Source organism: Kitasatospora sp. MAP5-34 (genome assembly GCF_029894335.1).
Taxonomy (GTDB): Bacteria; Actinomycetota; Actinomycetes; order Streptomycetales; family Streptomycetaceae; genus Kitasatospora.
Window position 1 is genome coordinate 1 of sequence record NZ_JARXZC010000042.1, and the last position, 52,653, is coordinate 52,653.

A 52,653-nucleotide genomic window follows, 5' to 3' on the forward strand; every position below is an offset into this window, starting at 1 on the left:
TACTACTCCCCCGTCAGCTGGCAGCAGGCAGCCTGACTCGGGCTGATGTCCGGCCTGTTCGCGAAGCTTCAGGCCACTGCCAACGCGGCGTTGCGTCCCTCGTGCATCACCTGGAGGTTGGCCGCGAGCCGTCCCGGGTCCTGGCTGAGCCAGAGGCGGACGGCTGCGGGGTGTTCTCCGCCGCTGTGGTGGCCCCCCGCGGCCTGGGGCGGGGCGGGTGCGCCCTGGAGCCGGAACCCGCGCACCGGGTGGGACCGCGCTCCCACTCGTCCGGCGGGCGGCCCTCGGACGGGTCACGGGGAGCTGGGTCGTGTCTGCCAGGCCGAGCACCCGGACCGGGTCACGGGGAGTGGGTCGTGTCTGCCAGGCCTAGCAGGGGCAGACAGGCGCCGAGTCCCTCGACGCGGACGCCTGCCTGCTGGTGCTGTTCCCATCTGGCTCGGGAGAGCCGCAGCCGGTGCAGGACGGTGGCCCGGCCGCGCACGGTGAGGCGCTCGGTGCCGTCGGGCTCGTAGCCGAGCTTGCCGGACACCTTGAGCGATGACGGGTTGTCCGCGAAGGCGCCGGAGGTCGCCTCGGCTGCCCCCAGCCCCGCGAACGCCAGGTGGAGGACGGCCGTGCGCATCTCGGTGCCGAGGCCTCGTCCGTGGTGGCGAAGACCGAGCCAGGGGCCGGTGCCGACCTCGCGCAGGGTCGCGAAGTCGCGGGCGGCGATGGTCTGCTGACCGACGATCCGGCCGTGCTCGAAAACCGCGAGGTTCAGCGCCCAGTTGCCGGGGGTCCAGTCGCCGAGCCGGAGCCAGTGATGCTGAACGACCGAGCGTGCCCGTTCCCGGGGAGGCAGATCCGTCCAGGGGACAGAGAACGGCATGCGGTCCGGATCGTGGACGCCTTGCGCCGCGAGTTCGGCCAGTTCGGCCAGTTCCTTGTCCGAGGGCAGGCGCAGTTCCAGGCGCGGTGTAGTCAGCCGCAGTTCCAGCAGCGGCCAGTGGTCGGTCAGCATGAGTCAGTGTGCGGGGCCGACGGGACCGCGGTCACCCTGTTTTCGCCGCCGGGGGGCGCTGACCGGGTCGGGAGGTTTCCGTCTCCGGCCGCGCGGACGGGCACGCCGGACCCCGGTCGGCTCCCCGGCGGCTGCCCGTGAGGTGCGGCACTGGTGACCGGGTCCAGGGGTCCGGGCAGCGGTGTGCCGACCACGAGTACGACTGCGGGGACTGCGGTGTCCGGTCCTGAGTGGTTGTTGAGTGCGGGGTGGCACTCTGCGGTCCGGGCGTGCTGGCGTGCTGGCGTGCGGGTGGTCGGGTGGTCCGTTGGTGGTGTGTGTGGGTGTGGGGAGGGGAGTGCGGTGGTGTGGGGCAGGGGTTGGTTGTGGGGGGTTGGTGTGCGGCGGGTGGTGGGGGTTGTTGTCCGGTCGTTGGCGGTTCTGGGTGGTATGTACGGGATGGTTGCGCCGGTGCCTGCCGTTGAGGAGTTGCCGTGGTGTGCCGCGCCGGTGCCGCCGGGTGGCGGGGGCGGGGGCGGGGGCGGGGGTGGGGTGCGGGGGTTGCGGCCGCCCGGTCTGGCTCATCCGGAGCGGGTTCGTCCCGATGTTCCGTTGAGCGGGACGGAGTTGGCGTTCCAGGAGGAGCTCGCCGATCTGGAGTGGCTGTCCGGGTTGGAAGGCTGGTGAACGGTGTTGTGCCGCGTGGCGGGGGTTTCGAGCGGCGCTTGAGTGGTCGCACGCATGCTCGAGGTCGTGCACGGCCCCCAGCTGCGCCGCGATCCGCGGTGCGCAGTGCGGCAGCGGTGCTCCTGATCGTCAGTCGGACCAGACGTCATGGGGGTTGTGGTGGCCAGAGCTGCTGATTTCACCGGTCTGCTGCTTCAGCGCGGCGAGGAGCTGGTGGACCGTGAGGCTTTCCGTTTCGTCGGCGAGAGCGAATGCGAAAGCGGAAGCGAGGGCGGAAGCGGGAGTGGTGGTGGTGGGTTGGGGGGTGTGCCGGTCAGTTACGGGGAGCTGGACCGTTCGGCGAAGCGGATTGCCTCGTGGCTGCAGCAGGGCCGTCCGGTGGGCCAGCGGGTGGTGGTCTGCCACGGGGACAGTGCCGGTTTCCTGCCCGCTTTCATCGGCTGCCTCTACGCCGGGGCGGTTCCCGTGCCGGCGCCCGCGCCCGGTGGCTCGGGCCAGGCGGCGGTCCGTCTGGCGGGGATCCTGCGGGACAGTGCCGCCCGGTTCGTGCTGACCGATTCCGCCAACGGCCCGGCGGTGTCCCAGATCCTGGCTGCCGGGGGCCGTTCCCAGGTGCAGTGCCTGGCCACTGACCGGGCCGGGCTGGGCGACCCGGGTGCCTGGCGCCGCCCGGCCCCGCGCGGCGACGAACCGGTCTTCCTGCAGTACACCTCCGGCTCGGTCGGCGACCCCAAGGGCGTCGTCGTCACCCACGCCGGCCTGCTGGCCAACCAGTACGCCATCCAGCAGCTGCTGGGCACCGGCGCGCACTCGCGGATCGGCGGCTGGCTGCCGTTCCACCACGACATGGGACTGGTCGGGCAGCTGCTGCACCCGCTGTTCCTGGGCACCGGCGCCGTCGTCCTGGCGCCGGTGGCGTTCGCCAGACGCCCGGTCCGCTGGCTGCAGATGATCGGCCGGTACGGCGTCACCGTCTCCGGCGCCCCCAACTTCGCCTACGACCTGTGCGTGCGGCGGGTCACCGACGCGCAGCTGGAGGAACTGGACCTGACGGGCTGGGAGACGGCCGTCAGCGGCGCCGAACCGGTCCGGGCCGCCACCGTCCAGGCGTTCACGGACCGTTTCGCCCGGGCCGGGCTGCGCCCGGGGGCGCTGCGCTGCGGCTACGGGATGGCCGAGGCGACCCTGGTGGTGGCGGCGGGCCCGGCCGGGCGGTGCACCGTGGACGCGGCGGCGCTGGCCCGCAACCGGGTGGCGCCGGCCCGTCCGGGCCGGCCGTCGCGCACGTTCGTGCCTGCGGGCCCGGTGGCCGGCGGGCTCCAGGTGCTGATCGTGGACCCCGAGAGCCTGCGCCCGGCCGCTCCCGGGCGCGTCGGCGAGATCTGGGTGCGTGGCACCGGTGTGGCCCGGGGCTACTGGAACCGGGCACTGGACAGCGCCGGGACCTTCCACGCCCACCCCGCCCCGCCGGCCCACCCCGCCCCGCCCGCCCGCGCGGCGCGGCCCGGCGGTGCCGGTGAACCCGGCGAACCCGGCGGGGCCGGGACGGACGGCCAGGCCGGGAAGGACGGGGGGGCGGTGCCGCCCGGCGGGCCCGGGATGGGGTCCGGGACGGGGTCCGGGACGGGGGCCGGCGGTGCCGGTGAACCCGGCGAACCCGGCGAACCCGGCGAACCCGGCGGGGCCGGGACGGACGGCCAGGCCGGGACGGACGGGGAAGCGGTGCCGCCCGGCGAACCCGGCGGGGCCGGGACGGACGGCCAGGCCGGGACGGACGGGGAAGCGGTGCCGCCCGGCGGGCCCGGGCCCGGGACGGGGTCCGGGTCCGGGATGGGGTCGGGGTCGGGGTCGGGGTCCGGGTCGGGTGGTTATCTGCGGACCGGGGATCTCGGGTTCCTCACCGAGGACGGGCTCGTGGTGGTCGGCCGGCTGAAGGAGCTGCTGATCGTGGCCGGCCGCAACCTCCATCCGCAGGATGTCGAGCAGCAGTTGCAGAAGATCAGTGTGCTGTTCGGTTCGGCGGCGGCGTTCTCGGTCGAGGCGGACCGCGACCAGGTCGTCGTGGTCCAGGAGGTCCGTACCACCGGGCGCGACACCGACGCCGAGTTCCCGGTCCTGGTCAGTGCCATCCAGGCGTGCGTGGCCAGGGAGTTCGACGTCGCGGCGGAGAACGTGCTGCTGGTGCGGCCCGGCACCGTGCGGCGTACCACCAGCGGCAAACTGCGGCGCACCGCGCTGCGGCAGCTGTTCCTGGCCGGCCGGATCCAGCCGCTGCACGCGGTGGTCAGCACGGAGATCCGCCGGCTCGTCAAGACCCCGGCGGGCGAACCCGCCCCGGCGCACTGAGGCCCCCCCTTTTCTGAGCACCGCGGGGCCCGAAGCAGGTGGAGGTGGACGGTGCAGGACTTCAGCAGCCCGGCAGGCCCGGCCCCGGCGGCCCCGGCAGGCCCGGCGGCCCCGGCAGGCCCGGCGGCCCCGGCAGGCCCGGCGGCCCCGGCAGGCCCGGCAGGCCCGGCGGGCCCGGCGCTGGCAGGCCCGGCAGGCCCGGCGCCGGCGGGTCTGGCGGGCCCGGTGTGGCCGTGGGGGCCGGGCGGCGCGGAGGCCGAGGTCCGCCGGCGTGTCGCCGAACTGGAGCATCTGTTCGGCGATCCCGCCGACCCCGCCAACCCGCTGGGCAGCGCACGCTTCCTGGCCGCCGACACCCGCCGCGAGCCGCTGGCCGCCGCCGAACAGCTCCTGGACCGGTTCGGCCTGAACGCGGAGTTCGTCCCCCGCGCACTCGGCGGCCGCCTCGACCAACTCGACACCCTGGCCCGGGTGGTACGCGCGGTCTTCCGCCACGACGCGGCGCTGGGCCTGGGACACGGCATCACCAACTTCCTCGCCGCCGTCGTCCTGTGGGCCGCCGGCACCCCCGCGCAGCAGACCGCCGCCGCCCGGCTGCTCCTGGGCGGCGGCGCGCTGGCCGCCGCGTACCCGGAACTGGCCTCCGGCAGCGACTTCCTGTCCAACGGCTTCACCGCCACCGCCACCGCCACCGCCACCGCCACCACCGCCACCGCCACCGCCGCCGCCGCCGGGCACGGCACGGACGCGGACGCGGACGGGGACGGGGACGGGGACGGGCACGGTACGGACGGGGACGGTACGGACGGTACGGGTGTCTTCCTGCTCAGCGGCCGCAAGGAGGCGTTCAACAACGCCTCCCGGGCCGGCGCGCTGGTCCTCTTCGCCCGCACCGGGCACGGACGGCACAGCCACTCCGTGCTGCTGGTCCGGCCGGCCGCCCTGCCCGCCGAGCGGATCCATGCCCTGCCCAGGCACCGCACCCTGGGCGTACGCGGCTGCCTGGTCACCGGGATCGCCTTCGACGACTGCCCCGTCCCGGCCGGCGCCCTGGTCGGGGAGCGCGGACAGGGCCTGGAACTGGCCCTGAAGGTCTTCCCGGTGATCCGCGCCGTCGGCCCGTCCACGGCCCTGGGATGCGCGGACACCGCGCTGCGCACCGCCGTCGCCTGCGTCCTGGACCGCACCGGGCCGCCCGCCGCCGACCTGTCCGCTGCCGTGCCGTCCGCCGCCGACCTGTCCGCTGCCGTGCCGTCCGCCGCCGACCTGTCCGCCGCCGACCTGCCCGCCGCGCCGCCTGCCGCCGACCTGTCCGCCGCCGACCTGCCCGCCGCGCCGCCTGCCGCCGACCTGCCCGCCGCCGGGCCGTCCGCTGCCGTGCCGTCCGCCGCCGACCTGCCCGCCGCCGGGCCGTCCGCTGCCGTGCCGCCCGCCGCTGCCGTGCCGTCCGCTGCCGGGCCGTCCGCTGCCGTGCCGTCCGCTGCCGTGCCGCCCGCTGCTGCCGGGCCGTCCGCTGCCGACCTGCCCGCCGCGCCGCCTGCCGCCGTGCCCGCTGCCGGGCCGCCCGCCGCGCCGCCTGCCGCCGACCTGTCCGCTGCCGTGCCGTCCGCCGGGCCGCCCGCCGACCTGTCCGCCGCCGTGCCGTCCGCTGCCGGGCCGGCGGTCGTGCGGGCGGACGGGGACCCAGGCGGCGTGCCGCGTGCCTCGCACGCCCGCGCCACCCTGGCCGGCGCCTTCGTCGACCTGCTGCTGTGCGACTGCCTGGCGCTGGTGGCGACCCGGGCCGTGCACCTGGTGCCCGCCGACTCCGGGCTCTACGCGGCCGCGTCGAAGTACCTGCTGCCGCAGCTGCTGACCGAGACGTCCTACGAACTGTCCACCCTGCTGGGCGCCCAGTTCCACACCGGCTCCGGCGCGTACGGGGCGTTCCGCAAGAACGTCCGCGACCTGCCGATGATCGGCCTGGGCGCGGCCGGCACGGCCGCGTGCCGCGCCACCGTGGTACCGCAGCTGCCCCGCCTGGCCCGGGACTGCTGGCTCACCCCCGCCGCCGCCCCGCCGCCCGCCGCCCTCTTCGCCCTCGACGCCGGGGGCCTGCCCCCGCTGGACCTGGCCCGCCTCACCCCGGCCGCCACCGCCGACCCCCTGATGGCCTCCCTCACCCACCCCGCCCCCCCGCCGGGCCGGCCCGAACCACGCGAGGTCACCGAACTCGGCGGCCGGCTGCTCGCGGAACTGGCCCGGCTGCGGGACGGCTGCGCGGCCCTGGACGCGGGAGGCCGGCCCGCGCTCGCCGACCCGCGCGCCCACGCCCTGGCCGACCGCTACGCCCTGGTCCTGGCGGGCGCCGCGTGCCTGGGCGTCTGGCGGGCCCAGCAGCCGCGCCCCGGCGCCTTCCTGGCCTCCGCCGGCTGGCTGGTCGCGGCCCTCACCCGCCTCCTGCGCAGACTCGGCGGCCCCGCGCCCGGCCCCGACACCCACCAGGACGGGCAGGACGGGCCGCTGCTCGCCGAGGTACTGGCCAGATACCGGACCCGCCGCAGTTTCGACCTGTACGACACACCACTGCACGGCACACCGCCGGCCGGCGCACCGCTGCACGACGCACCGCCGGCCGGCGCACCGCTGCACGGCGCACCGCTGCACGGCGCACCGCTGTACGACGCACCGCTGTACGGCGCACCGCTGTACGGCGCACCGCTGTACGACGCACCGCTGCACGACGCACCGCTGCACGGCACACCGCCGGCCGGCGCACCGGCCACGCCCGCCGAGGAAGGGAACCGTCGATGAGGAGAGAGGCCGTGGACCGGTCGGAGCTGGTGATCACGTCGCTGGACGGGACCGAGTACGAACTGCTGGGCTGGCTGACGGCCTGCCTGGGGCGGCAGCTGCCGCACCGCACCCGGCGCGTCGACATCGACGTGCCGCTCGCCGAGTACGGCGTCGACTCGGTGGTGGCGCTCGGCCTGTACGGCGAGATCGAGGACGCGTTCGGCCTCCGCCTGGACCCCGGCGTGGTGTTCGAACACCCCACCGTGCACCGCCTCGCCCGGTGCCTGGCCCTGCGCGCGGCCGGCCGCCCCGCCGGCCGCGGCACGGGGGCGGGCTCATGACCACCGCCGCCGCGGACACCGGTACGGACACCGGTACGGACACCGCCGAGGACATCGGTACGGACACCGCCGCGGACATTGCCGTGGACACCGGTAGGGACACCGGGGTGACCGCCGGGCGGCTGTGCGCGGTGATCCTGGCGATGGACGACGTCACCCCGGACCTGCTGTCCGGCGGCCCGGGGGAGACGGGCGGGGGCGGACTCGACCGGGACCTGCAGTTCGGGGACGACCTCGGATTCGACTCGGTGATGCTCATGCAGCTCAAGTACGGCCTGGAGAAAGGGTTCCCCGAACTCGGCGCGCTCTGCCTGCCGGAGCTGCTCCCGAGCCTTGCCACCGTCGGGACGCTCATCGACTACCTGAGCCGGCGGCTCGCCCCTGCGGGGCGGGCGTGATGCCCTTCTCCGGGCGGGACCCGGCGCCCGGACCGGGCCGGGGCGCCGGGCGCGGGGCGGGGCCCGCGCCGGTCCAGGTCGCCGGGCCCGGCGGCCCGTGGGGCCCGGTCCGCGACCAGGTGGCCCGGCACGGCAGCGCACTGGTGCACGCCCGGCTGGCGGACTGGCTGCCCGGCGACCTGGCCGACCCGGCGCTGCCGGCCCTGCTGGGACCCGACCGGCTCAGGTTCGACCGGATGCGCCACCCGCAGGTCCGGGCCCGGTTCGCCGCGTCCCGGCTGATGCTCAAACACACCGCCTGCGCGGTGATCGGCGAGGAACCCCAGGCCCTCGAACTGGCCTACAAGCTGGGCGGCCGCCCCTACCTGCGCGGCTACGAACAGCTGGACATCAGCCTCAGCCACACCGCCGACGTGCTGGTGGTCGGCCTGACCCGGCGCGGCTGGATCGGCGTCGACGCCGAACTGATGGACCGTCAGATGCTGGGCCGGGGCACCGAACCGCAGATGTGCACCCCCTACGAACGCACCGCCCTGGAACGGGTCCCCGAAGACCGGCGCAACAGCGCCCTGGTACGGCTGTGGACGCTCAAGGAGGCCTACAGCAAGGCCATCGGCCAGGGCATGCGATTCCGCTTCACCGAGTTCGGCTTCGGCCCCCAGGACCGCCAGGCCCACCACGTGCAGCTGCCCGACGGCTCCCCGGCCACCGGCCGCGAGTGGACCTTCCACACCTGGCGGCTCCAGCACCGCTACACCGTCAGCATGGCCCTCTACGACGCCGGGTTCGGCCAGACCGGCGACGGCGCGGGCGCCCTGAACGTGGACGGGCAGCTGCTCGCCGCCCTCACCGGCGGAGCCGGCGCCCACCCCCCGCACTGACACCGCACCGACGCACCGCACCGACGCACCGTCGGATACCGCCGGGGCCACGGGCGCCGGGCGCACACCTCCCCAGGTGACGCCCGGCGCCCGGCACACGACCCCGCGAGACACCACCTTCCCGGACGGCATCCCGCCAGCCGGCACGGGCGCCGGGGCGCACCCCCTCAGACGCACCCCCGGAGCGCACGCCCGCCGCCCCCGGCGCGGACCGGCGCGGACCGGACGGTGCCCGCCCCACCACGCCGTCCCCGCCATGATGCGCCCGCCGCCCGCCGTCCGCCCAGTGCGCGGCTCACCCCCCAGGCAATGAATTCCTCACACCCGCCCCGGGTGCGTAACTCCTGTCCGTTTCCTGAAGATCTCACTGTCCCGGGCCGGACCCGACATGACACGATCCGGAGCTACCGCTTGCAAACCGCAAGGCCGGCAGCTCGCCCAGAAACGGGGGAATCCACATGGACGTTCAGGTTCTGGGCCCACTGGCCGCCGCCGCCTCGGGCACCTCCATCGTCCCCACCGCCACCAAACCACGGCAGATCCTCGCGCTGCTGGCCCTCAACGCGGGCCGCATCGTCTCCGTGCCGCAGCTGATGGAGGAACTCTGGGGGACGGAACTGCCCCGCAGCGCCGCCACCACCCTGCAGACCTACATCCTCCAACTGCGCCGCAACCTGCGCACCGCCCTGCGCGCCAGCCCGCCCGGCACCGCCGAACAGGTCCTCGCCACCCGCCACGGCGGCTACGTCCTCGCACTGGAACCGGCGATGGTGGACGCCGACGAGTTCGACCGCCTGGCCGTCCTGGGCTACGCGGCCTACGGCGCCGGCGACATGACCGCCGCCTCCGCGCTGCTGGGCTCGGCCCTGGCCAAATGGCGCGGCCCGGTCCTGGTGGACGTCCGCCACGGCCACCACCTCAGCATCGAGGTCACCCGCCTGGAGGAGTCCAGGATCGGCGTCCTGGAACGCCGGGTACGGGCCGACCTGCGCCTTGGCCGCCACCACGAACTGATCGGGGAACTGTCCGCGCTGACCGGCCACCACCCGCTGGACGAAAGCCTGCACGCCCACCTCATCGTCGCCCTCTACCGCTGCGGCCGTGCCCCGAGGGCCCTCGCGGTCTACCAGAAACTGCGCGACACCCTGGTCGACGAACTCGGCCTCGAACCGTCCGGCCAGCTCCAGCGCCTCCAACGCGCCATCCTGTGCGGGGACCAGGTCCGCGACTACGGCCTGGAGGGCGCCGGCCTCCCGCTGCTGCGCCAGCCCCGCCTGGTCGGCTGACCACCCCGCTGCTGCGCCAGCCCCGCCTGGTCGGCTGACCACCCCGCCGCCCCGCCCGCCGCCCCGCCTAGTCGGCTGACCACCCCGCTGCTGCGCCAGCCCCGCCTGGTCGGCTGACCACCCCGCCCCGCCCGCCGCGCCCCGCGCCCCGCCCGCCGCTCCGCCCCCTGCCCCGCCCCGCCCGGCTGCCACCCGCCGGGCGGGGCGCTCCAGTTCACATCCACCGGTCTTCCAGGGTCTGCGCCCACCATCGTCTGGCACTGCCGCACGGGCAGCCGCCGACGGGCGAAGGAGGCCGAGTGAACCAGTACCTCGCAGCCCAGCCGAGAGCCGGGGCGCCGCTGAGGCTCCTCTGCTTCCACCACGCCGGGGCCGGCGCCATGACGTTCGCCGGCTGGGGCGCAAGGACCGGACCGCAGGTGTCCGTGGTGCCGGTCAGGCTGCCGGGACGCGAGACCCGCCTCGGCGAGACCCGGATCACCGACACCGCCCGGCTCTTCACCGAACTGGACGAACACCTGGGCCCGATGCTCGACCAGGGCCCCTACGCCTTCTACGGCCACAGCCTGGGCGCCCTGGTCGCCAGCCGCTTCGCCGAACACCGGATCAGCTCGGGAAACCGCCCCCCCGCCGGGGTCGTCGTCGGCGCCTGCATGCCCCCCCACCTGCCCAACCCGCTCATCGCAGCCCACGACCTCGGCGACGCGGACCTGCTCGCCCACCTCACCGCGCTCGGCGGCGTCCCCGCGGAACTGCTCGCCCGCCCCGCCTGGCTGCGCGCCATGCTGGCGACCACCCGCGCCGACCTGACCCTTGGCCGGTTCCTGCGCGAGGGCGCCCGCCGGCCGCTGTCCTGCCCGCTGTGGGCGTTCGCCGGCAGCCGCGACAAGATCGCCACCCCCGCCGCCGTCGCCGAATGGGAACGCTGGACCACCGCGTCCTTCCGCTTCCACACCCTGGACGGCGGCCACTTCTTCGTCCGCGACGCCGAACTGCCGCGCCTGCTGGGCGAACTGCTCACCCCGGTGGCACCGGCCGCCGCCGCCCAGACCCCGCCCGGCCCTGCCCCCGCCCCCCGGCGGACCTGAACCCCGAAGGGAGAAAAACACATGGATATCGGTGTGCTCGGCCCGCTGCGGGTCGACCAGTCGGGGGTGTCGGTCGTCCCCACGGCCGGCAAGCCCCGCAAGGTGCTCGCCCTGCTGGCCTGCCGCGCGGACCGGCTGGTCTCGGTGGACTCCCTGATCGAGGAGGTCTGGGGCGAACACCCCCCGCGCAGCGTCCAGACCACCCTGCAGACCTACGTCCTCCAACTGCGCGGCCACATCGCCACCGCCTTGGCCGGCGCCCGCTACGCCGACCTGCCGCTCGGCTCCAAGAGCGTCCTGGTCACCGAACCTGGCGGCTACCTGCTCGACACCCAGGGCGGCTCCACCGACAGCGCCGAGTTCGACCGCCTGTCCAGGCGCGGCCACCGCGCGATGGAGGCCGGGGACTGCGCCGGCGCCTCCGACACCTTCCGCCAGGCACTCGCGATGTGGCGCGGCCCCGCCCTGGTCGACGTCGCCTGCGGACCCCTGCTGGAAGCCGAGGCCAGGTGCCTGGGGGAGTCCCGCCTGAGCATCCTGGGCCGCCGCATCGAAGCCGACCTGCGCCTTGGACGCCACCACGAACTCGTCGGCGAACTGGCCGGCCTGTCCGCCCAGTACCCCCTCCACGAAGGCCTGCAGGCCCAGCTGATGATCGCCCTCTACCGGTCGGGACGCCGCAGCACCGCCCTGGAGACCTACCAGCGGCTGCGCACCGTCCTCAGCCTCGAACTGGGCCTGGACCCCTCCCCGGAACTGCGCGCCCTGCAGAGCGCCGTCCTGGAGGCCGACCCCTGGCTCGACCTGGCGGCCACCGCCCCCGGCCGCCCCCTGTCGTCCATCTGACCCGCCACCCGGCGGCCCGTCACCCGGCGGCCCGTCACCCGGCGGCCCGTCACCCGGCGGCCCGTCACCCGGCGGCCCGTCACCCGGCGATCCGTCACATGACCACCCGGCCATCTGCACCGTCACGATTCCCACACCAGGAGAGGCAGAAAACGCGATGAGCGAGTTCACTCTGGGCGAGCTGACCGACAAGCTGCGCGAGTGCGCCGGCGAGGCCGAAGGCCACGACCCGGACACCGAGGACGTCTCCGACATCCTCTTCTTCGACCTCGGCTACGACTCCCTGGCGCTGCTCCAGGTCACCGGGGTCCTCAAGCGCGAGCGCGGCGTCCAGCTCCCGGACGACGAGGTGATCGGCGTCCAGACCCCCCGGGCGCTGCTCGAGTTGATCAACAACAGCCTCGCCGTGCGGGCCGCCTGATGCCGTACGCAGCGATCACCTACCGCATCAAGCCCGGCCACGAGGACGAGATCGCCGGGATCTTCGCCGCCTTCCAGCGCGTCGACACCCCCGACTTCGCCGCGCCCTCCGGCGCGCCGGCCGGACGGCTGCTGGGCACCGGCGTCTTCGTCAAGGACGACGTCCTGGTCCGCGTCATCCACTACGAGGGCGACTTCGCGGCCGTCGGCCGGCACATGGCGGCCCAGACCGGTGTCCACGTCCTGGAGGAGAAACTCGCCCCCTACCTCGCCGAGCAGCGCGACACCACCAGCGCCCAGGGCTTCGCGGCGTACTTCCGCGACGCCCTGATGCGGTCGGTGTCCCAGCTGACCGTGGACACCCACCCGACCCGGCTCTGACCGCCCCGACGAAAGGCCCCACGACGATGAGAGGCGCAACGCCATGACGACGGCACCGGGCGTCATCGCGCTGCTCGGCAGCGGGATCACCGCCGGGGTGCTGTTCGCGGTCGCGCTGAGCGTGCTGCCCGCGCTCTTCGCGATGCCCGCCACCACCTACGTCTACGCCCACCAACTGCTCGGCCGCAACTGGGACCCGACCATGCCGGCCGTCGTCCTCACCTCCACCCTCGCCGACACCCTGTGGGCGGTCTCCGCCGGCGGCCCGGTCAGGGCGCTGGCGGCTGCGGCGGCGGTGCTGCTGCTGGGCGTCTCGGCGGTGTCCCACCTGGCCAACGTGCCGATCAACCGCCGGGTCAAGGCGGTGACGGACCCCGGCGAGCTCCCGGCCGGCTGGACGGACCCGCGTCCGCTCTGGCGCCGCTGGCACCTGCTGCGGACCGCACTGGCGGCGGCCGCCCTGCTGCTCAACAGCCTGGCGGCCACCTGGAACTGACGCACCATCACACATACGCCCAGGGCCCGGGCCCGGCCCCCTCGCGGGGCCGGGCCCGGGCCCTGGGCGCGCACCGGTCAGGGGGCGGGGGGCGCGTCGCGCACCGAGATCTGCGCGACGGTCCGCAGCAGGCTGCGCCGGAACGTCGCCACGAAGCCCTCCACCGTGTCGGTGTCGCGCGGCCGGCTCAGGTAGGGCTTCAGCTTCCGCTCCACCTCGCGCACGCCGGGCTGGGCGGCCATGTGCCGGGCCACCGCGTCCAGGTCGCCCTGGTACTCGATGACCCGCACCAGGGTGTCGTCCCGGATGAACACGGCCGTCGCCAGGATCTGCCCGGCCTCCTGGCCGGAGCTGTCGGTGACCCTGTCGGACCTGACCCGGCGGAACCCGCTGAAGATCTCCGAGAGTTCCGCCTCGAAGCCCGGCTTGATGTCGTAGGTGATGGCGGCAAACGCCATGGTCGCTCCTCCTCGCCCGCGGCGGCCGCCGCGGGCCGCTGCTGGGACGGGACGGCTGGTGGCAGCCATGCCAGCACCGCCGCCTCGGATCCCCCTCAAGCCCCCCTCCCCGACCGGTAGTTGAAGCCACCGGCCTGCCTGCCGGGCCGGGCGCCGGGTCTGGATCCGCTCTTGAGCCGGTCTCCAGGCCACGCTGGAACAGTCCCCCTGTCGATGTCAGCACCCCTAACCCAGCAGGAGGCCAGCAGTGCACCGAACCCTCATCGTGGCCAAGTTGCAGCCAGGAAAGGCCGAGGACATCGCGGGCATCTTCGGCGATTCCGACGCGACCGACCTGCCCCACCTGGTCGGTGTCTCCCGGCGCACCCTGTTCCAGTTCCACGACCTCTACTTCCACCTGGTCGAGGCCGACCAGGACATCTCGCCCAACCTCTACCGGGCCCGCAGCCACCCGCTCTACGAGGACATCAACACCCGCCTCGCGGCCTGCGTGAACCCCTACGACCCGAACTGGAAGGAACCCAAGGACGCCATGGCGAGCCCCTTCTACGTGTGGACCAAGGACGAGGGGCGGATCCAGTGACCTCCGACACCACCACCGCCAGCAGCACCACCCCCGCCGCCCGCGCCACCACCGGCACCACCACCGGCAGCGCCACCGGCAGCGGTGCCGCCGGCGCCGGCGCGAGCACCATCACCCGCACCGTCAAGGTCACCGCGGGCGAGGTGGAGGCCAACGTCAAGCGCGGCGGCGACATCCGGGTCACCCTCAGCCCCAGGACCGTGGGCTGCAGCTCCGGGTTCGGCGGCGTGATGGACCTGCTGCCCGGCGACCACATCACCGAGCACTACCACCCCTTCTCCGAGGAGTTCCTGCACGTCGTCACCGGCGAACTGCAGATGACCCTGGACGGCCAGCCCGTGCGCCTGACCGCCGGCGACTCGCTGCTGGTCCCCATCGGGGTCCGCCACCGCCTGGTCAACACCGGCACCGTGACCGCCCACTGCGCCTTCCACCTCTCCCCGCTCGCCCCCCGCCCGGAGCTCGGGCACGTCGACACCGAACCGGCCCAACGCCCGGGCGCCGCCGACCCGCAGGTAGGCGGCACGCCATGACCACCCCCGCCGCAGGCCACCCGCGCCGCGCCGTCATCACCGGCATCGGCGTGGTCGCCCCCGGCGGGGTCGGCCGCGAGGCCTTCTGGCAGCTCCTCACCGAAGGCCGCACCGCGACCCGCCGGCTCAGCCTCTTCGACCCCGCCAAGTTCCGCTCCCAGGTCGCCGCCGAGGTCGACTTCGACCCCGCCGCCGCCGGCCTCGCCCCGCGCGAGATCCGCCGGATGGACCGCGCCGCGCAGTTCGCCGTCGTCTCCGCCCGCGAAGCCATCGCCGACAGCGGCCTGGACCTTTCCGCCGTCGCCCCCGAGCGGATCGCGGTCGGCCTCGGCAGCGCGGTCGGCTGCACCATGGGCCTGGAGGAGGAGTACACCGTCCTCAGCGACAACGGCCGCAACTGGCTGCTCGACCACAGCTACGGCGTCCCGCACCTCTACGGCTACATGGTGCCCTCCACCCTGGCCGTCGAGGTCGCCTGGGCCGCCGGCGCCGAAGGCCCGGTCTCGCTGATCTCCACCGGCTGCACCTCGGGCATCGACGCCGTCGCCCACGCCGTCCAGCTCATCGAGGAGGGCAGCGCCGACGTCGCGCTCGCCGGCGCCACCGACGCCCCGATCTCCCCGATCAGCGCGGCCTGCTTCGACGCGATCCGCGCCACCACCGCCAGCAACGACGACCCCGCCCACGCCTCCCGCCCCTTCGACCGCGACCGGGCCGGCTTCGTCCTCGGCGAAGGCTCCGCCGTCCTGGTCCTGGAAGAACTCGGCGCAGCCCGGGCCCGCGGCGCCCACGTCTACGGCGAGATCGTCGGCAGCGCCGGGCGCAGCAACGCCCACCACATGACCGGCCTCAAACCCGACGGCCGCGAAATGGCCGAAGCCATCACCGTCGCCCTGACCCAGGCCCGCCTGGACCCCACCGCCGTCAGCTACATCAACGCCCACGGCTCCGGCACCAAACAGAACGACCGGCACGAGACCGCCGCGTTCAAACGAAGCCTGGGCACCCACGCCTACGACATCCCCGTCAGCTCCATCAAATCCATGATCGGCCACTCGCTGGGCGCCATCGGCTCCATCGAGGTCGCGGCCTGCGCCCTGGCCCTGGACCGCCAGGTCGTACCGCCCACCGCGAACCTGCACAACCCCGACCCGCACTGCGACCTGGACTACGTGCCGCTCACCGCCCGTGACCACCGCACCGACGTGGTGCTCACCGTCGGCAGCGGCTTCGGCGGATTCCAGAGCGCCATGGTCCTGGCCCGGCCCGGTGTGGTCGCCCACCCGAGGAGTTGATCATGCCGACCGACGACAGCGCCCCGGTGATCACCGGGATCGGCATCACCGCCCCCACCGGCATCGGCGCCGAAGCGCACTGGGCCGCCGTCCTGGCCGGCAAGACCGGCATCGACCGGATCACCCGCTTCGACCCCACCCCCTACCCCGTCCGCCACGCCGGCCAGGTCCCCGGCTTCAGCGCCGAGGAACGCGTCCCCAGCCGCCTCATCCAGCAGACCGACCACTGGACCCACCTCGCGCTCGCCGCCTCGGATGCCGCCCTCGCCGACGCCGGCGTCGACCCCGCCGGCCTGCCCGAGTACGAGATGGCCGTCGTCACCTCCAGCTCGTCGGGCGGCACCGAATTCGGCCAGCACGAGATGGAAGCCCTCTACCAGCACGAACCCGACTGGGTCGGCGCCTACCAGTCCGTCGCCTGGTTCTACGCCGCCACCACCGGCCAGCTCTCCATCCGCCACAAGATGCGCGGCCCCTGCGGCGTCCTGTGCGGCGAACAGGCAGGCGGCCTGGACGCCATCGGACAGGCCGGCCGGCTCACCCGGCGCGGCGCCCGCCTCGTCCTGACCGGCGGCACCGACGCCTCCCTGTGCCCGTACGGGCTCACCGCCCAGATCGCCACCGGCCTGCTGTCCACCGCCGCCGACCCCGCCCGCGCCTACCTGCCCTTCGACCGCGACGCGTCCGGCTACCTGCCCGGCGAAGGCGGCGCCATCCTCGTCATGGAGAGCGCGCCCGCCGCCGCCCGCCGCGGCGCGCGCCCCTACGGACGGGTCCTCGGCTACGCCGCCGGCTTCGACCCCGCCCCCGGCAGCGGCCGGCCCCGCGCCCTGCACCGCACCGCCGCCCAGGCCCTCGCCCAGGCCCGCCTGGCCCCCGCCGACATCGACGTCGTCTTCGCCGACGGCGCCGGCCTGCCCGCCGACGACCTCGCCGAAGCCCACGCCATCAGCGCCCTCTTCGGCCCGCGCGGCGTCCCCGTCACCGTCCCCAAGACCCTCACCGGCCGCCTCTACGGCGGCGGCGCCCCCCTGGACGTCGCCACCGCCCTGCTCGCCCTGCGCGACGGCCTCATCCCGCACACCGCCGGCACCACCCGCCTGGCCCCGGGCGTCGACCTCGACCTGGTCACCGACCAGCCCCGCCCCAGGGACCTGCGCCGCGCCCTGGTCCTGGCCCGCGGCCACGGCGGATTCAACTCCGCACTCGTCCTCGGACGCTGACACCCCGCCCCGGCCCCGGCCGGGCCGCGCACCGAACCAGGAAGGACACCGCCGCCATGGCAGGCCACACCGACAACTCGATCGTCATCGACGCCCCCCTGGACACCGTCTGGGACATCACCAACGACCTCGAGAACTGGCCCGACCTGTTCAGCGAGTACGCCGCCGTCGAGGTCCTGGAACGCGACGGCGCCACCGTCACCTTCCGCCTCACCATGCACCCCGACGACAACGGCACCGTCTGGAGCTGGGTCTCGCGCCGCACCCCCGACCCGCTCACCCGCACCGTGCGGGCCCACCGCGTGGAGACCGGCCCCTTCGAATACATGAACATCCACTGGCAGTACACCCCCGAAACCGGCGGCGGCATCCGGATGCGCTGGATCCAGGACTTCCACATGAAGCCCCAGGCCCCCGTCGACGACGACGCGATGACCGGCCACCTCAACCGCAACACCACCGTCCAGATGCAGCTCATCAAGGACAAGGTCGAAGCCGCCGCCCGCACCGCCGCCGTCTGACCACCCCCCCACCCCCCCAGCCGCCGCCCACGCCCACGCCCACGGAGGAAACCGGTGACCGCTCTGCTCGCTCCGCTGGTGATGCTGCTCAACGGCCTCGCCGCCGGGGTGCTCCTGGGCACCCAGCTCGGCGGCTGGCCCCTGCTCGCCGCACTGCCCCCCGACCGCTACGTCCACGCCCACGCCTTCTTCGCCACCCGCTACGACCCCGCGATGCCCATCTGCCTGCTCGGCACCCTGCTCGGCGACGCCGCCCTCGCCGCCACCCTCACCCAGACCACCGCCCGCCTGTGCTGCCTGGCCGCCGCCGCTCTCGCCGCCGCCACCATCGCCATCTCCGTCACCAAGAACGTCCCCGTCAACCGGTGGATCCGCACCCTCGACCCGGAGCACCTGCCCGACAACTTCCCCGACCTCGACCCACGCGAGCACTGGGGCCCCTGGAACCGCCGCCGCAGCGCCCTGAGCATCCTCGCGCTCGCCGCCAACTGCGCCGCCCTCGCCGCCCTGCTCTGACCCACCCCACCACCAACCACCCACCCGCACCGGCCCGTCCCACGGAGGACACCATGAACCTGGACCTGCAGGGCAAGAAAGCCCTCGTCACCGGCGGCACCCGAGGCGTCGGCCGCGGCATCGTCCTCGCCCTGGCCCGCGCCGGCGTCGACACCGTCACCTGCTACCAGCAGCAGAGCCCCTACGTCACCTCACTGGAGAACGAACTCAAGGAGACCGGCGGCAACCACCTGGTCGTCCAGGCCGACCTCACCCAGCCCGACCAGATCGAAACCCTCCTTCAGCGCACCGCCGCCCACCACGACGGCCACCTCGACCTGGTCGTCAACAACGCCGGCGCCATCAGCCACATCCCCTACCAGAAACTCGACCTGACGGAGTTCCAGCGGGTCCTCACCACCAACCTCACCGCCGCCCACCTGGTCATCCAGCACTCCCTGCCGCTGCTCGGCGCCGGCTCCTCCGTCATCAGCATCGGCTCCAAGGCCGTCGACGCCGGCATACCGCTGCGCTCCCACTACACCGCCACCAAAGCAGCCCTGGTCGGCCTCAGCCGCTCCCTCGCCAAGGAGTTCGGCGCCCAGGGCATCCGCTTCAACGTCATCGCCCTCGGCGTCGTGGAGACCGAGAACCTCCACGGCATGCCCGCCGACCAGCAGAAAACCATGATCGAACGCTACAGCGCCAAGACCGCGCTGGGGCGCCTCGGCACCCCCGACGAGGTCGCCGGCGCCATCCTGTGGCTCGCCAGCGACCTCTCCCGCTACGTCACCGGATCCACCGTCAGCGTCGACGGCGGGATCTCCTGATGACCTTCCGCGTCATCCTGCGCATGGAGGTCAAACCCGGCTCCGAAACCGACTTCGTCACCGAATGGCACCGCGGCACCGACGCCGTCACCGGCCACCACGCCAACCTCGGCCAGTGGCTCACCCGCGACACCGCCCAGCCCGGCACCTACTGGATCACCAGCGACTGGCTCGACGAACCCGGCTTCCGCTCCTTCGAGGACAGCCCCGCCCACCTCGAACACCGCGCCAGACTCCACCCCTACCGCTCCGGCGGCTCCTTCCACACCATGGAACTGATCGCCCACATCCCCGGACGGGCAGGCACCGCAGATGCCCACTGAACTACGCGTCCTCGTCTACCAAGTAGCCCGCGACGACACCGAACTCGCCGCCGTCCGCGCCGCCTACACCCAGGTCAGCGAACGCCTCCAAGACGTCCCCGGCATGCTCGGCAACGAACTGCTGCACCACGCCCACGACCCCACCTCCCTGGTCGTCGTCAGCCGCTGGGCCGACCTCGCCGCCTTCAACGCCTGGGAAGCCGGCCCCGGACACCGCGACGACACCGCCCCGCTACGCCCCTACCGGGACAACCGGCTCGGCAACCCCTTCGCGATCTACACCGTCGACGCGGCCTACTAACGGCCCCCGGCCGGGCCCCGCAAACCGCTGTCCCCGGCGCCCACCCCCCGGCGCCGGGGACAGCCCCGGCACCCGGCCGGCGCACCGAAAAGAGACACCGTCCCGGACCAGTCCCGGACCGGGCACCCGACCCGACACCACCCCGCAGAGAGGCACAACCCATGGGCCGCACCAGACTGGCGTTCATCGGGCTCGGCAACATGGGCGGCGGCATGGCACACCGCCTGATCCAGTCCGGCTTCGACCTCACCGTCCACAACCGCACCGCCAGCAAAGCCGAACCCCTGGTCGCCGCCGGCGCCCACGCGGCCGCCACCCCCGCCGAAGCCGCCACAGGCCAGCAGACCGTCCTGCTCAGCCTCAGCGACGCCGCCGCCGTCGAACACGTCCTCTTCGGCCAGATCGTCCCCGTCCTGGCCCCCGGCGCCACCATCATCGACACCTCCACCGTCTCACCCCACTACGCCCGCCACGCCGCCGCCCGCCTCGCCGACGCCGGGCTGCGCCGCGTCGAGGCCTGCGTGGTCGGCAACCCCTTCCAGGCCCGCGAGGGCCAGCTGCGGGTCTTCGCCTCCGGCACCGAAGAGGACATCGACGGCGTCCGCCCGATCCTCACCGCCATCGGCACCGACCTGGTGCACCTGCCCGCGCCCGGCGCCGCCGCCACCCTCAAACTCATCTTCAACCTGCTGCTCGGCGCCCAGGTCGCCTCCCTCGCCGAAGCCGTCACCTACGGCGAACAGGCGGGCCTGGACCGCGACCAGCTGCTCGCCTCCATCGCCGGCAGCGGCTTCAGCTCCCAGGTGATGCGCTTCCGCGCCGAACTGATGCGCAAGAACAGCTACCAGCCCGCCTTCTTCCGCTCCACCCTGATGGAGAAGGACCTGCGCCTGGCGGTCACCGACGCCGCCGCCGCCGGCGTCGCCATGCCGGTCCTGGACACCGTCCGGGCCCGCTTCGCCGCCGTCGTCGCCGCCGGCGACGGCGACAAGGACGCCTCCGTCGTCATCGAACACACCCGCCCCCAGACCACCCCCGGCCCGCACTGACCCGGCCGGTCCGCGCCGGGCCGGCGGCCCCGGGAGTGCCGGCGTTGTGTGTGCGGCCGCTGGCCGCCGCTGTGCTCAAGTGCCGGTCAGCGACCGCGCCGCGCCGCGCCGGGCCGGGTCCGGGCGATGGCCACCGCCCGCCTCGCCACCGTGCTCTACCGGCAGGGCGACCGCGCCGAGGCCGACCATCACGCCGCCCAGGCCACCGCACTCGCGGCCACCATCGGCTCCGCCCGCCTCGCCTCCGCTCTCACCGACATGCGCCACGCCGCCGTACGGTGACCGCCCCAGGAGCCGGCCTGCTGGCTCAGGGGCCGGGGCCGGTGCGACCGTTCACGTCCGGCGGGCGGCCGTGCTCCGATGCCGGACTCCCCACCGGGGGACAGCGGTTGCGCTCCCGGCGGACTGCGGGGTGCAGCGGGGGTCCCTGCCGTGGGAGACAGGGTGGTGACCCGTTCCGGCGGGGGTGTTGACCCTTCCCCGCCCGCCGGAACGGGAGTCTGCGGGTTGTCAGCGGGGGCCGGCGCCCCGCCGCCGGCGGAGTGCGGCACGCGCGGTCACGGGCTTGGACGCCACGTGCCAGAACCGGCAGTGGTCGCAGTCGAACGCCCTGTTGGGCAGCATCTCCTCGAGCGGATCCTGCGGGCCGTCCTTGCCGACGCGGGCGAGGAACAGCCGCGCGTCGGTCTCGTCCCTGAACGACGCCTTGCCGTACTCCGGGCAGCGGGGGAGCACCTGGCGGTACGTCACCGGCCGGCGGGCCCGCCGGCGAACAGCAGCGGGAGCGGCAGCAGGCACCGCCCCGACCACCAGGGCGCCGCGCCTCACGACGGTTCCTCCTCGGGCACCATCACCAGTGGCACGTACGTGAGTTGTCCGTAGGAGCGGTGGTCCTGATGGTCCCGCAGGTGGGTGAACGTCCACTCGCGGGCGGCCCCGGCATCGGCCTGTTCGCCGGAGTCGGCCCCGCACCTGGCGCCGTCCTCGTCCTCGCCCTCGCAGAAGAACAGGTGCACCGGCTCGCGGTCCCGGTCCGGCCCGATCGTCCACCGCAGGAACCGGAAGAACCGGCGCCGCCCGACCTCGCGGCGCGGCAGCATTCCAAGACTCACGCTTACCCAACTCCCTTGTCACTACCGCCGACTGCCTCGGCCATGCCGACCCGGACGCGCTCATTGGCGCCCGGCGCCCGGACGTGCCTCGGGTCTGCCGTCCATTCGTCCCCGCCGGTGGACCGAGCGAGCGTCCACCGCCCGCCGCTCCCGCCCCGGAACTCGCCGACCCGGTCCGCCTCGGTGTCCACCACCAGGTCACCGACGCGCGGAGTCCACAGGTGCGTACCCGTGTCCTTGGCGCCCTCGGCGGCCAGGGCGATCGCGCCCGCCCGGATGACCTGCGCGAGTCGCGTGATCACGTCCGGCCGCGCACACCCCAGGGACACCAGCACGTCACCCGTGATCGCGGAGGGCGAGTCGACCCCCACCGACGGCAGCGGGCATCCTGCCGCCCTTGCCGCCTCGCAGAGTTCGGCACCTGCCTTCCGTGCCTGCCTGCGCTGGTGCCGGGTGAAGTCCGCCAGCGCGGACCGGGGTCTGGAGGAGTTCGGAGCCACCGTGCACCGTGCCCTTCTGTAGTCGTTCCACTACCGAGGATCGGCATGTTCTCGTACGATCGCTAGGGTTTTGACCTTGACAGCAATGTCGTGTGAGGGAATTCAACGATCTTGAGTGATGCAGAGATTGACGCTACGTCATCACCACAGGTGCGATTCGGGCAAGAACTCCGCAGATCAAGGCGGGCTCGACGGTGGTCGCAGACTGAGGCCGGTACGCGTCTGGGGTACTCGGGTGCCTTCGTCTCGTACCTCGAACGAGCGAAGCGAACTCCAACAAGACCGTTCGCTGTTAAGGCCGATGAGGTCTTCGATACCGGACAGAAGTTCTATGAACTGTGGCGCAGGTGCACCCGCGCGGCACTGCTGGAGGGGTTCTCGGAGTTCGCCGATGCCGAGGCACGGTGCCGCCGTCTGCGGACAGTTGGCCTGGTCATCGTCCCCGGCCTGTTCCAGACAGCAGACTATGCCAGGGCCCTGGCCACAGCGGCTGTCCGAAGGGGTGCGATTGCCCAAGCCGAGGCCAACGAGCGGACGGAGTATCTAGCTGTCCGGCAGGAGTTGCTTAACCAGAAGGCACCACCGGTGTTTCACGCGGTGCTGGAAGAGGGCTGCCTGCACCGGACGGTCGGGGGCCCTCGCGTGATGGCAGATCAGCTACGGCGCCTGGAGGATCTGGCGGAGTCGCCGAACATCACAATCCAGGTGGCGCCCTTTGGCCTCGGCGAGAACCTGGCCTTCACACTGCCGGTCGTGCTGCTTGATCTCCCGGACCACTCGGTAGTGGGGTACGCCGAATCGACGGCGAAGGGTCACCTCGAACGGTCACGCTCAACGGTGACAGCGTGGGAGAGGGAGTACGATCACCTTCTGGTGGAAGCGCTGCCAACGGCGGCATCCCTGGCACTGATCCGCAAGGCGCGAAAGGAACTTCAGCCATGAACGACCCCGTAGACCTGACCGGCGCTTCCTGGTTCAAGTCGTCTTACAGCAACAACGGCGGCGACTGTGTGGAGGTTGCCCCGGGCTTCCCCGGCATGATCCCCGTTCGTGACTCCAAGAACCCCGAAGGCCCGGCGCTCATCTTCGGAGCGGAAGCGTGGACCGCCTTCACCCGTAGCGTTGCCGCTGGTGAATTCGGCAGCGTCTGAGCGGCCGTTACCCAGTCGAGGGCAGCAGGAGTTGCTGGGTCGGTCCGGAGAGGCTGAGCAAGTGGTCGATGACGGCGGCCACCGGGTCCGGCTGCGGGTCGAGGGCGGTGAAGAACCGGTCCGTCTCCGCCGGGCCGGCCGGGGGTGGGGCGTCGAGGCAGTGTCGTGCCTGGGTGCGGGTGTTGGCCAGGGCGGCCGTCCAGGCGGCCTGCTCCGAGGCGACCGGGACGGGGAAGTAGGCGCCGGCCCGGCCGGCCGCATCGAGGAGGTCCGTGCAGGCGCGCCGCAGCGCCGCAGCGTCCACGTTGCCGTCCGGGCCGACGCTGCGGTCGGCGGCGGCGAGGGCGTCCTCGTACTGCCCCATGATGCTGAGCCCCCCGAAGTAGCCCCAGGCCCAGACCTGCAGACCTGCCGTCAGGCTGTCCACCGGTCTGCGCTGCAGCGCGGTGACGGTCGGGTCCGGGCCGGATCCGGCCGGGCCGGACCCGGTGCCTCCGGGCGTGGTGTAGCCGACCACGCCGAGTCCGAGCAGGGCAAGGCAGCCGACAGCGCAGCAAGTGCGGTGTACCGCACGGTACTTGGAGCTCGGCTCGGCCTCGGGGCAACGGGCAGTGACAGGGGCCCGCCGGCGCAGCCGTGCAGCGGCGGCGAACGGGAGCGCCGCCACGATGCTCGCCATCCCCGCCACGGCAAGGAACTGGGGAAGGTAGAAGGTGAGCAGCTGCCGGCCGTTCCCGGTAGGGAAGCCGCAGGAGGCCCGTACCGTTTCCAGCGCGGGCACACAGCCGTCGGTCGCGTTCACGGCGAGCAGGACGGTCAGGCCGACGGCCGTCGCCGTGCCCGCGCCGGCGGCCGCCGCCGCACCGCTGCCCCGGCCCAGCAGCGCCCCGGCCGCCCCCGCGAGGACCGCACCGCAGAGCAGCAGTACGAAGAGCCAGCCGGTGTAGACCGTCAGGGCCGGGACGAACGGCTGCTCGTCCCGCCGGATCCACACCTGGGCCCGGTGCGTCAGGACCAGGGCCCCGGCGCCGACGGCCGCGCCGCACAGCAGACCGGGCAGGACACCGGTCGCCCGGGCGCGCACCCCGCCGAGCAGCGGGATGGCCAGCGGGACGAGCCACAGCGCGACGGTCAGCCAGACGGTCCACCGGAAGAGGGCCAGGACGACGACGATCAGCGTGAGGTTGGCGATGACGTACGAGGTGGTCGAGGGTGCCAGCTGCTGCGAGGGCTCGAACCCGGCGTTCAGGAACGAGAGGGCGGTGGCGGAGGAGTACGGCATCCCGGCGGCGAAGGAGGTCCCGGCCGCCTGCCACCAGCCGTACCACCAGGCGAAGGACGCAGCGGCGACGCAGACGGTGGCCGCCCCGGCCACCGACCGCCGCGGCCCGGGCCGCTGCCCGGCGCAGAGCGCCGCGCAGCCCGCCGTCCACCAGAGCACGGCGGCGGGCACCAGCACCGGCAGCAGGAGCAGGAACGCCTCGGGGAAGCGGGGTGCCCAGTCGAGCCCGAGGAACTGGCTGCAGACCAGCTCGCCCAGCAGGTGCCCGGCCCCGAACCAGAGCCCCGCGCGCAGACCGGACGGCCGGGCGGCCCCCGGCGGGGCGTGGACCACGCTGCGTTGGACGGCGCCGGCCGCCACGACGGCGGCCAGCACCGCCGCCGGCCAGACCCCGGGGTTGCCCAGCCAGGCCGGCAGGTAGGTGTTCAGACCGGGGGTGAAGGTGAGCAGGTAGCCCAGGACGGTGACCGACACCCCGGTCAGCACCAGCTGGGGCGGTCGGACCGCGACCGGCGCGCAGGCGTCGGCCAGCGCGGCGACCCGCGCCTCCCAGGACGGGTGGGTGCGCAGCAGCGCCCCCGCCGCCCGGCCCGCCGCCGCCACCGGGCCCCGGCGGCGCTCGGCCGTCCGGCGGCGCTGCTGCCGCGTCCAGTAGCCCGGGTCGGCGCCGTGCGCGACGGCGTCGAGATCGGCGTGGATCTCGAGGGCCCGCAGCAGCTCGGCGGTGGTGAGCTGCATCAGCAGCACCATGGCCGCCGCCAGGGCCAGATCCCGGGCCAGCGGCGCCGGCGGGGGCGTGTGGAAGGTCGGCGCGAGGACGGCGGGCAGCAGCTGCCACCCGACGGCCACGACGAAGGGCAGGACCACGCAGGCCAGGAACACGCGCCAGAGCGCGATGGTCAGGTAGGTCAGGTCGACGTCCCGGTTGCGCAGGTGGGCGTACTCGTGGAGCAGCGTCGCCTCGAAGGCCCGGCGGTCCGTCCGGTACAGCGTCACCAGGCCCAGGTCCAGCCGGAGGCTGTACCGTCCGAACCGTCCGAGGGCGACGGCGTTCGCGCTGAACGGCGCCGCCCGGTCCACCACGAAGGCGGGTGTCCTGGGGAGCCCGCAGCGGGTGGCCAGTGCGGTCAGCCACTCGGTCAGCCCGGCCTGGTCGAGCGGGACGGCCTGGGTGCGGTGCTGCTTCCAGCGCGGGATGAGCAGGTGGACCAGGACCGCGAGGGCCAGCACCCCGGCGGTGCCCAGCAGCGGCAGCCCCAACAGCTTCCACGGGCCCACGTTCGTGTCGACGCACCGGCGGTAGGCCGGAACGCTCAGCGGCAGGTAATTGGCCAGGCTGGTGTGGTCCGGATCGGCGCCGGCCGCCAGCGCACAGCCCCCGCTGGTGTTGCGCGGGTCGGTCACCAGCAGCAGCAAGTCCGAGAGCATGGCCAGCGAACCGGCCGTGAACACCCCGGCCAGCAGGACGAAACGCCGGGTCGTCCCCGCCCCCGGCCCAGGGAGCAGGAGCCGGGCACTGCGGCCGCTCATCGGCTGCCCCCGCCGTGCCGCCCGGTCATCGGCTGCCCCCGCCGCCCGGTCATCGGCTGCCCCTGCCGCGCAGTCCGGTCACCCCTCGCCCTCGGCGCTCCGCTCGGGCCCTTCCAGGGCCTGCGGCAGGAGCACGAGCCGGCGCACCACGCCGTCGGCGATCCGCTCGCCCCGCTCGGGGGACAGGCGGGCCTGCCGCGCCGCCTCCAGCACGCACTGCTCGACGGAGGCCAACTGCTCGGGGGTGAGGGCGGGCACGGCGACGGGTACCGGAGTCCGGCGGCGGCGGAAGAACCCGCGCCGGGCGAGCCCGGACCGGCCCGCCCGCTCCACCGCCGTGTCGACGACCCGCCGGACGGCCTCGTCCACGACGATCCAGACGGCCGGAGTCAGCAGGACGCCGACCTCCTCCAGCCCGAAGCCCAGCGGCTCGCCCCGGGTGGGCCGGGAGCTGAGGCGCTCCAGCGCCGTCGCGGGGTCCAGCCCGTGCAGCGACTGGGCCAACGGCAGCTCCGCCGGGGCGAGCCGGGCGATCACCGCGGTGACGATGGCGTCCCGCAGGTCCGCGACCGGCGGCTCCGGCAGGTGCTCATCCCAGGGACTGGAGTTCATGCTGCTCCTTGGCGGCCAACTGGTCGACGTCGGTGGGGCTGAGGGGGTGGACGACGAGTTGCGGCGCGTCCGTGTAGTCCGAGAATCGGGAGCTGCCCAAGGCGTCCGCCCTGGCCTGGTTCTCGGCGGCGGCCTGGTCGAAGAGCGGACCGCCCGCGGGGTTGTCGCAGCTGAGCGTCCCGCTCAGGCTCGTGCCGGTCAGCTGGTAGGGCTGCAGGCCGCTGGTGCACCCGCCGACCTCCCGGCCGCCGGTGGTGATGGAGCCCACCGTCATTTCGATGTACACCTTGTCCAGCACGTAGGCCGCCGAGGAGGCGTTGTAGACGGGACCGGAGAAGGCGACGTTGACCAGGCAGCCCGTGTGGCTGCAGGCGACGTTGGTCGCACCGTCGTTCTGCTGGAGGATCTGGACCGAGCTGCCGGTCGTGGCGGTGGTGAGCTCCTTGGTGTACTGCACGACCTTGCCGTACAGCCCGGCGGCGTCGGTGACCGGGGTGAGGGTGATGCCGAGCGAGTTGGTGAGCGGCGTGCGCGCCTCCAGCGACCTCGGCTGCTGGCTCGAATGGTTCTTCACCATCGCGTGCAGCCAGGCCGTCGACGTGTCCAGGTTCGGCGGTTCCCAGCGGAGTACCCGGTAGGGGGCGTTCTTCGTGACGTACAGGTAACCCTGGACGGTGTCGGCCCGCCAGGCCGGCTGCCCGTCCACGGTGACGGCGGCGGCCTTGTCGCCGACCACCGGGAGGCGGGGCTGCCGGCCGAGGGCCGAACTCAGCGTCGCGGCCAGCTTCGCGGGCGTCACATAGGTGCTGAGCATCGAGGCCATGTTCTTCTCGTCGTTGCCCGGGTCGTAGGTCCAGCCCTTGAGCGCGGTGTCGTTGCGGTAGCTGAGGTAGTCGTGCCCGGCGACCGTCACCAGGTCCTCGTCCACCTTGTCCGAGAAGTCCGCGGTCTCGCCCACGGAGCCGAACCGCTCGGCGGTGGCGGTCACGGTGACGTCGTAGTAGCCGGTGAACTGGTCGTGGTCCTGGTACCGCACCCCCGGCGTCCGGGCGAGCGCGGCCACCGCCTGGGTGAAGGGCTCGCGTACCTCCTGCTTCGGGCCGCCCCCGTCCAGCAGCAGCACCAGAGCGACGGCCAGGACGGCCAGGCCGACGGCACCCGCCACCGCGAGCCGGCCCCGCCGACGCCGCCACCACGGCCCGGACCCGGCCCGGCCGGGGCCCGGCAGCGGATGGGCGCCGGCCGTCGCCCCGGCCGCGTCGGCGAGGAGGCGCCCGCCCCGCTCCTGCCACTGCGGGCCGTAGACCTCGGTGGCGGCCGCCTCCAACTCCGCCAGGAAGGACCGGACATCGGGGTACCGGTCCTCCGGCGCCCCGGCCGTGGCGCGTGCCACCACCCGGCGTACCGGCTCGGGCAGGTCCTCTGGCGGTGCTGCGGCGGGAAGGCCGCCCGCGGGGGCGGACCGAGGACCGGTCAGGCACTCCAGGAACACCAGGCCGCCGGCGCAGCGGCCGGGCGGCCGGTGTCGAGCACCTGGCAGTGCCCGGTGAGGTCCACCAGGACGTCGCTCGGCCGGTAACTCCCGTGCACCACACCCTGCTCGTGGGCGGCGGCCAGACCGAGCAGTGAGTCGCGCAGCACCACGAGCCCGGCCTCGGGCGGGAGACGGCGGACGGCCAGTAACGCCTGCAGGCTCGCGCCCTCCTCCGCCGCCACCGACTGCCCGGGCAACGTCCGGTCCTGCTCCGGTTCCTCCGGCATGCTCGCTCCCCCGAGTCGGCAGTCATCCGTGGACACTCAGCCTAGGACCGGCCGTACACCCTTGTACATGGCCGGAGTTGACGTGCCGGTGAACTGCGCTAGCGGGGCTCGGCCGGCCACCCGAGAGCCTGGAAGACGGCGACCGGGTCCAGGTAGTCCCGCCAGTGCGTCACGCTGCGGTCCTTGACGGTGATGACGGAGACGAAGTGGTTGTCGTAGGCGCGTCCGGTGCGGACCGCCCGCCCGTGCACGGCGTACTCCAGCACGACGACGGACGTCGCGGGGTCGTGGTGGACGGCGAGCCCGTCCGCACTGTGCAGGACCATGGCGTCGCCGTAGCCCCGGTACAGGTCGGCGACCGCGCGGCGCCCCTGGACGCGGCGCGGGTAGCCGGGGGCGGAGACCACGTACTCGACGACCACGTCCTCCGCCAGGAGGTCGAAGAAGTGCCCGCCGTCGACCAGGCCCGCCAGGCCCTCCCGGACGATGCGGAAGAACGGGTCCAGCGCCGCGAAGCCGGTGAGGTCGCCCACGGGCCCGGTCACCGGCCCGCCGGGGAGGTCCGGGCGTGGCCGCCCCGCCGGGCGGGGTCGGGGAAGGCGCCGGCCTGCTCCTCCCGGCCCGGACCCGGCCGGCCGGCCTGCCGGGATCGGTCCGCTGCCCCGGTGCCGTCCGAAGCCGTCAACTGTCCGACCGGGCCCCTGCCCCGACCGCCTCCCGGGCCGGTGGGCAACCGCCGTGGCTTCCCGCGGACAGCGCCACGCACCGGGACGCGGGCGGTCACAGGGGCTGGAGCCGGGTGTGCAGGAGGCAGAATTCGTTGCCCTCCGGGTCGGCCAGGACGTGCCAGCTCTCGGCGCCGGTCTGGCCGACGTCGACGGGCCGGGCGCCCAGGGCGAGCAGCCGCTCCAGTTCGGCGTCCTGGTCGCGGTCGGTGGCGTTGACGTCGATGTGCAGCCGCAGCTTCCCGGTTTTCGGGGCGCTGCCGGGGCTGAGGACGAGGGTGGGCTGCGGGCCGCCGAAGCCGGCGTCGGGCGGCCCGATCTCGATGCTCCCGTCGTCCTCCCGGCCGAGTTCGGCGTAGCCGAGGACCCCGCTCCAGAACGCGGCGAGCCGGCCGGGGTCGGCGCATTCGATGACCAGTTCACTGATGCGGCATGCCATGCCGCCCAGTGTAGGCACAGACGCCGCGCCTCAGCCCTGGTCCGCCACGGACAGGGCGTCGGTGATCAGGCGGGTGGCGAAGTCGTGGTCGCCGCCGGACATCCGGTTGATCTGATCCGCGAGCAGGACGGCCGTGGCCTCCAGCGGATTCATCTCGGCCCTGGTCCAGTAACCGTACTGCGCGCGCCACAGATTGGGGCTCAGGCCGGTGCCTGCGGCGACGAGCAGGCCGGCCATGGTGGGGATGACCTCGGGACGGAAGGTCTTGGGCATCATGCGCATCGTGGCCACCAGGGTGGGCACCACGTACTCGATGACGTCCTCGTCGTGGTGCTCACAGGCCTTCCGCAGCCACGTCATGAACATGTAGATGACCGTGCACGCGCCGTCCAGCAGCGCGTCGGCCCCCGTAGCGTCCAAGGACGCGGCCAACTGGTCGGCCATCTGCCGCTGTTCAAGGTCCGTCTCGGTCCTGCCGTCGTAGACGGCTCTGAGCCGGGAGTCGATCACCATGAGCGCCGCGCCCACATCGCCGACGGAAGCGTATTCGGGGTCACAGGGCGATGACACAGGACTCCTCCTCAAACGCCCGCAGCGGGCGGCCTGTTCGTAGGGTAGACCGCCGCCCGGACGAGGTCCGGCGAAATCCTGACAGAGAACCCCTTTGAGGCGACCGCACCACTCGGCCCCGACGGCGCCGGCCCCGGCGCGCCCGGCCCGGCCGCGCCCGGACAGCACGGGCAGGCCCGCTTCAGCGCGCGAACATCAGGCCCAGCGCCTGCCGCAACGCCCCCCCGGCGTCCTCCGGCGCCGCCGCCGAACGCCACGCCACCACCCCGTCCGGGCGCACCAGCACCGCACCCGCGTCCGTCACCCCGTACGCCTTCGCCCACGTCCCCGCCGGATCCGCCAACTCACCACCACCGCCGATACCGTGCACCCGCAGCGGCACCCCCCACTCGGCCGCCAGCCCCGCCGCCGCCCCGGGCCACCCGCCCGGCACCGACCCCGTCAGCAGCACCGGACCCGAACCGAACAGGTCCAGCGTCGAACAGTCACCCGCCCCCCGCCGCAGCCACACATGCGGCGCCCGGGTCCCCGGCAACCCCAGCGGCTCCGTCGTCCACACCCCGGGCCCGCCGCCCGCCGACTCGTCCACCGCGTCGTCCGGTACGTCGTCAAGGTCACCGGCCAGCACCGCCGAACGGTACCGCCACCCGAACCACAACGCCGCGTCGTCCACGATCCCCGGCGGCAGCCCCCGCCGCGCCTCCCGGCCGCCCGCACGCGGCCGGTCCTGCTGACGCAGCACCGCCTGACGCACCGTCGCCGAACACACCGGCCGCCGCTCCGCGTCATAACTGTCCAGCAGCGCCGGACCACCCTGCCCGGCCAGCACCGCCGCCAGCTTCCACGCCAGATTGTGAGCGTCCTGCACCCCGGCATTGGACCCGAACGCACCACTGGGCGGCATCACATGCGCCGCGTCACCCGCCAGGAACACCCGCCCCGCCCGGAACCCGCCGGCCACCTTCGCCGCCGCCTCCCACGGCACCGTCCCCAGCACCTCCACCCCGAGCCCCGGCACCCCCGCCGCCGCCCGCACCAGCTCCACACACCGCCCCACCGTGAACATCCCCGGCAGATCATCCGGCGACGTCGGATCCAGGATCACGTCCAACCGCCACTCACACGCGTTGTCCAACGGGATCAACGCCCCCCGCACCCCCGAGTTGAACGTGTAACACATCACGAACCGCCGCGCACCCAGCTGCTCGCGCAGGTCCGCCCGGAAATGGATCGCCAGGAACCGCCCCAGCTGCCCCGTCCCCAGGAACGGCACATCCACCTGCCCGCGCACCGCACTGCGCGCCCCGTCCGCACCCACCAGATACCGCGCCCGGATCCGCCGCCGACGCCCGCCGCGCACCTCACGCACCACCGCCGTCACCGCACCCGCCGCCGCGTCCTGCTCCAACGACACGAACTCGGTACCGAACCGCACCACCGCGCCCGCCTGCCGGGCCGCGCCCAGCAGCACCGCCTCCAACTCGTTCTGGTGGCACAGGCACCAATCGGCCGGCGACAGGTCACCCAGGTCCGAACGCACCTCCCGGTAGTACTCCTCCCGGAACGACCCCAGCTCCGGCCCGGCCAGCGACTGCGCCAGCCGCACCCCGCTGTTACGGGCCAGCAACCGCGCCGACGGCAGCGCCCGCAACCGCTCCTCCAGACCCGCCGAACGCAGCAGCTCCATCGAACGCGGGTTGACCCCCCGGGTCCTTGGATGACCCGAAATACCCGGGCGCTGCTCCACCACCACACAGGGCACCCCCTGGCGGGCCAGGAAAAGCGCGGTCGACAACCCCACGAGGCTGCCTCCGACGATCAGCACCGGAACAATCGGCCGCTCAGCCATCCGCTTCTCCTTCACAGGCGGGACAGGGCCCGCAGGATGACCCCCGCACATCGCGCACCACTCAAGTCCCGCCCCATCGAGCCGGATTCGAGCGCCCGGCGCCACCCTGACCCCGCCGGCCCGGCCACCACCGCCGGCCGGCGAAACCACGGCAGCCAGAGAGGCGGACGACCATGACCGAGCACCACCGACCGGTCCGGGTGATCCTGCGGATGGACATCACCCCCGGCAGGGAAACCGAGTTCGAAGCGGTCTGGCTGGAGATCGGCAAGCTCATCGCCACCCGCCCCGCCAACCGGGGCCAGGCCCTCACCCGCGCCACCGAACCCGGCGGCACCCACGTCTACTACGTCCTCACCGACTGGTCCGACGAAGCCGCCTTCCGCGCCTTCGAAACCAGCCCCGAACACGTCGAATACCGCCGCCGCCTCCAACCGCTGCGCACGGCGGGCACGATGACGGTCACCGACATCGTGCACGACCTCCCCGCCCCGGCCCCCGCAGCCGGCTGACAGGGCCGGACGCGGCACCTCTTCGACCACCTCTCGGCCGGCCCGAAGCCGGCCGGTTCGGTAGCCTGACGTGCAATCACCCTGCCCGTCCCGCGAAAAAAGAAGCACATGCCGCACAAGCGGCCCCACGACCTGCGGCTGCTTGCCAGCCATCGGCCGCACTGGAGGTCCGTGCCGCACGTTCCCGGCCTCCCGGCCGCTGTGCAGCAGGAGATCGCCCAGGTCGAGCTACGGACGGCCGCGAACTGGGCGGGCGCCGGTCTGTGGCCCGGAGCCGTGGCGGAAGCCCTGTCCGGATGGACAAGCTCCTCCCGCGACCCCGCCCAACGTCACTTCCACCCCTGCGCTTGCTGCGGCCGCAGCAGCCGAGGACTCCTGGACGAAGTCCTCGCCGTGCTCCCGGCCCCGGCCGCCCGCGCTCTCGGACGTCTGATCGAGCCACTGGACGAGGACTTCCGGGCCCGCAGCCTGCCCAACCCCTCCGCGTCGCAGGATCTCCCCTGGTGGACGCGCCGGGTGTGACGGACTCTTCGACTGACCGGGTCGCTCGAGAACGGTTACTGACGCCCCCGAGGCGCCGGATGTGGACCGCTGCCCCGCCGGGCCCGACCGGCAGGGCAGCGGGCGTTCCCGGCCGGTGCGGGGCGCCGGGCGGGTCAGGGGCGGCCCTGGTGGCGGGCCCAGTCGGGGGCGAGGACGGACATGACGGTGGCGTCGACCCACTGGCCGTCGTAGTGCAGGACGTCCCGCAGGGTGCCCTCGGCAACGAAGCCGAGCTTCTCGTAGACGCGTCGGGCGCGGGGGTTGAAGGCATACACCTCCAACGCGATGCGGTGCAGGCCCAGTTGTTCGAAGCCGTGGGCGAGGATCAGGCGGGTGGCTTCGGTGCCAAGGCCCCGGTCCTGGCCCGAAGCGAGCAGCAGGATACGGAAGTTGCAGCTCCGGTTGGCCGCGTTCCACTCGTTGAGGACGACCTCGCCGACGCACGCCCCGGTGGCCAGGTCGACGACGGCGAGGTCGAGACGGTCGGGCTGGGCGTTGCGCCACTGGCGGAACTGTTCGGAGCGCTCGGGGACCTGGGGCCGCAGCGGAGCGTCGGAGCTGTTCGCGCTGCCGATCAGGCGCAGCAGCTCGCGGTCCACGAAGACGGGGGCCAGCGCCGCCACATCGGCCGGCTCGAAGGGACGCAGCCGCACCCCGGAGCCGGTGAGGGTGGGCTTGACGGTGAAGTCGGCGCGCGAAGTCTCGTTCACCGCCCGATTCTCGGCGCTTCGGCGGTGCCACGGCAACGACTTTCAGGCCGGCGCCGCTGAGCTACGGCCGTGACCTGCCTGTCCGGGGGAGTGAACGACGCAACGGGACTCGTGCAGATCAGCTTTCGACCGAGAGAGTTGGCCAAGGGGAGTCTGCCTGTTGCCGATCGCAGATCCTGCCTGGCCCGGCTGCCGCAGGCAGTTGGCCCAGAACATGCCACAGCCCCCGCGCGGCGCGGGGGCTGTCGGGGCGGGGGTCGGGTCAGCAGTCGGCGAGGAAGTCCCCGGCGCGCACCCCCGCCACGAAGGCTGACCATGCATCGGCGGGGAAGACCAGCGCGGGGCCGCCCGGGTCCTTGGAGTCGCGGACCGGCATCACGCCGGGGAAGCCGTCGGCCACCTCGATGCAGTTCCCTTGTGCGCCGCTGAACTTGCTCTTGCGCCAAGCGGCGTTGTCAAGATCCTGGGTAAGCATGCGCGACCTCTCAACGATGATGCTGGCTAGAGCTCTTGCTTGACCCGTGTGTCGAGGGCCGGGGCCGGTCAGCAGTCGGCGGGGAAGTCCCCGGCGCGTACCCTGGCCACGAAGGCTGACCATGTGCCGGCGGGGAAGACGAGCGTGGGGCCGTCCGGGTTCTTCGAGTCGCGGACGGCCATCCCTCCGGCGACGATGTGCCCGGTCTCGACGCAGTCGTTCGCCTGGGCGCTGTAGCTGCTCTTGTACCAACCCCGAGCGGCGATCTCCGACATGGTCATGCGCTCACACCTCATTTCTGATCTGTACTCACGGCTCCGCCGCGATGGCGGAGATCATATCGAGCGACTGCGTGGGATTGAGGGCCGATGACCGCAGATACTCGAAGACGAGTCCGTAGCCGTCCAGCTCCGCCTCCTGCTCCAGGTAGTGGCTGCTCGTCAGCGTCTCCAGGAACACCACCCCGGGGGCCGGGGAGTCCGTGAAGCCGAACATCACGAACGCTCCGCATGCCCCGGCGGTCGCGCCGACGTCGAGCGGTACGACCTGAAGCGTGACATTGGGGAGTTGCGCGGCCTGGGTGAGGTGTTCGAGCTGTGCCCGGCGCACGTCCTTGCCGCCGACTGCGCACCTGAGCGCCGGTTCCCAGATGATCGCCCAGAAGCGTGCCGGGTCCGGCTTGGAGAGGACTTCCTTCCGTTCCATCCGGATCTTGACCAGTTGGTCGATGCGTTCCGGGCGGACGGCGGCCGGGTTCGCCTCCAGGAGGGCGCGGGCGTAGTCCTCGGTCTGCAGCAGGCCGGGCAGTACCAGGGGTTGCCATGTGCGGACGTATCGGGCGTCCCCTTCGAGGCCAAGGAAGTCGGCGTAGGCGGGCGGGACGGTGTCTCCGTAGTCGTGCCACCAGCCGCGCTTCTTGCTGTCCCGTGCCAGCGCTTCAAGGGCGTCTCTGTCCTTCGGTCCCATGATGCCGTAGAGATCCAGCAGGATGCCGAGGTCCAGCCGTCGGATGCCCGACACGCCGGTCTCTATGCGGCTGATCTTCGCGCGGGAGCACTTGAGAACTGTGGCGGCGTCCTCGGTGCTCTTGCCCGCCGACTCGCGCAGTCGGCGAAGCTCTGAGCCAAGACGACGGCCGCGTACGGTCGGCCTCGGTTCGTCGGGCATGCTCGTTCCTCCCTTGACCCGCCCAGTCTGCCCCCTGACGGAGTGTCGAGGCCAGGAGGATCCAATCTGCACAGTTGCAACTGTTCTGCTTGCAAGTCGCATTGAATCAGGAGCATGCTACGGGGAGTAGACCGTTCCACGACACAACGTGATTATGACGGCTCGTCACCGGGCATCCCCATGCCTGCTTCCGGCTGTCGCCGGGGCCGCTCGCCGGCCCGGGTCACGTCCAGCCGACCGTGCCCGGAGGTTGCTCCGCCATGCCCGAAACGCTCGACAGACCGCCCGCCGTGGCGGGTGAACACGCCTGCTGGCTGCCGCGCCACCGCAAGTCGGCGGGCGCTGCCCGAAGGCTCCTGCGGGACTTCCTCGCCGACATGGCGGGCGGTGAACTGTTCGCGGAGGTAGGTGAGTTGCTACTCAGCGAGCTTGTAAGCAACGCCGTGGTGCATGCGCGTACGCCGCCCGGCCGGTTGATCCGGGTGCGGCTCGAGTTCGCGCCCGGGCAGTTGCGGGTCGAGGTGCACGACGCGAGCGGTGTCCGGCCGGTGGTGCGTCCGGCGGGCGGGGACGACGAGTGCGGGCGGGGGTTGGTGCTGGTGCGGGCGCTGGCGGCGGCGTGGGGGGTGTGCCCGCGCGAGGGCGGGGTCGGCAAGGCGGTGTGGTTTCTGGTGGGCCCGTCGGCCGGGGGTGCGCGGTGAGTGCGGGGCGGCTGCTGGCCGCGCGGCTGCGGGCGGCCCGGGCGGTCGGGCGGTGTGTCCACGGGCCGGACTCGCCCGTGCGGCGGATGGTGGCCGGCGCCTGGAACGCCCGGGTGTTCAGCCTCGCCCTCGCCCTGGCCACCGGCACCCGGGCGCGGATCACCCGGCGCGGCGGCGGCCGCTACCGCGTCCAGGCGTCCCTGCCGCAGGGCTTGCACGGCGATGCGCAGCTGACGGTACTGAAAGTCCTCGCCCGCGCGGGCCGCTACGGCCACCACTACCGGCCGGACGCGCAAGCAGTCTGGGCGGAACTCACTTGAAAGAAACGGGAGTCGAGGGAACGGCGAGGTGCCGGGGGGTGAGAAGCCCGGCCCGCGGGCAGCCGCTGACGCGCTGGATGCCGGAGCGGGCCGGGCCGGCGGTAACTCCCGCGCGTATGCGCGGTTCGTGCGCCAGACTGCGCGGATGGAAGCGGGCACGGAAGCGGGCACGGTGGCGGAACTGGTCGGGCAGGCCCTGGCGGCGGTACGCGTCGCCCGGGGGAGCGATGACCGGGACGAGTACGGGGCCCTGCTGCGGCGGGCGGCGGCCGACGGGCCGGGGGCGCTGCGGCTCGGCCTGGAGCTGCTCGGTTCGCACGACCCGGCCGAGCGCGCGGCGGGCTGTGACCTGCTGGGCCACGCGAGCGACCGGAACGCGGAGGTCCGCGCCGAGGCGGCGGCCGCGCTGGTCACGTTGGCGGAGCGGGAGAGTGAGGGCTGCGTGCTGTGGTCGCTGGCGGGCGCGATCGAGATGACGTACGACCGGCGCGCGGTCCCCGTGCTCGTCGCCCTCGCCGGGCACCCCGACGCCGAGGTCCGCCGGCGGGTGGCCGGCTCCTTCGCGGGGGTCGCCACCGGCCTGGCGGACGGGCCGGACATCCGCACCCTCGTCACGCTGACCCGCGACCGGGACCCGGAGGTCCGCAACTGGGCGACGTTCACCCTGGGCTTCCAGGCCGAGGCCGACAGCCCCGCGATCCGGGCCGCCCTCTGGGACCGGGTGGACGACGAGAACGCGGACGCCCGCGAGGAGGGCATCCGCGGACTCGCCCGGCGCCGCGACCGGCGCGCCGTCCCGCTGCTGGCGCAGCTGCTCGGCGACCCCGGCGGCGCGCACGTCCTCACGTTCCAGGCGGCGCAGATCATCGGCAGCCCCGAACTGCTGCCGGCCCTGCTGGAGTACGAGCCGGGCGGCGCCTGGGTGGCCGAGGCCGTCAACGCCTGCGACCCGGTGCGCCGGGCCCGCTTCGACGCCGCCGCCTGGGCCCTGCTGTGCGCGCTCGACCGGCTCCGCCCCGAACTGCGCGCCTGCGTGTCCATGGAACGCTTCGACCCCGGCCTGTCCCTTCGCCTCGGCGCCGACCCCGGATCGCCGGGCTACGACGTCGAGGCGCTGCTCGCGCGGGCGGACGGCGACCCCGAACGTGCTGCCGGACTGGTCGCGTCCGACCGGCCGGGGACACCCGGGCGCGGCAGCTGACCTGGGACACGCAATGATTGAGTGACGGGAGCTGGGAGTCTCAGGGGCACCCGCAAGGGCCCGAAGATGGCGCCGCCCCGGTTCACGTCCAAGCGGGACAACCGGCAGGCGGTGCGGTTCACCGCGAACGCCCGCTAGTCGGTCACGCCCGGCGGGAAGCTGAACCTGCCGAAGATCGGCCCGGTGCCGGTCCGCTGGTCCCGCGCGCTGCCGTCCGTCCCGTCCACGGTGACCGTGGTCAAGGACGCCGCCGGAAGGTACTTCGCGTCGTTCGTCGTGGAGACCGCCCCCGACCTGCTGCCGCCCACGGACGCGGCGGTGGGCATCGACCCCGGGCTGACCCGCTTCGCGGTCCTGTCCGACGGCCGGAAGATCGACTCGCCGAGGTTCCTGCGCCGCGCCGAGAAGAAACTCAAGGCGCGCCCAGCGGGCCCTGTCCCGCAAGGCCAAGGGCAGCAGCAACCGCGAGAAGCAACGGATCAAGGTCGCCCGGGCCCAGTCCCGCGTGGCCGACGCCCGGCGCGAGTTCCACCACCAGCTCTCCACCTCTCTCGTGCGCGAGAACCAAGCGCTCGCGGTGGAGACGTCGGCGGTCAGGGGACTTGCCCGGACCCGCCTGGCCAAGTCGGTGCACGACGCCGGACGGTCCGCGTTCGTGAACATGCTGGAGTGCAAGGCCGGCCGCCACGGACGCGAGTTCATCCGGATCGGACGGTTCGAGCCGACCAGCCAGGTCTGCTCGCACTGCGGGACCAAGGACGGCCCCAAGCCCCTGAGTGTCCGGGAGTGGACGTGCGGGGACTGCGGGACCGTCCATGACCGGGACGTCAACGCCGCCCGGAACATCGCCAAGGCCGCAGGACTTGCGGTCTCAGCCTGTGGAGCGCGGGTAGGACCGGGACTCGTCCCGGCACCGCGCGGTGAAGCAGGAACCCACCCGGATGCCGCGCCATCCGCGCGCGGCGTGGAGGGAATCACCAACCCTTCAGGCCGGTGAGGATGTCAAGACAAGGAACTGCTCAACACGGGCGCCGGCCGACGTGTACGGCGGTCAGGTCAGGGCGTGAGGTCGATGACGCGGACCGGCCGGCCCTTCCAGCGGCCCGGGTCGACGGTGGCGACGACCGCGCCGTCCGGGCGCTCCGGGGTCGGGGCGGCGGCGTAGCGGGTGTGGGCCTCGGCCCAGGTGCTCTCGGTGGCGAGCGCCAGGGCGGCCGGCAGGTCCAGCTCGAGGACGGTGACTGCGGGGAGGGCGGCGAGGTGTTCGGCGGTGCCGGGGCGGGCGCGGTCGGCCTCCACCAGGGCGCAGGCGGGGGCGTAGAGGTACCAGCCGGGTTCGGCGTGGGCGCGGTGGATGAGGCGGGAGGCGAGGAGGTTGCCGCGTCCGGCGGCGACCATCGCGGTGTCGTCCAGGACGACGTGCAGCCCGGTCACCGGCCGCCGCCGGCCTCGGCCAGGCGCCGGTCGAGTTCGGCGTCCAGCTGCTCGGTGCGCGCGGCGTCGGGGTCGTAGCCGTTCCAGTCGGCGAGCGCCGCCCGGGCCTGCTCGGCGCGCTCGGCCCGTTCGGCGGGGGTGAGCAGGTTGTCGGCGAGGCGGGTGAGGTAGGCGCGCAGCGACAGGTGCTCGGCGGCGGCGATCTCGGCCAGGCGGTCGCGAGCCTCGGCGGGGATGCGGATGTTGGCGTCGGCCATCGGGTGCTCCTTCCAGTCCCCAGCGGGGTACGGGTACGCACCCGTACCCGCACATTCCGCGAGTATCCAGTCCCGGCGAGGGCCGGCCGATCTCACCGAACCCTGCCCGGCCGCCAGGAGGCGCGGGCCGGGGCAGGGGCCGGACACGGGGTCAGGCCGGGCGGGTCTGCGCCCAGTCGTAGAGGCGGTGGGCGCTGTCACCAAGACGGGTGGCGTAGAGCGTACCGGCCTGCCCGCCCGCGAGTTCGTCGGTGGTGGTGGTGACGCCGACGACGGTGCCGACGCCGGTCCGGGTGTCGAACCGTGCGAGGTGGGGGCCGCCGCTCGCCCCGTGCCCCATGTCGCAGGACTCGCCCCACAGGAGGGGCGCCTTGGGGCCGGGCCGGGCCGGCCCGGCGCAGTGGATCATGCGTGATCCGGCGTATTTGGCACCGGGGTTGTTCAGCCGGTCCTTCGGGTACCCGAAGGTGTGGATGAACTCGTCCCCGGCGGGCTCGGTGAACGCGATCCGCTGGCTTCCCGTGACGTCCGCGATCCGCCGTCCCCCGGCCGAGGGGTTGGCCACGAGGATCCCCGTGTCGTAGCCCGCGACGGCGACATCGGCCGAGGTCGTCCTGGCAGGATCGGTGTCCCAGCGGGAGGAGGTGGCCATGTTCCTGACGCTGAAGCCGCCGAGCGGCTTCGTTCCGTTGCGGTAGCCGGGCACGAAGTAGAGGTTGTGGTTCCACGTGGCGTCGGTGGCGGGAGCCCCGACGGCCCTCAGGCAGTGCGCCGCCGTGATGAGGGTGCTGCGGTTCGCGCTGTTGACGACCGTCGCGGTGCAACTGCCGTCGTAGCCGTCGGAGAAGGTGAAGAAGAGACGGCCGACGCTCCTGTCCACCGCGCCGCCGTGCGTCCAGACGGCCCCGGGATCCAGCGTGCCCGCAGGAAGCGGACGCGGATCGTCAGGCGTGTTGTCGTCCTGGGGCACGGGGGTGACCTCGGGGACCAGGGCGCCCGCCAGCTTCATCCGTGCGGCGGTCCAGTAGGCGTCGACCTGGCTGCGCTCCTGTTCGGTCGTGGCGCCGGAATGCGTGGTGACGGAATCCGGTTCCGCGGCGAGGGCCGCAGCCGGCAGCAGCACCGCCGCCGTGGCCGCACTCAGCAACAGGGCTCCCGCAGCGGCGAGTCGGCGGGGGAAAGCTCGGCATGTGGCTGACATCGTTGCCATCCTTGGTTCCTTCGCGGGTGCGGGCCGTGGCAGGCCAGAAGCTGCCGGGACGCGGGTGCGCGCCCCTTGCCCCCTACGACGCGCGACCGGCCGCGAGGTTGCGACCGGCCGGGGAAGAAGCCCGCCGGGCCGTGCGCCGTTCCAACCGCGTTCCCCGCTGGAGCCCTGGTCGTTGCCCGCCCGCTGCACCCGGGCCCGGCCTGCGGGAGGCAGACCGGGCCCGGGGGGAGTGGCGGCGGGGGTGGGGGAGAGGCGGCGCGCCTAAACGCCGCCGTCCACGTTGAGGGTCGTGCCGCTGACGTAGCGGGAGGTGTCCCCGGCCAGGAACAGGATCGCGCCGGCCACGTCCTCGGGCTGGCAGATCCGCCCCAGCGCGGTCATCCCGACGATCCGCTCCACCGCCTCGGGCGGCAGCCCGGCCCCCGGCTCGGTCTCCGTCAGGCCCGGCGCGACGGTGTTGACCCGGATGCCGCGCGGCCCGAGCTCCTTCGACAGCGCCCGGGTTAGCCCGATCAGCGCGGCCTTGGACGCGGTGTAGTGCACCCCGCGCACCCGCCCGCGCAACGCCACCGACGAGCCGACGTTCACGACGGACGCGCCGTCGGCGAGCAGCGGCAGCACCGCCTGGGTGACCAGGTACGCCGAGGTGACGTTGTGGTCCATCACCCGGTGCCACTCGTCCTCGGCCAGGTCCGCGAACCAGACCTGGCCGTCCACCCCCACGTTGTTGACCACCGCGTCGAGCCCGCCCACCGCCTCGCGCACCCGGGCGGCCAGCACCGCGACACCCGCCGACGTCGTGACGTCCGCCTGGACCAGCCGGTGCCCCTCGCCGGTCTCCTTCAGCTCCCGGGCGAGCGTCCCGGCGTCCGCGCCACCGCCGTCCGCGCCCGCACCGTCCGCACCGGCACCGCGCGAACACACCACCACCTGCGCCCCGGCCCGCGCGAAGGCGAGCACGGTGGCCCGCCCGATGCCACGGGTACCACCGGTGACGAGCACGCGTTTGCCGACCAGTCCCTGATCCATCTGCTTCTCCCACTCCTGCTCCTGCTGCGGACAGTCCGCCGCCACGCTCGCGCGGGCGTCTCGCGGATCCCTGGACGCGCACTGGACCCGGACAGGCACCGGACGAGCACCGGACGGGCACCGGACCCGGCCGCGGGCCGGGCCCGGCGGGCTCCCCCCGGGCCCGTTCGAGCCCGCCACGACCGGTCCGCTAGCCGGGTGGGAGAACTTTCGCTCAGCCGTTCCACCCCCATCCGCGCGCCGGGCGCGGCGGGCCCCGCCGGCCCGGGGTGGACGGACCGTCAGTCTCCCAGGAGGGTGGGGCCGTTCCATGCGGATACTGTTCACGACGTGGGCGTGGCCCTCGCACCTGTACTCGCTGGTGCCGCTGGCGTGGGCCTGCCGGGCCGCCGGGCACGAGGTGCTGATCGCAAGCCAGCCCGGGATCCTCGACGAGACCGTCCGCACCGGCCTGCCGGCCGCCGCCGTCGGACACGACGTCGACGCCGCCGCACTGGTCCGCGGCTACCTGCTGCCGTCCACCGCCGTCCCCGCCCCGGTCGTCCCGGCCGGCCCCGAGGGCAAGGGCCCCAGGGCCATGCGGATGTTCTACGCCCACGCCGACTCCATGGTCGACGACCTCACCGAACTCGCCCGCGACTGGCACGCCGACCTGGTGGTCTACGAGCCCACCGCCCTGGCCGGCCCGATCGCCGCCGCCGCCGCCGGCATCCCCGCCGTACGCCACCTCTACGGCACCGACCTGCTGGTACGCGCCCGCGCCATGCTGCCCGCCGTCCTCGCCCCGCTCGCCGAACGCAACGGCGCCGCCGCGTTCGACCCCTTCGGCGCCGTCACCATCGACCCCTGCCCCGACGGCTTCCAACTCCCGGTCGACTACCCGCGCCTGCCCGTACGCTACGTCCCCTTCAACGGACCCGGCGCCGCCCCCGCCCCACCGCTCGCCCCACCCGCACCGGGCCGCAGCCGCGTGGTCGTCACCTGGGGCCACACCCTGGCCAAACTCTCCACCGCCCACTTCTTCGCCCCCCAGGCCGCCGCCGCCCTGACCGGCCCCGACACCGAAGTCGTCCTCGCCGTCTCCGCCGCCCAGCAACCGCTGCTCACCGACCTGCCCGACGACATCAAGACCGTCGTGGACGTCCCCCTCAACCTGCTGCTCCCGGGCGCCGACCTGGTCGTCTCGCACGGCGGCGCGGGCACCGTGCTGACCGCCCTGCACGCGGGCCTGCCGCTCCTGCTCGTCCCCCAACTGCCCGACCACGCCGGGCACTCGGCCCGGGTCCTGGCGGTCGGCGCCGGCGAGGTGCTCAGCCGCGACGAGGCCACCCCCGGGCAGCTGCGCGAGGACGCCCGCCGCCTGCTGGACTCCGGCGCGCCCGGCCGCGCCGCCCGCCTGCTGCGTGAGCGGATGTTCGAGCGCCCCACCCCGGCCGACCTGGTCACCGAACTCGAGGCACTGGCCGAGCGCTCCCCGGCCGCCGCGCGCTGACCCGCCCACGCCCGCCGCCTGTCCCCGTACCCGTGCGATGAAGGAGAGACCTGTGGAGATCGGAGTGGGCCTGCCCACCACAGTCCCGGACAAGGACGGGCCGCAGCTGCCCGAGTGGGCCCGCCGGGCCGAGCAGTGCGGCTTCGCCAGCCTCGGCGTCCTGGACCGGCTGGTGTACGACAGCTTCGAGTCCCTGGTCTCGCTCGCGGCCGCGGCCGCCGTGACCGAGCGGATCCGCCTGGCCAGCACCATCCTGATCGCCGGCTACCGGGGCGGCGCGGCGCTGCTCGCCAAGCAGACCGCCACCCTGGACGCGATCTCTGGCGGCCGGCTGGTCCTCGGCGTGGCCGCCGGCGGACGCGAGGACGACTACGCCGCGACCGGCGCCGACTACCCCGGCCGGGGCGCGGCCCTGGACCGGCTCCTCGGCGAGCTCAAGGACATCTGGGCCGGCGCCGGCCCGGTCCCCGGCATCGGCCCGCAGGTGCCGCGCCCGGGCGGCATCCCGCTGCTGGTCGGCGGGCACTCCCCGCGCGCGATGCGCCGCTCCGCGAAATTCGGCACGGGCTGGATCGCGGGCGGGAACTCCGTCACCGCCTACGCCGAACTGGTCCGCCAGGCCCGGCGGACCTGGACCGAGGAAGGCCGCACCGACCGCCCGCGCATGGTCTCACTCGTCTACGCCCACCTCGGCCCGGACGCCGGCCGCACGGCAGGGGAGTACCTGCGCGCGTACTACTCCTTCGTCGGCCCCAAGGCCGAACGCACCGCCTCAGGCGTCCTCACCGACACCCACCAGATCCAGGACGCCGTCCAGGCCTACGCCGAGGCCGGCTGCGACGAACTGATCCTGCTGCCCTGCACGGCCGACCTCAAACAGGTCGAACTCCTCGCCACCGCCGCCCTCTGACCCACCGCCGCCCACGCCGTCTGCCCGGCCCCGCACTGTGCGGGGCCGGGCAGCGGTGGGCCCTGCCCGCGTCAGTCCACCGGACGAACCCCGGTGAGCTTGCACGCGGCGTCGGCGAGGAGGGGCGCCAGCTCGGGGTAGTACCCCCGGTCGACGGCCTGGAGCATCTCCGCGAGGGCGGCCAGTTGGCCGACACGTCCCGCCGGGGTGTCGAGGACGGCGGAGAACTCCGTGCGGATACGGTCCGCGACCGCCGGAACGAGAAGGCTGCTCACCCACAGAAGCGCGGGGGCGTAGCCGACCGGGACGAGCCCCCAGCGCTCCCAGTCCAGGACCATGAGCGGCCGGGCGGTCAGATTGGCCCAGTGCAGGTCGCCGTGACCGGTGATCCGCTCCACCTCCGCGGGGGCGGGGATGCCGAGGTACTTCGGAAACACCTCCTCCATCCAGGACGGCCGCAAGGTGACCTTCGTACCGGGCGCCGTCGCGATGCCGTCCAGCGCGTTCTCAGGCCGCTCCACCAGCTGTCCCCCAGATCCGGGTCCGTGCGTAGATCCGGCGTGAGGGACACCACGGGCCCCGTGAAGTCGAAGACGTCGGCCTGGTGGAAACAGCCGGCCTCGGTCCAGTCCACGGTGTCGTGCAGCCGTGGGCGCGGAACGGACTGCGGGATGAACTGCTGCGCCCCGAGGGGTCCTTGGCCAGACGGCCGGGGGGCGTGGCGGCGGCTGTGGCAGGAGACGCGAAGCCAGCGGTCTTCGGCTCGGCGGCCGATGGTGGAGCCGGAGGTACCGAAGACGGACGGGCCGGAGCAGGCGAGGCCGAGGAAGGCGGCGGCTTTGGTGTGTGCGGCCTCCATGCGGTGGCGGGTCGCGTCATCCGGCTGAAAGGACATCGAGCACCTTCCTGAGTCGGCCTTCGGGGACCGGGTGGGCGAGAGCTGTCGTGGCATCGTCCCAGTGTTCGCGGCTGCCGGTCGAGGTGAGGACGACGTCCAACGCCGGGCATGACCCGACGAGATCACCGCCGGGCTGAACGTGGCGGCCGGTGAAGATGTCCGATGGCTTCCCCGCAGGTGCGCGACCGACCTCGTACTCCCGGGCAACGACTTCTGGGTCTTCGATGACCGGTTGCTCCTCGTGAACCACTTCGACGGCGACGGCGAGCCGACTGAACCGGAGCTGACCGAGGATCAGAACACGGTGAAGTTCTGTGCGGCTGCCTTCGAGGCGGTCTGGGATCGTGCTGTGCCGCACTCGGAGTACCAGCCGGCCTGATGGGAACCTGACCTTTCATGCCGTCCCCGTCCTCGACGGTTCAGCAAGCCCGGCAGGACCTGGGCCGGCGCCTGCATGATCCGACCCTGCTCCGCGAGGATGCCCGACGTATCCCGGGTGCTTCGGGCGGGCGGCTGAGTGCGTGAGGGTGGCAGCAGAAGGCCGCCACCCTCACGCCATGGGTGGCGGCCGTCGCGCTGCCCGGTTCCTCAGCCGGCCTGTTCGATGCGCTCGAAGATGTCCGCGTCGGTCTCCTGCTGCCACTCGGGCAGCTGGTCCCAGTCCGCGACGTAGCCCGGCTTCGGGTTCTCGATGTGCTTGTGGATCTGGGCGATCCAGCACAGCGCGACGAACCGGCCCTTCTGCTCGCGGCTGAGCTTGCGGGTGGTACCGCCGCTCACCTCAACGAAGTCGCGCACCTGACCGTAGACCGCAGCGGCTGACTGCCGTTCCCAGTCCGGGGTTTCCTCCCACGGGGTGATGTACCCGGGCTTCGGCTCACCGGGGAAGTGCTTCGTGACCCCGGCGATCCACGCCTCACGGAAGATGCGCCCCGCGTCGTTCGTCATCTGGTCATCCCTTCATCAGGCGGCACCGGCAAGCGCCGAAATCTGGTCGTGCAGATCCGACACGCGATTGTCGGTCATGAGCGGCGCGAGCTGCGACCGGAGTCTCCGGAGCTTCTTGCCGAGGTAGCCCGAGCCGGTCTGCTCGGCGAGCTCGACCGCGCTCCCGCTGTACTGCATCAGCCGGTCGAGGTCGCCGCGCTGGGCGCCGAGCACGGCGAGTTCGGCCAGTACAGCCCCCCGGCGGCGCAGCGAGAGATCCTGCGCCAGTGCGGCCGTCAGGGACTGCTCGGCAAGGTCGGGGCGGCCGAGTTCGAGGTAGCAGGTCCCGCGTTCCTCGGCCAGGCGCGTGCCGTCGAACCGCAGCCATCCGCCGTTGTGGATCTCCCCGTCCAGCAGGTGCACTTGATCGGCGAGGTCCAGGGCGCGGTTGCAGGCGTCCAGGTCACCCATCCCCGCGTACGCCTCGGCCTGCACGGCGGCGACCCAGTACCGGGTGGAGAGCCGGCCATCCCCGCGCTCAGCGACCATCGCCGCAGCCGACAGCATCGGGGCCACCACGCCGAACTTGCGCTCGTACATGCCGATGAACGCGTGCCGGGTCAGCGCACAGGCCCACAGGTCGTAACTTCCAGCCTCTTTCGCGGCACTTGCCGCCAAGGCGTAGCACTGTGCCGCGTCGGTGTACCGGTTGGAGTCGAAGAAGATCTCCCCGGCGAGCTGGTAGAGGTCGCCCGCGAGCGCGCACAGCTGCTTGTGAGCTGCCTCGCTGCGTACCTCCTCCAGTCCCTTGGACAGGGTGCCCAGCTGGTGCCGCACCAGGGGGTAGACGGCCTGCTTGGACTCGGAGAGCGCGAAAACCTGCCAGAGATGGGAGTTCAGTGCACCGGCGGTCACGGTGAGGGATGCCGTCCGGCTGCTGAGTTCCTGGTGGGCGTCCAGCTGTGGGAGCGCGACGAAGGTTCCGGTTATGGCCGGCAGGCCCAGGAAATCGCGGCGGTTCATGTCGTCAACGTCACCAGCGTCTGGAGGATTCTCGGGAACCACCGGGCCGACCAGGAGCGGCAGAGCGGGTGTGCGGAGCAGGTCTGCCAGCCCTCGGGCAGTGACCTGCAAGAGCCGGGCCATCTTGGGACGCAAGTAGCCCTGAGGGTCCGTTTTGCCGCCCTCCCACCGCACGACCGTGGAGGTGGCAACCCCAAGCTGTTCGGCGAACGATTCCTGACTGTAGCCCAGCGCTTTGCGCCGCTGGACAAGGCGTTCCCGCCTGGACGCCGTTCCCGCCCCCGCTCTGTCTAGGCATACCCCGAGGTCAGCACAGTCAGTGCGCTGATTACGCCTGAGTGTTGCCCTGGTTCTGCTCTGGTCGCCGGCATCTGACGGCCGTTCACTGGTGACCAAGCCGCTCAACGCGGTAGAGCCCGCAGCCGCCCAGGGGAGACGCCGATGACCACGAGCACGGAGCCTGGCGTCCGCGCGGTGGTCCCGGCGACGATGATGCTTCCCTATGCCCCGGAATCCGCGTCCGCCGCCCGCAGGCTGGTGCGGAACAAGCTCCGGGACTGGGAGTTGGACGCTCTGGTGGACGACGCCGAGGTGATCGTGTCCGAGCTGGCCACGAACGCGTACCGCACCGGCTGTCACCGCAGGATGGCCGTCACGATCCGCCGCATCACCCTCCAGACGGTACGCATCGCTGTCCGGGACGGCTCCCGCACGATGCCCGTGCTGGTCGACGCCGGAGCGGGCGCCGAGTCGGGTCGGGGGCTCGGCATGGTGCACCAACTCACCCACGGGCACTGGGGTGTGCAGGTCGAGGCGCTCGGCAAGACCACCCACGCGGACCTGCGAGTGCGCGCCGTGCCCTGACACAGACTCCTCCCCGCACCCGGCGACGACACCCGCCGGGCGCGGGGAGGCCCACACCAACCGACGGACGAACCGAGAAGGGACCGACAGATGGCCTGGGGCAAGGGCGGAAGCAACAGCAACAGCAACAGCAACAGCAACACCGGCGGTGGCCACGGGGACGGCAAGGGCGGCGAGGCAGGCGACAAGAACCAGTCCAAGAGGGAGTCGGACGGCCAGTGGACCCGCAAGGTCCCCCCGGCCGGCCCGGACGAGAAGAAGAAGTGAGCGAAACCCAGTGGACCAGTACCCGCAGCTCCTCGATGAGCTGAGCAACTCCGGGACGCTGGGGGAGGAGTGGCGGGGCGCGTTCGAGCGCGCCCCGCGCTCCGCCTTCATCCCGAACAGCATCTGGATCCCGGACGACGACGAACCCACCGGCTACCGCCGGGCCGGCCGCGCCGGTACTCCCGCCGACTGGTGGTCGGCCGTCAACGCGAACGACGTGGTGGTCACCCAACTGGACGACGGCGCCGACCACGGCCCCGGCACCTCCTCGGCGTCCATGCCCTCCCTGGTCGCCTCGATGCTCCACCACCTCGACGTGCGGGACACCGACACGGTCCTGGACATCGGCACCGGCACCGGATGGACAACCGCCCTGCTGTGCGCGCGACTCGGAGACCACCGGGTGACCTCGATCGAGGTGGACGCCACCCTGGCCGGCGCGGCAGCCGAACGCCTTGCCGACCAAGGCGTCTTCCCGACGCTGGTGGTCGGGGACGGCCTCACCGGCTGGCCGGCCGGCGCACCGTACGACCGCATCCACTCCACGGCGGCCGTGCAGCACGTCCCGCTCCCGTGGCTCGAGCAGACCCGCCCCGGCGGCCTCATCGTGACCCCTGGGGCACGCCCTACGCCAACGCCGGGTTGCTGCGCCTGGTGGTCGGCGAACGGGGCCGTGAGTCGTACGGCCGTTTCGTGGACAACGTGTCGTTCATGTGGATGCGGGCGCAGCGCCCGCATACGGTGACCGGCCCGGACCGGTCACCGCAGGCGAGGGGCGCCTCCCCGATGGACCCCGACCTCGCGGAGGAGAACGTGCACGCGGCGTTCGCCATCGGCCTGCGTGTCCCGGGCGTGCGCTACGTCCACACCTGGGATGCCGCCGATCCGCACCGCACCTTCCGCATACAACTGTCGGACGGGCCCGGTGGTTCGTGGGCGTCGGCACGGTACCAGGGGTGGGAGCAGGAGGACGCCGTCCAGCAGGCCGGGCCCCGGCGGCTCTGGGACGAGGTCGCCTCGGCCCGGCTGTGGTGGCTGGAGGCAGGCAGGCCCGAGCTGTCGCGGTTCGGCCTGACAGTCACGGCGGACGGCGAGCAGTCCGTCTGGCTGGACGAGCCCCGCAACCCCGTCGGCTGACCTCCGGGGTCCCCGTGCTGCCCGGGACCTTCGGCCCGCGATACGCCGCGCCGGACTTCCCCGCCGACCCGCAGGGGGAGTCCCGCCCCGCCGCCCGTTCGGAGGAGCCGGATCGCGCGGTGGCTCGCGGTGGATGGCGGTGGATGGCGTGATGGCCTCGCCCCCGCCAGGGGCGAGGCCATCACGTGGTGGTGGTCAGCCGCAGACGCATCCGGCCGCCGCGGTGGCGGGTTCGGAGGTCTGCTCGCCGCTGGCGCAGCAGGCATCTCCTGCGGCGGCGTTCTTGCCGAGCCGGTCGCCGTCGGCCTTGACGACATAGACCTCCCAGGGCTCCCTGCCCGGGCCGTGGACCCAGACCTTGTCCTGGAGGGCATAGCAGCAGGAGGTGTCGTTCTCCTCGGACGTGGCCAGGCCCGCGTCCTTCAGGCGGTCGGCGGCTGCGGTGACTTGCTCGGTGGAGGCGACCTCGACGCCGAGGTGGTCCAGACGGGTGTCCTCGCCGGCCTGACCCTCGATGAGGACGAGCTTGAGCGGGGGCTCGGTGACGGCGAAGTTCGCGTAGCCGGGCCGGCGCTTGGCGGGCCCGGTGCCGAAGAGTTCGGAGTAGAAGGCGATGGAGCCTTCGAGGTCGGCGACGCGAAGGGCGAGCTGGACGCGGGACATGGCGTCTCCCCGATCCGATCCTTGATTCGACGGTTGTCGATATGGCCGACCTTGCCACCAGAATCGATGACTGTCAATATAGATGCATGTCGAATCTGGAACTGCCGGTGCTCGGCCGGGACGACGCGGCCGTGTGCTGCTCGCCGATGGTCCGCGAGCCGCTGGGTGAAGAGGCCGCCGTCGATCTGGCGAAGATGTTCAAGGCCCTGTCGGACCCGGTGCGGCTGCGGCTGCTGTCGCTGATCGCCTCGCACGAGGGCGGCGAGGCGTGCGTCTGCGACCTGACCGGCCCGTTCGACGTGTCCCAGCCGACGATCTCCCACCATCTGAAGGTGCTGCGCGAGGCCGGCCTGGTCGGCTCCGAGCGCCGTGGGACCTGGGTCTACTACTGGGTGCTGCCCGGCGCCCTGGCCCGCCTGTCGTCCCTGCTCGAGGCCCCGGCGGGTGCGAGATGACCGCGACAGCCCCGCTGGGCCGAAGGGCGGCCGTGGAGTTCGTCGGGACCGGCGCGCTGGTCGCGGTCGTGGTCGGCTCCGGTATCCAGGCCGCCAAGCTCACCTCGGACGTGGGCGTGCAGTTGCTGGCCGACTCGCTGGCGACCGTGTTCGGCCTGGGCGTGCTGATCCTGCTGCTCGGCCCCGTCTCCGGGGCCCACTTCAACCCGGTCGTCACCCTGGCCGCCTGGTGGAGCGGTCGCCGCGACGGCGACGGGCCCGGCCTGCGGGAGGCCGCGGCCTATGTCCCGGCCCAGATCGCCGGCGCGATCGGCGGGGCGGTGCTCGCGGACGCGATGTTCGCCGAGCCGCTGGTGCGCTGGTCGACGCATGACCGCTGGGCGCCGCATCTGTGGCTGGGCGAGGTCGTCGCGACCGCCGGCCTCATCCTGCTGATCTTCGGCCTGGCCCGCACCGGCCGCGCGCACTTCGCCCCGGTCGCGGTCGCCTCGTACATCGGCGCCGCCTACTGGTTCACGTCCTCGACCAGCTTCGCGAACCCGGCGGTGACCATCGGCCGGGCCTTCACCGACACCTTCGCCGGCATCGCCCCCTCCTCCGTCCTGCCGTTCATCGCCGCCCAGCTCGTCGGCCTGGTGGTCGGCGCCGCGCTGGTCGCGGTGCTGTTCGGCCGCCCGGCGCCCGCCGCCGAGGACGTCGTCGTCCCGCATGGCGACCACCTGGCCGCCACCAGCCGCTGAACCACCACCCGCCGCACCGCCTCATGACCCAAGGAGGTCCCCGTGAGCGCCCCCGCCGTCCCGTCCGTCCCATCCGTGCTGTTCGTCTGCGTGCACAACGCCGGCCGGTCCCAGATGGCCGCCGCGTTCCTCACCCGCCTCGGCGGCGGCCACGTCGAGGTCCGCTCGGCCGGCTCCGCCCCCGCCGAGACCGTCAACCCCGCGGCGGTCGAGGCGATGCGCGAGGTCGGCATCGACATCTCCGCCGAGACCCCGAAGGTCCTGACCGTCGAGGCCGTGCAGAGTTCCGACGTGGTGATCACCATGGGCTGCGGCGACGCCTGCCCGTACTTCCCCGGCAAGCAGTACCTGGACTGGAAGCTGGAGGACCCGGCCGGCCAGGGCGTCGACGCGGTCCGCCCGATCCGCGACCGGATCGAGACCCGCATCCGCGGCCTGCTCGCCGACCTCGGCATCACGGCCCGGGCATGACCACCTCGGGCACTCGCACGCAGTACGGCCCACCCGGCCCCACCCGGCCCCGTCCGGGACGGCCCGGTGGGACGGCGGCTGCGCGTGTCACGGAAACCGCTGCGACCGGGTCAAGTCGACGCCGAGGCACAGGTCTTGGTCAGGTCACCCGCAGCACTCGCGATCGGCCCGAGATCGGGCGTCGTGCCGTCGGCGACGCTCTTCTGGGCATTGCCGACGGCCTTTGACAGATCGTCAGCCACCTTCTTGAGGTCGGCCTTGCTGCCCGGCTTCCGGAGCTTCCCGGCATCCTCGTCGAGCTTCTTCAGCGCCTGTACGGTTTTCTGCCGCCGGCTCTCGTCGGTCAACTGACCGACGTTGGTGGCCGAGTCGGTCAGGTCCTGCACGTCACCGGCGACACTGACGGCCGTCTTGCCGCAACTCAAAGCCTTGTTGGCGCTGCTGCAGCTCGCGAGAAGCGGCACGGCCGCAAGCAGCGCGACCAGCGCGAGCACTGAACGGTTCGACTTCACAGACATGTCGAGCTTCCTCCCCGGAAACGAGCCCCCGCAAGCCGGCCTCAGGGACCTCTCCCGGTAAACACCTAGGGGCCCCGGACCGGTCCATCCTCCTCTGAGTCGACGTCAAGTCACTTTAATACGACTAGAGTTGCAGCTATGACCGGAATTCGTCGTGCCGCCGCACCGGCCGCGTTCGTGCTTGCCCTCGCCCTGTCCACCGCCACGGCAGGAGCCGCCTCGGCGGCCGCCGGGCCCGCCGCCGCCGCGACGGCTGCCCCGTCCGGCGTCGGCGCGACGGCTGCCCCGTCCGGCGTCGGCGTCCAGTTGGCGCTGCCCCGCCCCACCAGCCCGCACGCGGTCGGACTCAGCACACTGCACCTGGTCGACGCGGACCGCCCGGACCCCTGGGTGCCCGCCGCCGGCCCGCGCCAGCTGATGGTGTCGGTCTACTACCCCGCACGGCCCGGCACCGGCGAGCCCGCACAGTACATGACCACCGAGGAAGCACAACTCCTCCTGCAGCGGCAGGCACCAGGAGCCGGCATCCCGCCCCGGACGCTCAGCGACACCCGCACCTGGGCACGGACCGGCCCCCGCCCGGCGCCCGGCCGCTTCCCCCTGGTGCTGCTCTCTCCCGGCTACACCATGCCGCGCTCCACCCTCACCAGCCTCGCCGAG

The 52,653-nt window shown here is 73.3% G+C and carries 67 protein-coding genes and 2 pseudogenes (1 of these 69 only partly in view); 41 read left to right on the forward strand and 28 right to left on the reverse strand.

What is annotated here, in order from left to right; translation table 11 throughout:
* Nucleotides 1–68: 68 nt before the first annotated feature.
* Together P3T29_RS27065 and P3T29_RS27070 are read right to left on the reverse strand one after the other, a co-directional pair.
* Nucleotides 69–245 (reverse strand): hypothetical protein, encoded by a 177-nt coding sequence (locus tag P3T29_RS27065; RefSeq protein ID WP_280719269.1) that lies wholly within the window; start codon nucleotides 243–245, stop codon nucleotides 69–71.
* Between the two features lie 95 nt (nucleotides 246–340).
* Complete coding sequence (locus P3T29_RS27070) at nucleotides 341–1,003, reverse strand: GNAT family N-acetyltransferase (protein ID WP_280719270.1); 663 nt, start codon at nucleotides 1,001–1,003, stop codon at nucleotides 341–343.
* An 813-nt stretch (nucleotides 1,004–1,816) separates the two neighbouring features.
* Here P3T29_RS27070 and P3T29_RS27075 point away from each other — a divergent pair.
* The 11 genes from P3T29_RS27075 to P3T29_RS27125 all read left to right on the forward strand — a co-directional run bounded on the left by P3T29_RS27075 (nucleotide 1,817) and on the right by P3T29_RS27125 (nucleotide 12,927).
* Nucleotides 1,817–4,015, forward strand: coding sequence for a fatty acyl-AMP ligase (locus P3T29_RS27075; protein WP_280719271.1), 2,199 nt, complete (start codon nucleotides 1,817–1,819; stop codon nucleotides 4,013–4,015).
* 51 nt (nucleotides 4,016–4,066) lie between these two features.
* Complete coding sequence (locus P3T29_RS27080; RefSeq protein WP_348532868.1) at nucleotides 4,067–6,808, forward strand: hypothetical protein; 2,742 nt, start codon at nucleotides 4,067–4,069, stop codon at nucleotides 6,806–6,808.
* 11 nt (nucleotides 6,809–6,819) lie between these two features.
* The gene (locus P3T29_RS27085) at nucleotides 6,820–7,131 is read left to right on the forward strand and encodes an acyl carrier protein (RefSeq protein WP_280719272.1); all 312 of its coding nucleotides are present in this window, start codon (nucleotides 6,820–6,822) and stop codon (nucleotides 7,129–7,131) included.
* Nucleotides 7,128–7,529: a hypothetical protein gene (locus P3T29_RS27090; RefSeq protein ID WP_280719273.1), complete on the forward strand. Its 402-nt coding sequence runs from the start codon at nucleotides 7,128–7,130 to the stop codon at nucleotides 7,527–7,529. Before P3T29_RS27085 ends, P3T29_RS27090 begins: the two co-directional genes overlap by 4 nt.
* Nucleotides 7,529–8,410, forward strand: coding sequence for a 4'-phosphopantetheinyl transferase superfamily protein (locus P3T29_RS27095; RefSeq protein WP_280719346.1), 882 nt, complete (start codon nucleotides 7,529–7,531; stop codon nucleotides 8,408–8,410). Before P3T29_RS27090 ends, P3T29_RS27095 begins: the two co-directional genes overlap by 1 nt.
* A gap of 458 nt (nucleotides 8,411–8,868) precedes the next feature.
* A complete protein-coding gene (locus P3T29_RS27100; protein ID WP_280719274.1) occupies nucleotides 8,869–9,696 on the forward strand; it encodes an AfsR/SARP family transcriptional regulator in 828 nt (275 codons plus the stop codon).
* 299 nt (nucleotides 9,697–9,995) lie between these two features.
* Nucleotides 9,996–10,784 (forward strand): thioesterase domain-containing protein, encoded by a 789-nt coding sequence (locus P3T29_RS27105; RefSeq protein WP_280719275.1) that lies wholly within the window; start codon nucleotides 9,996–9,998, stop codon nucleotides 10,782–10,784.
* A 21-nt stretch (nucleotides 10,785–10,805) separates the two neighbouring features.
* Nucleotides 10,806–11,630: an AfsR/SARP family transcriptional regulator gene (locus P3T29_RS27110; protein WP_280719276.1), complete on the forward strand. Its 825-nt coding sequence runs from the start codon at nucleotides 10,806–10,808 to the stop codon at nucleotides 11,628–11,630.
* 157 nt (nucleotides 11,631–11,787) lie between these two features.
* Nucleotides 11,788–12,051: an acyl carrier protein gene (locus P3T29_RS27115; RefSeq protein WP_280719277.1), complete on the forward strand. Its 264-nt coding sequence runs from the start codon at nucleotides 11,788–11,790 to the stop codon at nucleotides 12,049–12,051.
* The gene (locus P3T29_RS27120) at nucleotides 12,051–12,431 is read left to right on the forward strand and encodes a SchA/CurD-like domain-containing protein (protein WP_280719278.1); all 381 of its coding nucleotides are present in this window, start codon (nucleotides 12,051–12,053) and stop codon (nucleotides 12,429–12,431) included. The genes P3T29_RS27115 and P3T29_RS27120 overlap by 1 nt, the downstream gene beginning before the upstream one ends.
* Nucleotides 12,432–12,474: 43 nt before the next feature.
* Complete coding sequence (locus P3T29_RS27125) at nucleotides 12,475–12,927, forward strand: DUF1772 domain-containing protein (RefSeq protein ID WP_280719279.1); 453 nt, start codon at nucleotides 12,475–12,477, stop codon at nucleotides 12,925–12,927.
* A 77-nt stretch (nucleotides 12,928–13,004) separates the two neighbouring features.
* On the opposite strand, the gene P3T29_RS27130 is transcribed toward P3T29_RS27125, so the two are convergent.
* On the reverse strand, nucleotides 13,005–13,385 hold the full coding sequence (locus tag P3T29_RS27130) for a SchA/CurD-like domain-containing protein (RefSeq protein WP_280719280.1): 381 nt from the start codon (nucleotides 13,383–13,385) through the stop codon (nucleotides 13,005–13,007).
* 247 nt (nucleotides 13,386–13,632) lie between these two features.
* On the opposite strand from P3T29_RS27130, the gene P3T29_RS27135 reads away from it, so the two are divergent.
* From P3T29_RS27135 to P3T29_RS27185, 11 genes are all read left to right on the forward strand, one after another.
* The gene (locus P3T29_RS27135) at nucleotides 13,633–13,968 is read left to right on the forward strand and encodes a TcmI family type II polyketide cyclase (protein WP_280719281.1); all 336 of its coding nucleotides are present in this window, start codon (nucleotides 13,633–13,635) and stop codon (nucleotides 13,966–13,968) included.
* A gap of 110 nt (nucleotides 13,969–14,078) precedes the next feature.
* Nucleotides 14,079–14,501: a cupin domain-containing protein gene (locus P3T29_RS27140; protein WP_280719347.1), complete on the forward strand. Its 423-nt coding sequence runs from the start codon at nucleotides 14,079–14,081 to the stop codon at nucleotides 14,499–14,501.
* The gene (locus P3T29_RS27145) at nucleotides 14,498–15,796 is read left to right on the forward strand and encodes a beta-ketoacyl-[acyl-carrier-protein] synthase family protein (RefSeq protein WP_280719282.1); all 1,299 of its coding nucleotides are present in this window, start codon (nucleotides 14,498–14,500) and stop codon (nucleotides 15,794–15,796) included. Before P3T29_RS27140 ends, P3T29_RS27145 begins: the two co-directional genes overlap by 4 nt.
* Before the next feature lie 2 nt (nucleotides 15,797–15,798).
* Nucleotides 15,799–17,019 carry a ketosynthase chain-length factor gene (locus P3T29_RS27150; protein ID WP_280719283.1) on the forward strand — a complete coding sequence of 407 codons (1,221 nt, stop codon included), beginning with the start codon at nucleotides 15,799–15,801 and terminating at the stop codon, nucleotides 17,017–17,019.
* Between the two features lie 56 nt (nucleotides 17,020–17,075).
* On the forward strand, nucleotides 17,076–17,540 hold the full coding sequence (locus P3T29_RS27155; protein WP_280719284.1) for an SRPBCC family protein: 465 nt from the start codon (nucleotides 17,076–17,078) through the stop codon (nucleotides 17,538–17,540).
* Between the two features lie 54 nt (nucleotides 17,541–17,594).
* The gene (locus P3T29_RS27160; RefSeq protein ID WP_280719285.1) at nucleotides 17,595–18,056 is read left to right on the forward strand and encodes a DUF1772 domain-containing protein; all 462 of its coding nucleotides are present in this window, start codon (nucleotides 17,595–17,597) and stop codon (nucleotides 18,054–18,056) included.
* A gap of 53 nt (nucleotides 18,057–18,109) precedes the next feature.
* On the forward strand, nucleotides 18,110–18,865 hold the full coding sequence (locus P3T29_RS27165) for an SDR family NAD(P)-dependent oxidoreductase (RefSeq protein WP_280719286.1): 756 nt from the start codon (nucleotides 18,110–18,112) through the stop codon (nucleotides 18,863–18,865).
* Nucleotides 18,865–19,188, forward strand: coding sequence for an antibiotic biosynthesis monooxygenase (locus tag P3T29_RS27170; protein WP_280719287.1), 324 nt, complete (start codon nucleotides 18,865–18,867; stop codon nucleotides 19,186–19,188). Before P3T29_RS27165 ends, P3T29_RS27170 begins: the two co-directional genes overlap by 1 nt.
* On the forward strand, nucleotides 19,178–19,489 hold the full coding sequence (locus P3T29_RS27175; RefSeq protein WP_280719288.1) for an antibiotic biosynthesis monooxygenase: 312 nt from the start codon (nucleotides 19,178–19,180) through the stop codon (nucleotides 19,487–19,489). The genes P3T29_RS27170 and P3T29_RS27175 overlap by 11 nt, the downstream gene beginning before the upstream one ends.
* Nucleotides 19,490–19,650: 161 nt before the next feature.
* Nucleotides 19,651–20,538 (forward strand): NAD(P)-dependent oxidoreductase, encoded by an 888-nt coding sequence (locus P3T29_RS27180; RefSeq protein WP_280719289.1) that lies wholly within the window; start codon nucleotides 19,651–19,653, stop codon nucleotides 20,536–20,538.
* Between the two features lie 126 nt (nucleotides 20,539–20,664).
* On the forward strand, nucleotides 20,665–20,820 hold the full coding sequence (locus tag P3T29_RS27185; RefSeq protein ID WP_280719290.1) for a hypothetical protein: 156 nt from the start codon (nucleotides 20,665–20,667) through the stop codon (nucleotides 20,818–20,820).
* A gap of 228 nt (nucleotides 20,821–21,048) precedes the next feature.
* Here P3T29_RS27185 and P3T29_RS27190 read toward each other — a convergent pair whose 3' ends face one another.
* The 3 genes from P3T29_RS27190 to P3T29_RS27200 are packed head-to-tail and all read right to left on the reverse strand — an operon-like array spanning nucleotide 21,049 to nucleotide 22,021.
* Nucleotides 21,049–21,366 (reverse strand): hypothetical protein, encoded by a 318-nt coding sequence (locus tag P3T29_RS27190; protein WP_280719291.1) that lies wholly within the window; start codon nucleotides 21,364–21,366, stop codon nucleotides 21,049–21,051.
* Nucleotides 21,363–21,650 carry a hypothetical protein gene (locus P3T29_RS27195; RefSeq protein WP_280719292.1) on the reverse strand — a complete coding sequence of 96 codons (288 nt, stop codon included), beginning with the start codon at nucleotides 21,648–21,650 and terminating at the stop codon, nucleotides 21,363–21,365. Before P3T29_RS27195 ends, P3T29_RS27190 begins: the two co-directional genes overlap by 4 nt.
* A 2-nt stretch (nucleotides 21,651–21,652) precedes the next feature.
* On the reverse strand, nucleotides 21,653–22,021 hold the full coding sequence (locus P3T29_RS27200) for a hypothetical protein (protein WP_280719293.1): 369 nt from the start codon (nucleotides 22,019–22,021) through the stop codon (nucleotides 21,653–21,655).
* Nucleotides 22,022–22,261: 240 nt separating this feature from the next.
* On the opposite strand from P3T29_RS27200, the gene P3T29_RS27205 reads away from it, so the two are divergent.
* Together P3T29_RS27205 and P3T29_RS27210 are read left to right on the forward strand one after the other, a co-directional pair.
* Nucleotides 22,262–23,092, forward strand: coding sequence for a helix-turn-helix transcriptional regulator (locus P3T29_RS27205; RefSeq protein ID WP_280719294.1), 831 nt, complete (start codon nucleotides 22,262–22,264; stop codon nucleotides 23,090–23,092).
* Nucleotides 23,089–23,301, forward strand: coding sequence for a DUF397 domain-containing protein (locus tag P3T29_RS27210; RefSeq protein ID WP_280719295.1), 213 nt, complete (start codon nucleotides 23,089–23,091; stop codon nucleotides 23,299–23,301). Before P3T29_RS27205 ends, P3T29_RS27210 begins: the two co-directional genes overlap by 4 nt.
* A 7-nt stretch (nucleotides 23,302–23,308) precedes the next feature.
* Here the strand turns inward: P3T29_RS27210 and P3T29_RS27215 are convergent, their stop codons facing one another.
* The 8 genes from P3T29_RS27215 to P3T29_RS27250 all read right to left on the reverse strand — a co-directional run bounded on the left by P3T29_RS27215 (nucleotide 23,309) and on the right by P3T29_RS27250 (nucleotide 32,069).
* Nucleotides 23,309–26,113: a M48 family metalloprotease gene (locus tag P3T29_RS27215; RefSeq protein ID WP_280719296.1), complete on the reverse strand. Its 2,805-nt coding sequence runs from the start codon at nucleotides 26,111–26,113 to the stop codon at nucleotides 23,309–23,311.
* Nucleotides 26,114–26,191: 78 nt separating this feature from the next.
* Nucleotides 26,192–26,725, reverse strand: coding sequence for a hypothetical protein (locus P3T29_RS27220; RefSeq protein WP_280719297.1), 534 nt, complete (start codon nucleotides 26,723–26,725; stop codon nucleotides 26,192–26,194).
* Nucleotides 26,703–28,121, reverse strand: a complete 1,419-nt coding sequence (locus tag P3T29_RS27225; RefSeq protein WP_280719298.1) for a hypothetical protein — start codon at nucleotides 28,119–28,121, stop codon at nucleotides 26,703–26,705. The genes P3T29_RS27220 and P3T29_RS27225 overlap by 23 nt, the downstream gene beginning before the upstream one ends.
* 77 nt (nucleotides 28,122–28,198) lie before the next feature.
* Nucleotides 28,199–28,486, reverse strand: coding sequence for a hypothetical protein (locus tag P3T29_RS27230; protein ID WP_280719299.1), 288 nt, complete (start codon nucleotides 28,484–28,486; stop codon nucleotides 28,199–28,201).
* Between the two features lie 98 nt (nucleotides 28,487–28,584).
* A complete protein-coding gene (locus P3T29_RS27235) occupies nucleotides 28,585–29,031 on the reverse strand; it encodes a nuclear transport factor 2 family protein (RefSeq protein WP_280719300.1) in 447 nt (148 codons plus the stop codon).
* Nucleotides 29,032–29,266: 235 nt separating this feature from the next.
* Nucleotides 29,267–29,650 (reverse strand): VOC family protein, encoded by a 384-nt coding sequence (locus P3T29_RS27240; protein WP_280719301.1) that lies wholly within the window; start codon nucleotides 29,648–29,650, stop codon nucleotides 29,267–29,269.
* Between the two features lie 30 nt (nucleotides 29,651–29,680).
* A complete protein-coding gene (locus tag P3T29_RS27245) occupies nucleotides 29,681–30,220 on the reverse strand; it encodes a hypothetical protein (protein ID WP_280719302.1) in 540 nt (179 codons plus the stop codon).
* 181 nt (nucleotides 30,221–30,401) lie between these two features.
* A complete protein-coding gene (locus P3T29_RS27250) occupies nucleotides 30,402–32,069 on the reverse strand; it encodes an FAD-dependent monooxygenase (RefSeq protein WP_280719303.1) in 1,668 nt (555 codons plus the stop codon).
* A gap of 173 nt (nucleotides 32,070–32,242) precedes the next feature.
* On the opposite strand from P3T29_RS27250, the gene P3T29_RS27255 reads away from it, so the two are divergent.
* Nucleotides 32,243–32,581 (forward strand): antibiotic biosynthesis monooxygenase, encoded by a 339-nt coding sequence (locus P3T29_RS27255; RefSeq protein WP_280719304.1) that lies wholly within the window; start codon nucleotides 32,243–32,245, stop codon nucleotides 32,579–32,581.
* A gap of 171 nt (nucleotides 32,582–32,752) precedes the next feature.
* A complete protein-coding gene (locus tag P3T29_RS27260; protein ID WP_280719305.1) occupies nucleotides 32,753–33,103 on the forward strand; it encodes a hypothetical protein in 351 nt (116 codons plus the stop codon).
* Between the two features lie 134 nt (nucleotides 33,104–33,237).
* On the opposite strand, the gene P3T29_RS27265 is transcribed toward P3T29_RS27260, so the two are convergent.
* The 4 genes from P3T29_RS27265 to P3T29_RS27280 all read right to left on the reverse strand — a co-directional run bounded on the left by P3T29_RS27265 (nucleotide 33,238) and on the right by P3T29_RS27280 (nucleotide 35,476).
* Entirely contained in the window at nucleotides 33,238–33,834 is a 597-nt protein-coding gene (locus tag P3T29_RS27265; RefSeq protein ID WP_280719306.1) for a GNAT family protein, read from the reverse strand.
* A gap of 262 nt (nucleotides 33,835–34,096) precedes the next feature.
* Nucleotides 34,097–34,309, reverse strand: a complete 213-nt coding sequence (locus tag P3T29_RS27270; protein ID WP_280719307.1) for a DUF397 domain-containing protein — start codon at nucleotides 34,307–34,309, stop codon at nucleotides 34,097–34,099.
* Between the two features lie 68 nt (nucleotides 34,310–34,377).
* The gene (locus tag P3T29_RS27275) at nucleotides 34,378–34,590 is read right to left on the reverse strand and encodes a DUF397 domain-containing protein (protein ID WP_280719308.1); all 213 of its coding nucleotides are present in this window, start codon (nucleotides 34,588–34,590) and stop codon (nucleotides 34,378–34,380) included.
* Between the two features lie 28 nt (nucleotides 34,591–34,618).
* The gene (locus P3T29_RS27280; RefSeq protein ID WP_280719309.1) at nucleotides 34,619–35,476 is read right to left on the reverse strand and encodes a helix-turn-helix transcriptional regulator; all 858 of its coding nucleotides are present in this window, start codon (nucleotides 35,474–35,476) and stop codon (nucleotides 34,619–34,621) included.
* Nucleotides 35,477–35,736: 260 nt separating this feature from the next.
* On the opposite strand from P3T29_RS27280, the gene P3T29_RS27285 reads away from it, so the two are divergent.
* The 4 genes and pseudogenes from P3T29_RS27285 to P3T29_RS27300 form a co-directional block, all read left to right on the forward strand.
* Nucleotides 35,737–36,177 (forward strand): ATP-binding protein, encoded by a 441-nt coding sequence (locus tag P3T29_RS27285; RefSeq protein ID WP_280719310.1) that lies wholly within the window; start codon nucleotides 35,737–35,739, stop codon nucleotides 36,175–36,177.
* A complete protein-coding gene (locus P3T29_RS27290) occupies nucleotides 36,174–36,497 on the forward strand; it encodes a hypothetical protein (protein ID WP_280719311.1) in 324 nt (107 codons plus the stop codon). The genes P3T29_RS27285 and P3T29_RS27290 overlap by 4 nt, the downstream gene beginning before the upstream one ends.
* Nucleotides 36,498–36,642: 145 nt before the next feature.
* Nucleotides 36,643–37,698, forward strand: a complete 1,056-nt coding sequence (locus tag P3T29_RS27295; RefSeq protein WP_280719312.1) for a HEAT repeat domain-containing protein — start codon at nucleotides 36,643–36,645, stop codon at nucleotides 37,696–37,698.
* A 39-nt stretch (nucleotides 37,699–37,737) separates the two neighbouring features.
* Nucleotides 37,738–38,695: pseudogene (locus tag P3T29_RS27300) on the forward strand (RNA-guided endonuclease TnpB family protein); the annotation flags it as partial.
* 59 nt (nucleotides 38,696–38,754) lie between these two features.
* On the opposite strand, the gene P3T29_RS27305 reads toward P3T29_RS27300, so the two are convergent.
* The 4 genes from P3T29_RS27305 to P3T29_RS27320 form a co-directional block, all read right to left on the reverse strand.
* Nucleotides 38,755–39,123 carry a hypothetical protein gene (locus P3T29_RS27305; RefSeq protein ID WP_280719348.1) on the reverse strand — a complete coding sequence of 123 codons (369 nt, stop codon included), beginning with the start codon at nucleotides 39,121–39,123 and terminating at the stop codon, nucleotides 38,755–38,757.
* A gap of 5 nt (nucleotides 39,124–39,128) precedes the next feature.
* Complete coding sequence (locus P3T29_RS27310; RefSeq protein ID WP_280719313.1) at nucleotides 39,129–39,389, reverse strand: hypothetical protein; 261 nt, start codon at nucleotides 39,387–39,389, stop codon at nucleotides 39,129–39,131.
* Nucleotides 39,390–39,540: 151 nt separating this feature from the next.
* Entirely contained in the window at nucleotides 39,541–40,590 is a 1,050-nt protein-coding gene (locus P3T29_RS27315; protein WP_280719314.1) for a hypothetical protein, read from the reverse strand.
* Nucleotides 40,591–40,860: 270 nt separating this feature from the next.
* On the reverse strand, nucleotides 40,861–41,628 hold the full coding sequence (locus tag P3T29_RS27320; RefSeq protein ID WP_280719315.1) for an SDR family oxidoreductase: 768 nt from the start codon (nucleotides 41,626–41,628) through the stop codon (nucleotides 40,861–40,863).
* A 310-nt stretch (nucleotides 41,629–41,938) separates the two neighbouring features.
* On the opposite strand from P3T29_RS27320, the gene P3T29_RS27325 reads away from it, so the two are divergent.
* Both P3T29_RS27325 and P3T29_RS27330 read left to right on the forward strand, forming a co-directional pair.
* Entirely contained in the window at nucleotides 41,939–43,120 is a 1,182-nt protein-coding gene (locus P3T29_RS27325) for a nucleotide disphospho-sugar-binding domain-containing protein (RefSeq protein ID WP_280719316.1), read from the forward strand.
* Nucleotides 43,121–43,172: 52 nt separating this feature from the next.
* Entirely contained in the window at nucleotides 43,173–44,030 is an 858-nt protein-coding gene (locus tag P3T29_RS27330; RefSeq protein ID WP_280719317.1) for an LLM class flavin-dependent oxidoreductase, read from the forward strand.
* A gap of 71 nt (nucleotides 44,031–44,101) precedes the next feature.
* Here the strand turns inward: P3T29_RS27330 and P3T29_RS27335 are convergent, their stop codons facing one another.
* Entirely contained in the window at nucleotides 44,102–44,551 is a 450-nt protein-coding gene (locus P3T29_RS27335) for a hypothetical protein (RefSeq protein WP_280719318.1), read from the reverse strand.
* A gap of 516 nt (nucleotides 44,552–45,067) precedes the next feature.
* On the opposite strand from P3T29_RS27335, the gene P3T29_RS27340 reads away from it, so the two are divergent.
* Nucleotides 45,068–45,307, forward strand: coding sequence for a DUF6879 family protein (locus P3T29_RS27340; RefSeq protein WP_348532870.1), 240 nt, complete (start codon nucleotides 45,068–45,070; stop codon nucleotides 45,305–45,307).
* A 209-nt stretch (nucleotides 45,308–45,516) separates the two neighbouring features.
* Here the strand turns inward: P3T29_RS27340 and P3T29_RS27345 are convergent, their stop codons facing one another.
* From P3T29_RS27345 to P3T29_RS27355, 3 genes and pseudogenes are all read right to left on the reverse strand, one after another.
* On the reverse strand, nucleotides 45,517–45,876 hold the full coding sequence (locus P3T29_RS27345; protein WP_280719319.1) for a hypothetical protein: 360 nt from the start codon (nucleotides 45,874–45,876) through the stop codon (nucleotides 45,517–45,519).
* A 15-nt stretch (nucleotides 45,877–45,891) separates the two neighbouring features.
* Nucleotides 45,892–46,878, reverse strand: a complete 987-nt coding sequence (locus tag P3T29_RS27350) for a transcriptional regulator (RefSeq protein ID WP_280719349.1) — start codon at nucleotides 46,876–46,878, stop codon at nucleotides 45,892–45,894.
* A gap of 108 nt (nucleotides 46,879–46,986) precedes the next feature.
* Nucleotides 46,987–47,283: pseudogene (locus P3T29_RS27355) on the reverse strand (helix-turn-helix transcriptional regulator); the annotation flags it as partial.
* Nucleotides 47,284–47,319: 36 nt separating this feature from the next.
* Between P3T29_RS27355 and P3T29_RS27360 the strand changes: the two are divergent.
* The 4 genes from P3T29_RS27360 (at nucleotide 47,320) to P3T29_RS27375 (ending at nucleotide 49,146) form a co-directional block, all read left to right on the forward strand.
* Nucleotides 47,320–47,742 (forward strand): ATP-binding protein, encoded by a 423-nt coding sequence (locus P3T29_RS27360; protein ID WP_280719320.1) that lies wholly within the window; start codon nucleotides 47,320–47,322, stop codon nucleotides 47,740–47,742.
* A gap of 90 nt (nucleotides 47,743–47,832) precedes the next feature.
* Nucleotides 47,833–48,009 carry a hypothetical protein gene (locus tag P3T29_RS27365; RefSeq protein ID WP_280719321.1) on the forward strand — a complete coding sequence of 59 codons (177 nt, stop codon included), beginning with the start codon at nucleotides 47,833–47,835 and terminating at the stop codon, nucleotides 48,007–48,009.
* 10 nt (nucleotides 48,010–48,019) lie between these two features.
* Complete coding sequence (locus P3T29_RS27370) at nucleotides 48,020–48,754, forward strand: methyltransferase domain-containing protein (protein ID WP_280719322.1); 735 nt, start codon at nucleotides 48,020–48,022, stop codon at nucleotides 48,752–48,754.
* A 41-nt stretch (nucleotides 48,755–48,795) separates the two neighbouring features.
* A complete protein-coding gene (locus P3T29_RS27375) occupies nucleotides 48,796–49,146 on the forward strand; it encodes a hypothetical protein (RefSeq protein ID WP_280719323.1) in 351 nt (116 codons plus the stop codon).
* A gap of 195 nt (nucleotides 49,147–49,341) precedes the next feature.
* Here the strand turns inward: P3T29_RS27375 and P3T29_RS27380 are convergent, their stop codons facing one another.
* Complete coding sequence (locus tag P3T29_RS27380; protein ID WP_280719324.1) at nucleotides 49,342–49,809, reverse strand: ArsI/CadI family heavy metal resistance metalloenzyme; 468 nt, start codon at nucleotides 49,807–49,809, stop codon at nucleotides 49,342–49,344.
* An 86-nt stretch (nucleotides 49,810–49,895) separates the two neighbouring features.
* On the opposite strand from P3T29_RS27380, the gene P3T29_RS27385 reads away from it, so the two are divergent.
* The 3 genes from P3T29_RS27385 to P3T29_RS27395 are packed head-to-tail and all read left to right on the forward strand — an operon-like array spanning nucleotide 49,896 to nucleotide 51,475.
* The gene (locus P3T29_RS27385) at nucleotides 49,896–50,264 is read left to right on the forward strand and encodes a metalloregulator ArsR/SmtB family transcription factor (protein ID WP_280719325.1); all 369 of its coding nucleotides are present in this window, start codon (nucleotides 49,896–49,898) and stop codon (nucleotides 50,262–50,264) included.
* Nucleotides 50,261–51,004: an aquaporin gene (locus tag P3T29_RS27390; protein WP_280719326.1), complete on the forward strand. Its 744-nt coding sequence runs from the start codon at nucleotides 50,261–50,263 to the stop codon at nucleotides 51,002–51,004. The genes P3T29_RS27385 and P3T29_RS27390 overlap by 4 nt, the downstream gene beginning before the upstream one ends.
* A gap of 42 nt (nucleotides 51,005–51,046) precedes the next feature.
* Nucleotides 51,047–51,475, forward strand: a complete 429-nt coding sequence (locus tag P3T29_RS27395; protein ID WP_280719327.1) for an arsenate reductase ArsC — start codon at nucleotides 51,047–51,049, stop codon at nucleotides 51,473–51,475.
* 110 nt (nucleotides 51,476–51,585) lie between these two features.
* Here the strand turns inward: P3T29_RS27395 and P3T29_RS27400 are convergent, their stop codons facing one another.
* The gene (locus P3T29_RS27400) at nucleotides 51,586–51,993 is read right to left on the reverse strand and encodes a hypothetical protein (RefSeq protein WP_280719328.1); all 408 of its coding nucleotides are present in this window, start codon (nucleotides 51,991–51,993) and stop codon (nucleotides 51,586–51,588) included.
* A 138-nt stretch (nucleotides 51,994–52,131) separates the two neighbouring features.
* Here P3T29_RS27400 and P3T29_RS27405 point away from each other — a divergent pair, with 138 nt between their 5' ends.
* Nucleotides 52,132–52,653 carry the 5' portion of an alpha/beta hydrolase gene (locus tag P3T29_RS27405; RefSeq protein WP_280719329.1) on the forward strand. The gene runs 693 nt beyond the window's last position, so 522 of the gene's 1,215 nt are visible here — the first part of the coding sequence; the start codon lies at nucleotides 52,132–52,134; its stop codon lies off the right edge, out of view.

Coding starts and splice junctions, on each gene's coding strand:
- P3T29_RS27255 (WP_280719304.1), top strand. CDS start 32,243: ATGACCGAGCACCACCGACCGGTCCGGGTGATCCTGCGGATGGACATC.
- P3T29_RS27215 (WP_280719296.1), bottom strand. CDS start 26,113: ATGAGCGGCCGCAGTGCCCGGCTCCTGCTCCCTGGGCCGGGGGCGGGG.
- P3T29_RS27375 (WP_280719323.1), top strand. CDS start 48,796: ATGGACCCCGACCTCGCGGAGGAGAACGTGCACGCGGCGTTCGCCATC.
- P3T29_RS27240 (WP_280719301.1), bottom strand. CDS start 29,650: ATGGCATGCCGCATCAGTGAACTGGTCATCGAATGCGCCGACCCCGGC.
- P3T29_RS27320 (WP_280719315.1), bottom strand. CDS start 41,628: ATGGATCAGGGACTGGTCGGCAAACGCGTGCTCGTCACCGGTGGTACC.
- P3T29_RS27275 (WP_280719308.1), bottom strand. CDS start 34,590: ATGACCATGTCGGAGATCGCCGCTCGGGGTTGGTACAAGAGCAGCTAC.
- P3T29_RS27365 (WP_280719321.1), top strand. CDS start 47,833: ATGGCCTGGGGCAAGGGCGGAAGCAACAGCAACAGCAACAGCAACAGC.
- P3T29_RS27120 (WP_280719278.1), top strand. CDS start 12,051: ATGCCGTACGCAGCGATCACCTACCGCATCAAGCCCGGCCACGAGGAC.
- P3T29_RS27115 (WP_280719277.1), top strand. CDS start 11,788: ATGAGCGAGTTCACTCTGGGCGAGCTGACCGACAAGCTGCGCGAGTGC.
- P3T29_RS27145 (WP_280719282.1), top strand. CDS start 14,498: ATGACCACCCCCGCCGCAGGCCACCCGCGCCGCGCCGTCATCACCGGC.
- P3T29_RS27185 (WP_280719290.1), top strand. CDS start 20,665: ATGGCCACCGCCCGCCTCGCCACCGTGCTCTACCGGCAGGGCGACCGC.
- P3T29_RS27150 (WP_280719283.1), top strand. CDS start 15,799: ATGCCGACCGACGACAGCGCCCCGGTGATCACCGGGATCGGCATCACC.
- P3T29_RS27210 (WP_280719295.1), top strand. CDS start 23,089: ATGAACGACCCCGTAGACCTGACCGGCGCTTCCTGGTTCAAGTCGTCT.
- P3T29_RS27110 (WP_280719276.1), top strand. CDS start 10,806: ATGGATATCGGTGTGCTCGGCCCGCTGCGGGTCGACCAGTCGGGGGTG.
- P3T29_RS27380 (WP_280719324.1), bottom strand. CDS start 49,809: ATGTCCCGCGTCCAGCTCGCCCTTCGCGTCGCCGACCTCGAAGGCTCC.
- P3T29_RS27175 (WP_280719288.1), top strand. CDS start 19,178: ATGCCCACTGAACTACGCGTCCTCGTCTACCAAGTAGCCCGCGACGAC.
- P3T29_RS27310 (WP_280719313.1), bottom strand. CDS start 39,389: ATGGCCGACGCCAACATCCGCATCCCCGCCGAGGCTCGCGACCGCCTG.
- P3T29_RS27325 (WP_280719316.1), top strand. CDS start 41,939: ATGCGGATACTGTTCACGACGTGGGCGTGGCCCTCGCACCTGTACTCG.
- P3T29_RS27350 (WP_280719349.1), bottom strand. CDS start 46,878: ATGAACCGCCGCGATTTCCTGGGCCTGCCGGCCATAACCGGAACCTTC.
- P3T29_RS27125 (WP_280719279.1), top strand. CDS start 12,475: ATGACGACGGCACCGGGCGTCATCGCGCTGCTCGGCAGCGGGATCACC.
- P3T29_RS27390 (WP_280719326.1), top strand. CDS start 50,261: ATGACCGCGACAGCCCCGCTGGGCCGAAGGGCGGCCGTGGAGTTCGTC.
- P3T29_RS27315 (WP_280719314.1), bottom strand. CDS start 40,590: ATGTCAGCCACATGCCGAGCTTTCCCCCGCCGACTCGCCGCTGCGGGA.
- P3T29_RS27385 (WP_280719325.1), top strand. CDS start 49,896: ATGTCGAATCTGGAACTGCCGGTGCTCGGCCGGGACGACGCGGCCGTG.
- P3T29_RS27280 (WP_280719309.1), bottom strand. CDS start 35,476: ATGCCCGACGAACCGAGGCCGACCGTACGCGGCCGTCGTCTTGGCTCA.
- P3T29_RS27345 (WP_280719319.1), bottom strand. CDS start 45,876: ATGACGAACGACGCGGGGCGCATCTTCCGTGAGGCGTGGATCGCCGGG.
- P3T29_RS27285 (WP_280719310.1), top strand. CDS start 35,737: ATGCCCGAAACGCTCGACAGACCGCCCGCCGTGGCGGGTGAACACGCC.
- P3T29_RS27090 (WP_280719273.1), top strand. CDS start 7,128: ATGACCACCGCCGCCGCGGACACCGGTACGGACACCGGTACGGACACC.
- P3T29_RS27130 (WP_280719280.1), bottom strand. CDS start 13,385: ATGGCGTTTGCCGCCATCACCTACGACATCAAGCCGGGCTTCGAGGCG.
- P3T29_RS27180 (WP_280719289.1), top strand. CDS start 19,651: ATGGGCCGCACCAGACTGGCGTTCATCGGGCTCGGCAACATGGGCGGC.
- P3T29_RS27095 (WP_280719346.1), top strand. CDS start 7,529: ATGCCCTTCTCCGGGCGGGACCCGGCGCCCGGACCGGGCCGGGGCGCC.
- P3T29_RS27170 (WP_280719287.1), top strand. CDS start 18,865: ATGACCTTCCGCGTCATCCTGCGCATGGAGGTCAAACCCGGCTCCGAA.
- P3T29_RS27155 (WP_280719284.1), top strand. CDS start 17,076: ATGGCAGGCCACACCGACAACTCGATCGTCATCGACGCCCCCCTGGAC.
- P3T29_RS27400 (WP_280719328.1), bottom strand. CDS start 51,993: ATGTCTGTGAAGTCGAACCGTTCAGTGCTCGCGCTGGTCGCGCTGCTT.
- P3T29_RS27230 (WP_280719299.1), bottom strand. CDS start 28,486: ATGCCGGAGGAACCGGAGCAGGACCGGACGTTGCCCGGGCAGTCGGTG.
- P3T29_RS27250 (WP_280719303.1), bottom strand. CDS start 32,069: ATGGCTGAGCGGCCGATTGTTCCGGTGCTGATCGTCGGAGGCAGCCTC.
- P3T29_RS27075 (WP_280719271.1), top strand. CDS start 1,817: ATGGGGGTTGTGGTGGCCAGAGCTGCTGATTTCACCGGTCTGCTGCTT.
- P3T29_RS27070 (WP_280719270.1), bottom strand. CDS start 1,003: ATGCTGACCGACCACTGGCCGCTGCTGGAACTGCGGCTGACTACACCG.
- P3T29_RS27100 (WP_280719274.1), top strand. CDS start 8,869: ATGGACGTTCAGGTTCTGGGCCCACTGGCCGCCGCCGCCTCGGGCACC.
- P3T29_RS27295 (WP_280719312.1), top strand. CDS start 36,643: ATGGAAGCGGGCACGGAAGCGGGCACGGTGGCGGAACTGGTCGGGCAG.
- P3T29_RS27270 (WP_280719307.1), bottom strand. CDS start 34,309: ATGCTTACCCAGGATCTTGACAACGCCGCTTGGCGCAAGAGCAAGTTC.
- P3T29_RS27220 (WP_280719297.1), bottom strand. CDS start 26,725: ATGAACTCCAGTCCCTGGGATGAGCACCTGCCGGAGCCGCCGGTCGCG.
- P3T29_RS27165 (WP_280719286.1), top strand. CDS start 18,110: ATGAACCTGGACCTGCAGGGCAAGAAAGCCCTCGTCACCGGCGGCACC.
- P3T29_RS27360 (WP_280719320.1), top strand. CDS start 47,320: ATGACCACGAGCACGGAGCCTGGCGTCCGCGCGGTGGTCCCGGCGACG.